Origin of the sequence: Romboutsia sp. MSSM.1001216sp_RTP31141st1_G3_RTP31141_220114 (genome assembly GCF_039031195.1) — a bacterium.
Classification (GTDB): Bacteria; Bacillota; Clostridia; order Peptostreptococcales; family Peptostreptococcaceae; genus Romboutsia_C; species Romboutsia_C hominis.
This window is the reverse complement of record NZ_JBCIUO010000001.1, coordinates 988558-1044635: the sequence shown is the minus strand read 5'-3', so window position 1 is coordinate 1044635 and position 56078 is coordinate 988558. Positions and strand designations below refer to the sequence as shown.

Here is a 56078-nt window from a genome sequence, read left to right as displayed (position 1 = left end):
TATCTTTTCATTTTCTAATTTTATATCTTCTTTTACTTTTTCAATAGCATTACTATTTTCTTTAATCTTATCTGCTAATATCCTAGATCTATCTAAATAAGTATCTACATCATAGATACCTTTCTCTAATAAATCATGTAAATTTTCTTTCTGCTTATTTAATGCAATAGATTCTTTTTCAAGAGAAGAAAGAGTGCTGTTTAAAGAGGGGATATTATCACTTTTAGGATTATTTCCTGTTATATTTTGCATTTTATAAACTGCTAAATAATCTTGAAGTGAATTTAAAATCTCTTTTTCTAAAGTTTCTAACTTTATACCGCTTATATCTTTACAATGTGTACATACCATATACTTTACATACCCATTTTTAGTTGTTGAGAATTTTCCAACCATTGTATATCCACACTCTCTACAGACAACCAACCCAGCAAGTGGATTAGTTAACTCTTGATTGCTTTTAGTTGGAGATACCTTTCTAGAACTTCTTATTTTTTGAGCTTTATTCCACATATCTTCACTTATTATAGCCTCATGCAGTCCTTTTGATTCTATTTGGTCTTGTTTTTGACTTAAATACCTCTTACTTTTTCTTCGTTCTTCTTTGAACCAAATTACATATCCGCAATAAGTTTTGTTTTTGAGTATATCTCTAATTGCTTTTCCATACCAATCTAATCCTGTTGATGTTTTATATCCTAATGAATTTAAGTAGTTAGCTATAGAGTCAGCACCATTATTACTATTTACATACATATCATATATTATTTTAATAACCTCAGCTTTTTCATCATCTATTACCATTAATTTCTTACCATTTTCATTAAATGCAAATTTATATCCATATGGTGGACTTTGAGCTATATATTTACCTTCTTCAACTGATTTAATTCTTCCCCTTTGAAGTCTTCTAGTTATTAATTTTAATTCTTTACGAGCCATAAATGCTTCGAATTCACTATATTCTTCATCAAATTCATTATTTAAGTCATAAATTTTACGAGGAGTAATAATTTTAGTTTTAGACGTTTTAAAAGTATCTAAGATAAGTCCTTGATCTTGCATATTACCTCTACCTAGTCTATCTATGTCCATGACTAAAACTGCATCATAAAATCCACTTTTTACTTCTTCTAAAAGCTCTAACATCTTAGGTCTATAAGATATACTTTCACCAGATACAAGCTCTTCTTTTATTTCTACTATATTTAAATTTTCTTCTTTTGCTATTTTTAGAAGTGTAGTTTTATGTCTATGAAGAGTTTCATATTCGCCTTCTTTTTCTGCTTCTATATCTGCACGAGATTTTCTTAAGTATATACAAGTATTCATTTTCATACCACCTTTCAGAAGTATTATAACTTAAAATTGTATAAAAATGTATTTTTTGTAACTCTTAATAGCCTAATTCTATGTTATTACTGACTACATAAACAAATAAAGGAGTAGTATATATGGAAAAACAAATTTTAGATTTATTAAATAAAATTGATGAAAAATTATCTAATATTGAAAAAGAACAACAAGATATGAAAAGTGAAATAAGATTATTAAATGACAAGGTTGATAATTTAGAAATAAAAGCTAATATAATAGATAGCAGAATAATTAGAATAAATAAAAAGTTAGACTCAACTAATAATCAAGTAGCAAGAAATATGGAAGTTGTAGAAGACAGAAAAATGAAGTTACAATAAATCTTTGAAATATACAACATGAAAATATGAAAAGAAAAAGGCTAGAGATCAATTTAGTCTTTTTCTTTTTTTAGTATGATTATACTGTAAAATATTGGAATATTTTGTAGGAATATGATAAAGTTAATAAAAAGAATTAGGGAGACGTCTAAATAATATGTGTTTTATATTCGAATATATTAATACAGTTGTAGCATTAGCATTGATAGTATTTATAATATGGGCATCAATTAGTTGTAAATAATATAACTTTAGTAATAATTTTTATTAAAATAAAATTGAAAATGGAGAGCTGATGAATGAGAAAAATAAATACTAGTAAAATAATAAAGATTTTATTTTTTATGTATTATTATTCTGTATGTATAAAAATAATTATACATAGTGATTATGAGTTAGAATATGCAGTAATATCGTTTATGTTAATGATATTACCACTGGTAATATATGCATCATTGAATTTAGCTATAAATGGCAAAAACTTTTTATCCATAATATCCATATTAATATATATAATCATATTTTGTTTAATATTATATGGTGAAAACAAAGGTTTAAAAAATAGAAAAATATATAACCAAATGTCAAATGAAAAAAATATAATACACATGACAGATGAAATAGGGTGATACAATAAAAAGACTAGGAAAAATAACCTAGTCTTTTATCATATTTTTCTCAAGATATTTTATATCTTTTAGAAATAAACACATATCATTATTAGATATACTATCCCAAATATTAAATAAATTGTCATAAAGATACTTATATGAATATGTTTTATATAATTTTGAATATGCAAGTTTAATTCCAAAAAAGTAAATTCTATTGATATCATTGGATTTAATAAATTTATATACATTAGGGTTTGAGTAATAATTACATTCATTTTTTAAAGACTTTTTTAATTTTTTTAAAGTTTTCATAGCTTCTTTGTTATTTTTTTCTGAGATGTATTTCAATCCTTTACTAGACTCTGAAATATAAAAATTTATATTTTCTATGATTTCATATTTAAATACTTGTCTTTTATCGAATTCTAAATACATATATATCACCCCTTAAAAATAGAGTTATATTTTAACATTATTATATATCATTTTATATTCTAATAATTTACAAAAATGTTAAAAATAATATAAAAATATACATAAATTGTGATATAATTCTCTTTGGAAAATTATAGGATGGGATTTGATGATTAAAAAGTTTAAAAGTTTATCCAAAAGGAACCAGTGGATAGTAGGGATAATATCATTTTTATTGTTACCTATAACATTAATACTTTTATCAGCTAATATAGCAATTAATGGATTAAAACAAGGAAAGATAGGAAAGTCCATAGGGGGAGTACTCGCATTATTATTAGTTATAGGAATTATTTGGCAAGATGATTCGGGCATAACAACAGAGACTTACAAAGAAAAAGAATTAGAGTTGAACAAAGCAAACATTGAATTAAGTAAAGTTAAAGAAGAATTAAATCAAAGTAATGAAAATATAAGAAAACAAGAGGAAACTATAGAAAGTGCTAAACCGTACTTAGATTTAAATGAAAAAGATAAGACAAAAGTAATGACTTTTATAGACAATCTTAAAAATGAAGAGAATAATACATCATATGAAACAGATAAGCCTGAAATTGTTGGAAGTGTAAACACAGAAAAGGCTGAAAATAATGAAAGCAAAAATATAGAACAGATAGAAGAGCAGCAAGAACCTGAATCTAATAGCGAATCAACTGTTTATGCCAATGGAGGGCGTTCTAAGTCAAATAAGTACCACTCATCTCCAACAGCTCATAATATGGAAGGTGCCATAGGTATGAGTGAGAGTGAAGCAAGATCAAAAGGTTATGTGCCTTGTAAGAAATGCTATTAAATATAAAAACTATAATGATAGCCTGTACCAAAATTTATATTATTAATATCTAAAAACATTTTATAGATATCAATATAGTGGAGTGAGAAATATAGGAGAAAGAAATACAAATCAACTAAAGGATAAGATTCTATGTGAAATTGACAAAACAGAATATATAGAAATGATGCCAGATGTGTATATAATATTAAGCATACTTATAAATCTTAAAGACTGTGAAATTGATATATCAAATATAAGGGGATATATAAAAGAGAAGTTTAAGTTAGAAAAGACAGATGAAGAAATTATGGATGTATATAGACTTATTAAATTTTATGAGTAGAATAAAAAAATAAAAGTGTGTTAGATTATTTATTTATAGCAACATATTATTGTAGTAACTTTTAGATGATAAATATAAAATAAAAACTATTGTAAATTATTAAATTTAAATTGATCAAAGTTTTTCATATATGATAGTAAATAATAAAATAACAGTAGTTTATGATACAATGCTTTCTTATTTTATAATAAAATATTTTTTGAGATAAATATTTCGTTATAAATAGCTACAAAAGGAGAATGGTTACAGAATGACATCATTGAGAAAAGAAGAAGCATATTTGTATTTAAAGAATTTTAATCTTTATAAACTTCAACTAGAAAAACTTAAAATAAGTTTATATAAAGAATCTAGCAAAGAAAAATTACAAGAAATGAAAAATATTATTAAATCAACAAAATTAAGAATTGATATTGTAGAAGATGCTTATAATGATTTAACAAAAGTAGAACAAAAAATGTTCAGATACTTATATATTTATGAATATCCAATAAAAAAAATTGCTAAAAAATTTAAAATAAGTATAAATACAGTTTATATTAAACAACTTAAAATAATAAAAGTTGTTGCTAATAAATTAGATTAAAAAATAAAAGCACAGTAGATTATAATATTGTGCTTTTATTTTGTAATTTAAATTAAGTTTTAAAAATTAAATGATATAAAAAACAGGAAACGTGTCTTAAAGGGCATATATTGGATATGTTACCCATTATATGAGAGATTAAAACTTGAAAAATAAAAGTTTTTTATACATAAACATAAAAAATAAATGAAATTAAGAATTTACAGAAAGTATTCAAATAATGGTAAAATATAGGAAATACATTTTCATTAAGAGGGAGCGAGGAGTATGCTATATATTTTCATAGTATCAGTAGTGTTGATATTGAGTTTAAAATATGCATTTTCAAATTTTATAAAGATGAAATATAAAGTAAAAAGTTCGGAAATTCAAGAAATCAAGTCAGAAGCATTAGACAAGCCAGTATGGTTTTTCATAGTTTTATTTATAGCGATATATTTAGTAATTATGCTTGAATATAATATTATTTTTATAATAATAACATTACTATTAGTGGTAGGGGAGTTTCTATATGGATTGAAAAAGGTTAAAAAATTAAATGAAAATAAATACATTATATACTATATAGGAGAGTCGGTAATATCATTTTTATTAATTATATTATTAATTATAAAAATATGTTTTATATTTAAATGAAAAATAAAAACTACTGCAAATTATTAAATTTAATAAAAATTTTTTAAAATATAATTTTACATATAAATAGTAAATAATAAAAACACAGTAGCTTATGCTACTGTGCTTTTATTTTGAGCTTTAAGCAAAATTCTAATGATTTTAAATAAAATATACATTGATAAAACGGAGACTAATCCACAAAAGGATTATATTAAGCATATTACCCATTATATGGAAGATTAAAACTTAAAAATAGGATTTTTTATATAAAAATATAAATTTATGTGATATATTTATTTTTGGTAAAATTAAATCATACTATATATTATTAATATCAAAAACTTGTTATAATAATTGAGTCAATAGAAGAAGTTAAAATGAGATTTCAATAAAATATTAAAGAATTGGTTGCAAAAATATATTTTTTTGATATAATGTTATTAGGAAAAAGTTGAGGCGTTTTAGTTGGTTCCCTCATTCAAACGAAAACCAAAAAAAGTTGAGGCGTTTTAGTTGGTTCCCTCATTCAAACGAAAACCAAAAAAGTGAATGAAAAAGGAGCATCTATTAGATGTTCCTTTTTTTGTATAATTTGATGAGAGGATAAATTTTAAATGACAAGAAATGTACCTAAACAATCTAAGGTGAATTTAAAATTTGAGATGGTATTAATAGATAAATCATATTTTGAAAAGTATAATAATCAGTATGTGGAACTATTAGACCAAAATAATAACATAGATAAACAAGTAAATCGGTTATACTTATATATACACATAAAATATAAAGATAATGATGTATATGTACCACTAAGAACAGCGTTACCTAAAAACTGCGGAAAAATTGGATTTTCTGTTCCTAGTAAAGATAAACCAGATGCTGGGCTAGATTATCGAAAATTATTGATAATAAATGATAGTTCATATATTATACCTCAAACTGAATTACAGATACCATATAAGCAAAAAATCAGAATAAATACTAAATATCCTGTAATTTGCAAAGAAGTAATAAAGTACATAGATGGTTACATAAAAAAGTTCGAAAAAAATCAACATAATAAAGATAGAAGATATAAATTTTCAACTCTTAAAAATTTCCATGAGGAATTGAATTTAGTCCTTGTAGAAGCATGAAATGAATATAATATTATTTCAAATAAACTAGATAGAATAAAAGCACTGTTGTATAATCACAGTGCTTTTATTTTGAGGTTTAAGAAAAAATTGAACAAAATTATATTGTTCTAACTGTAAAACTTGAGAATCCACTTCAATAAGGATTATATTAAATATACTACCCATTATATGTAATACTGAAACTTTAAAATATAGTTTTTTATCTATAAATATAAATTAATAAGTTATTATGAAGGTCTAGATAAACCTAGTCTTTTTTTATTGGAAATATTACAAAAAAGTTAAATAAAGGCAAGAATTTACAGATAGTATTCAAATAATGGTAAAATATAGAAAATACATTTCAATTAATAAGGGGTGGCAGAAATGACATATATTTTAATAATATCATTGATAGTAACTTTAATTTTACAATGTATATTTTCAAATTTTATGAAGAAGAAATATAAAATAACAAGTTCGGAATTTCGAGAAATAAAATTTAAAACATTAGGTGTACCTATATGGCTTTTCATAGTTTTATTTATAGCACTATATTTAATAATTGCTTTTGAATATAATACAATTTCTATAGTAATAGCATTAATAGTAATAGCGTGTGATTTTATATATGGATTAAAAAAAATTAAAAAATTAAATGAAAAGAAATATACTATATATTATATAGGAGAGTCAACCATATCGATTTTATTAATTATCTTATTAATTATAAATATGTTTTTTAAATAATAAAAATAAAAGTACAGTAGAATAAACTACTGTGCTTTTATTTATTGAGGTTTGAACAATTTTATGTTCTAAACGTAAAATCGGAGAATCCACTTTAATAAGGATTCTATTAAACGTATTACCCATTCAATGGACGGTTAAAACTTAAAAACAGTACTTTTACATATACAAACAAAAAACTATATGATATATTGCTTTTTAATAAAAATTAAATATTAAAAAGGAGGAATGCTTGTGGAGAAAAAAAGATACTACTTAATGATTGTCGTAGGATTTATTTTTATATGTACTACTGTAGTTACATTAGTTCATGGAAAAACTAAGAATAATAGTTCTGAGTTGAAAGAAATTGTAACTAAAGAAGAAATAGATCCCGAAGAATTTATAAAAGTTAATGTAATAGACTTAAAAGGAAATATTATTGAATTAGATGAGGCAATATCGAGTAATAAACTAGAGCTTAAACATAATTATTTAGTAGAGGTTCATAATACAAATAAAGAATATGAATTTGAAGGAACTGTAAAATTTGAGAATGTAGATTTAATGGAGAATTATGGAACCTTAAAAATAGAACCAGGGCATTCTGCTAACATGGAAATGAAATTTAATAACAATGATGTAAAATATACTATATCAGGTAAAATGAAAAAAGTTATAGACCATAGGAATGAGTATAACATTTTAGGAAGCGCAGTAAAAGGAGAAAATAAAGAAAATGTATTTATTGGAATAGAACAAACAGATGATTTATTAAATGCAGAAGAAATAGTAAAAGATTTCATCGATAATTATAAAGGTAAAAAATTAAATATGTTAACAGTATACATATATGAGGAAGGATATACATTAAAGGATACATTAGAAATGAGCAAAGATGCAATATATGAGATAATTGTACATAGAGAGAAAGATGAATATAAATATTATTTATATAAAAAATCAGAAGGTAAATGTATAGAAAAAGGTGTATTAAAATAGATTTGCTAGATAAAAAGTAAAGGCACTGTAGTTATATAACAGTACCTTTATTTTGAGTTTTAAGCAAAAATCTAATGATTTTAAATAAAATATACATTGATACATTGGAGTATAATCCTTGAAGAAAATTAAAACTTAAAAATAGGTGCTTTCTGATACACAAATATAAATTTATATGTTATAGTGCTTTTCGGAAAAAAATAATTATTTGGAGATTTCATATGTTACGATTTAAACTTAAGAAAACAATTGATGAAAATAAAGAGATTACATTAAGTAATTTAAAATATCCAATAAAAAATAATGTGGATCCACCTAAAAAAAATTTTGAAATAAATGAATTAGAAAAAGAATTCTTTAATTATTTATATGAGAATTTAGATGAAAAAGATAATAATGCAATATCTTTAACTAGAATGTATGATGGTAGAATTTCTGTAAAACATTGGAATGGATATGTAGGTAGTGTAAAATTGCAAGGCAAAAAACATTATATTCAAGTAAGCTATAGTTACTTTGATTCTGAAACTATATATGGAGATTTAGAAGAACTTATTCCAAAAATTGATTTTTGGATAATGTACATTAGAGTTTATTTAAATAAACCATAAAGGAGATTTTAAATGGGAATATTTGATTTTTTTTAAATTAAAAAGTATAAAACAGAGATTGAAAATTTAACAAACGAAAAAAATGATCTTATAAATCAATTAAAAAAAATAGAATTAACAAAAGATGAAATTGATTATATGAGTGCAAAGGATTTATTAGAAGAAATAAATAAAGAAATAGAAAAAAAGAATTTAAGAAAACAAGAAATTAAATTTGATATAGAATCACTAAATTTAAAGGTAAAAGAGTTAAAAGAAGAAAGTTATTGTTTAGAAGAAGACCTATTGATGGAATCCTTCGGAATGTATAAAGTTAAATATGGATTTGAAAATTCAGAGTTATATAAAGAAAAGTTGAAAATTATAAGAAATAGACAGAAGGACATGATCAAAGGAAAAGTAGCAACTCATCATTCGTTGACATGGACACTGAATAATGATAAAAAAAGAGGTAAAGAATTTATTTTAGATACTGTAAAGTTAATTTTGAGAGCTTTTAATAATGAATGCGATAATATAATTTCTAAAGTAAAGTATAGCAATATAGTTAGTGCTGAGAAAAAAATAAGAAAAGTATATGAAGATTTAAATAAACTGACTGATATGCAAAATGTATCTATAAAGAATGAATATCTAAAATTAAAATTAGAAGAATTATATTTAAAGCATGAGTTTGAAAAAAAACTACAAGAAGAAAAAGAAGAACAAAGAGAAATAAAAGAAAGAATGAGAGAAGAAGCAAAGGCACTAAAAGAGATAGAATTAGCTAAAAAGAAAATAGAAAAAGAAGAAACTCATTTTAATAATGCAATAAATGATATAAAGAATAAGTTAATAAAAGCATCAGAAGAAGATAAAAATAAACTACTAAATAAGTTAGAAGAATTAGAAAATAAATTAGCTGAAATAGAAAAGACTAAAGAAGATATAGTAAATAGAGAGAAAAATACAAGAGCGGGATATGTATATATAATTTCTAACATAGGATCATTTGGAGAAAACATTTATAAAATAGGAATGACTAGAAGATTAGAACCAATGGATAGAGTTATGGAATTAGGGGGAGCATCAGTTCCTTTTAAATTTGATGTTCATGCCATGATCTTTAGTGAAGATGCACCATCCTTAGAAAGAGCATTACATAAAAGATTTGAAAATAGAAGTGTTAATAGAGTAAATCTTAGAAAAGAATTTTTCAAAGTATCTTTAAATGAAATAGAGCAAGAAGTAAAATTGAACCATAACAAAGTTGTAGAATTTACAAAAATAGCAGAAGCAAGTGAATATAGACAATCTAAAGTGATAGAAAATAATGAGTTTAATATTGACACAAAAGTTTTATGTTAATAAAAAAGATGTAGTATAAAAACTACATCTTTTTTATTGTAAATTCTCAAGTTTTAATTCAATCAAGTCTTCTGTAACATTGAAAGCAGAAGCTATTTGAGGGATTGTATACCCGTAATCTAGAGCCTCTGTAAAATCACTATCAGGAATAATTAATTCAGCTGCGAAAGTATTTGCCTCTTTTTCAAATACAGAAGTTCTCATTAACGTATGATTTTTGAAGTAAAAACCTGGGCTGGTTCTGTGCAATATGGCATGCCCTAACTCATGCGACAGCACAAAATTTTTAGTTATGTCGTCTAGCTTAGAATTTAAAAATATAAATTTATTTCGGTTGACTAATTTATACATACCATAAGCAGTTGATAAATTATGCTCTATTATTTCTATATCTAAACACTGAGCTAGAGTATAAGGGTTTCTAGTATTATGTTTTTTTATTAAGCTAGAAACTATTTTTGGTATATCTGACTTCATAAAACCCCCCTTATATATCCCTATTCATCTTTCCTATATTTTTTAGGTGTATATTTAGCCTTATTTTTAATTTTTGCACTTCTTAATGCCAATTCCATAGCTTGTTCTATAAGTTCTAATTCTTCTTCATCAAGTTCTACTCCGTTATAAAAAGCAGGACCATCTTGTCCAGATTTAAAATCATCCATAATTTTTTTTAAATCTTTTTGAATACTTTTTTCATCTTTTTCAGTTATAACATTTGGATTATATGTTGATTTAGTTTCCCTTTTTCCTTCCCATCCCATTAGGTATGCTGGAGATACATCAAATACTTCTGCAAGTGCTTCTATTTTATCTGATGGAATATTTGATATAACTCCACTTTCATATCTTTGTAATGTTGGTTTCTTAATCCCGATTTTATTTGAAACTTCTTCTAATGTTAAGCCAAGTTCCAATCGCTTGTTTTTTATGTTTTCTTTTAATCCCATTTAGCTTTCACCTCGATTCGTATTTATAATGTTTGTTACCACTTAAATATATAACAAAAATTACTTTATAAGCAACAAAAATTTCAAAAAAAAAGAAAAAAGTTACTCAATAGGTATTGACATAGAATATATGTGTATGTAAAATGTTACTTAAGAAGTAACGAAGGAGGTGCAGAAATGATACAAGTAAATGAAATTAAGTGAAGAATGAAAGCTGAGGGATATACTCAAAAAAAATTAGCAGAAGAACTGGGTATATCGTCCAAAACATTAAGTACGAAGCTAAAAAAAGGTGTATTTGGATCAGATGAAATTGAGAAAATGATAATAATTTTAAACATAAAAAATCCTATGGAGATTTTTTTAAAAAATTAAGTTACTTAATAAGTAACAAAAGGAGGGTTAATATGAATAATTTACAAGTGATTGATAAAAGAGAAATTTTAGGAATGGAAATTACAACTTATGGAGATTTAGAAAATCCAAAATTTTTAGCAAAAGACGTAGCTGAATGGATAGGATATGATAGTTCATCTGTAAATAAGATGATAAATAATGTAGATGAAGATGAAAAGCTGAACGGAATAATATTCCGAGCAGGTCAAAATAGAGAAATGACTTTTTTAACAGAAGATGGACTATACGAAGTATTAATGCAAAGTAGAAAACCTATAGCAAAGAAATTCAAAAAAGAAGTAAAAAAGATGCTTAAGCAAATAAGGCTAACAGGTGGGTACATACCAACAAACGAAGAAGATGACGATGCAACAATAATGGCAAAGGCTTTAATGGTAGCACAAAAGACAATAGATAAAAAAGATGAACTTTTAAAAGCAAAGACTAGAGAACTTGAAGATAAAAATAGGTTTATAAATCAAATAGCATCATCAGAAAACACATTATTAGTTAGAGAAGTAGCAAAAGTAATTTCATCTAAAAAAGGTGGAATAGTTATAGGAGAGAGAAAACTGTACCAAAAATTAAGAGATTGGGGATTAATCTTTAAAAATAAAAATGAACCTAAACAACAATATATAGAACAAGGGTTATTTGAGGTTGTGGAAGGTGTTAGAAATACACAAACAGGGACATTTACTTATCAAACAATGAAAATAACAGGTAAAGGACAGGAATACATACTAAATAAATTACTAAAAGAATATCAAGAGATAGCATAGGAGGGAACTTATGAAAATAACAATAGAATTTAATAGTGTAGAAGAGTATTTAGAATTTAAAGAAAGACCTGCTCAAGATAAAAATACAAATGGAATTTCTAATAAATAAACGATATGGAGGAAAATTATGAAAAGCAAAGATATTTCAGTAACAATAGATTATGGGGTATTGGAATCGTCACATTTTTATATAACTACAGATGAAAAAAAATATAATGAGTTAATATCAAATGGAGCGATTCCAATGTTTAATCCTACATTATTGACTAATTTATCCCCTGAGAATGAACAGGATATACAGCTTTATGTTGTTCGTACCCCTCAGGATAAATAGGTTCACTATTTTGAGACCAAGTAAAGACTGCGAATATATGAGTATCTACAAAATTGTAGTTACCATGATACTCCCATCCACAAATTTTAAAGCTATCAATTAGAGTATTAGTTTCTTCTTGAGAACGACGTTCTATGGATATTCTAAGTTCTTGCATGATATCACCGCCTTTTCAAATAATTTTAGGTTAAAACCTAATTATATCATATCATGAAGGAGTTACTAAAAGTGGAAATAGATAAAAATTTATCAAAATTACTAGAAAAAAGTAATATTAAGGCATTTGAGTTAGCAGATAAGGCAAAGTTATATAGAAGTAACGTATATGATTTGTTAAATGGTAAAAATACAAATCCAACTATAAGAACTATTAAAGCAATATCAGATGCTTTAGGAGTAACAGTAGATGAAATTATCAAATAAAATGGAGGTAAATAAATGAAATTCAGAATAAATAAAAGTATTTTAAAAAAATCAATATTAGAGAGTGGGTTAACCATAACCCAAATATCTGAACAATCAAAGTTAAGTAGATGTACAATACATAGAGTTTTAAATACAGAATGTACAGTTACCAGCTCCACAGTAGGTAGATTAGCAAAAGTCTTAGATTTAAGTGTAGAAAAATTAATATCATAGGACAAATTTTTGTAAACATAAAGTAGTAAGGGGTGAAAAATTTGGAATATGCAAAAGTGTATGAAACTGAAAATGCAATTATAAGGATTATAACACCAGAGCAAATACTTGGGAGACCTATGACTCAAGAAGAAATAGATGAAGTGCTTGAAGATATTAGAAAAGCTAATGAAGATATATTACTTGGAATGTATAGAAGGGGTGAATTGAGAGTTGCTGATAAATAGCAATTCTTGAATATAAAAAATTAGTACAAGTAGGTGATGAATGATATTGTTAGTGAACTTAAGTAGTTTAACTTTGGAAGAAGTTAATAAGTTTTATGAAGAAACTGGACTAGCATTTATAGTTAAAGATGGTAAAATCAAGGGTTTTACAAGATAGGAGGTATAAAATGCTTGAGAAGTTATCGCAAATAAGGAAAGATGCTTACCTAGAGTACTTAGCATTAAGTTATAAGCTAAGAGATGATAGGAATATGTTTGCAGAAGATAAAGAAAGACTAAAGAAACAAGCATATAAGAAATATAAAGATTTAGAAGAAGAAATTGATGAAATAGAATTTGCTATAGAAATGGAAGAACTGCATAACAGTAGGCCAGTAGATGTACAGATATAAAAAAAGAGCCTTATAAAAGGCCAAAATAAAAATAAAAAACTGATTATATTATAACACAAAAGAGGTTATATGATGATAGAAAAATTAGAAACTTTAAGAACAAGCTTACAATTAACTTTGGGAAAATCAGAAGATTTTAGAGATGGCCAAATAGAAGCATTAGGGTTTTGTATAAGAAAGCATAGAGAAGATTGGAATATAAATGATTTCATTAAAGATTTAGATGAAACAATAAATGGATTTAAAAATCCTTATGATGATTATGAAAAAGGGATAGTAGATGCGCTTAAATTTAATATAGAAAATATGGAGGTAGTAACTAATGAGTAGAGAAGTTGTACAAGCTAAAACAAGTGCATTAGCACTAGCAGAATATAAAATGGATGGTGGACAAGTATTAACAGCAGATACAGTAAGAAATTATCTTACTAGTGGTAATAGTAAAGCTACAGATCAAGATGTATTAATGTTTATAGAACTATGTAAGGCTCAAAAACTTAACCCTTTTGTAAGGGATGCTTATCTAGTTAAGTTTGGAAGTCAACCTGCACAAATAATAGTAGGTAAGGATGTCTTTATAAAAAGAGCATCAGAAAATCCTAACTTTAATGGAATGAAAGCGGGAATAGTTATATTAGATAAAAGCGGTCAAATACAAGAAAGAGAAGGATCTTTAAAGCTACCGGGTGAGGAATTAGTAGGTGGATGGTGTGAAGTTTACTTAAAAGATAAAGATTATCCTACAAAAGCATTAGTTAGTTTTGAAGAATATGCTCAAAAGAAAAATGATGGAACTTTAAATAGTATGTGGTCAAGTAAAGGAGCAACTATGATAAGGAAAGTAGCTCAATCACAAGCACTAAGAGAAGCTTTCCCTAATGAACTAAGAGGACTGTATCAACAAGAAGAAATGGGAAGAACTGAAAAGCTACCAGAAAAAGAAGTTAAAGTTGGATATGCCACAGCAGGACAAAAACAAGGAATAATGAAGTTAGCTAGCATGAAAGGTTTATACGATTATGAAAAACCTAAAGATATAAGCAAGATGGAAGAATTTTGTGATAGTAATGGTTATAACTTAAAAGAACTTAAATACGAGGAAGTGGATGAAATATTAGATTTACTTTCTAAATATGAGCCAAAAGAGATAAACAATATAGTTATAGATACAGATTTCGTAGAAGTTGAGATACAAGAAGGACAAGTAACTTTGGAAGAGATTAACTAATGGGATTCATAAAAGAAGTGGTGGTATTCTACACATTACCACTTCTAATCCTAACAATAATATTTAGTAACGAAAGATAAGTAGGTGATATAGATGGCATTATATAGACCAGTGCATGTTACATTTTGGCAAGATCCTAGAGTGATAGAAGAAATGACACCAGAAGATAAATTATTTTACTTATATTTGATAACTAACCCTAAGACAACTCAAATAGGGATTTATCAGATAACTAAGAAGCAAATAGCATTTGAAATTGGATACTCAATAGAAAGTGTAAATGCTTTAATGGATAGATTTGAAAATCATCACAAGATAATAAAGTATAACCCTGAAACTAGGGAATTAGCCATAAAAAATTGGGGAAAGTATAATTTTCCAAGAGCAGGAACACCAATTGAAAACTGTGTAAAAAATGAACTTTCAAAAATAAAAGATATGGAACTTGTAAAGTTAGTTGGAAGTAAGGTTGAAAATAAAAAAATAAGAGAAATATTTGATAACTACATTAATATTGAATGTGACGAACTACGTGACGTAAATCGTGACGGGGGGAATAACAATAACAATAACAATAACAATAATAATAACAACCACAATAACGTAACACAAAAAGAGCTGATGGTGGTTATAGAAGAAATAAGAAAATATTTTAATTTAGAAGAAAATGATATAAAAAGAGTAGCTAATACTTTTATAGCTACTAGAAAAGATATTAATTATTTAATTGAGAAGCTGGAATATGTAAAAGGTAACCCGAACACTAGAGATGCTATGGGATTACTAATATCAGCTTTAAAAAATGATTATAAGGCTAGTGTAAACCAAAACAATACTAATTATTCAATACCTTCAAATAAATTTGCTAATTTTGATCAAACATTTATGCAATATAGTGAGGATGAACTAGAGGCAATAATAGAAAAAGCTCAAAGAGAAAAGTTTAATTAGGTAGGTTATTAATGGAGCAGAAAACATTAGATGAATATTTACAAGAGCAAAGGGAGTTGTATAAAAACTATACGGCTCCTAAAGATAGAGAACTTATAGCAATATTCGCAGATAAAATCAAAAGAGAAATAGAAAAAGGGGAAAATAAATGAATACAAATGAATATGTAAATCAATTAGTTAATGAAAATATAAACATCGTAGGGTTTGTATTAAATAAATGGTATGAGGCATTTAAATCTAGATATCCAGAACTTATAGAAGACTTATATCAAGAAGGATGTATAGGATTATTTAAAGCTGCGAGGATATATGATGAAAGCAAAGGCTCATTTGGTACATTAGCAGTAGTTTGTATAAGAGGATATATGAGTAAATATATAGCTAGATATGTAAAAAAACACTATGATAATCCAGAGATATCTCTAGATAAGACAATAAATAATAATGAGAATAAGGATATTACAGTTGGAGATACATTAGAAGATATAGAGTATGGATTTGAAGAAATAGAATTTATGCAAAACATAAAAGAACTATACAAAATATTGGATGAAGAAGAAAAGCTAGTATTAAAACTTAGAAAAAGTGGATATAGTCAACGACAAATAGCCAATGTTTTAAAAACAAGTCAACCTACAGCAGGGAGAAAGTTAAATAAAATTAGAGAAAAACTAACTTCAATTGAAAGTGGTGTAGATTATATAGATCGTAAACAAAAAGAAATAATAATAAAAGAAAAAAATGAAGAGAGAAGGTTGGAAGTAATATCTCTAAAACAGAAAGGATTCAAATACAAAGAAATATCAATGATGTTAGGTATACCAATGGGGTCTATAAGTCCTTATTTAAAACCTATAAATAAGGCTGGTTAATGGATATGGAACTATCAAGAATAAGCGAATTATTAGAACTTTCTAAAAGGCTATGGAAAGAAGATGGATATGATATATTAACAGCTATAAAAATAGCTGAGGAAGAATTAACAAAAGATAATAAGGGGGATTAGAAAATGAATAGCAAAATAATAGATTTCACGTATGTATTAGGCAAACAAAAACGCTTTTCTAAACTTTTAGAAGAGAAGAAAGGTATAGAACAACCAAGTGATATATATAACGTGCCATATAGCTTTATATTAGGTTTAAATAGTGAGTTATATGAAATAGTTAATGCAGCAAAGATACATAAAAACTACAGTAAAGAAAAAATTGATATATATCATGTAATAGAAGAATGTGCGGATCTACTTAGCTGGATAGGAAATACTGCAAACTTTCTGGGGGTTAAATTAATTGCAGAAGTTCAAGAAATTCAAATAACAGCTCCAGAGATTACAGTAATTGGTCTAAATGACAAGATAAATAGACTTACATGGAATAAAAGAACAGCTAGGTATACTTTAACAGATAAGATAGTTCCATTATTTGTAGAGTTGATATACAGTCTAGGATTTGATTTAAATGACTTGGAAGAAGCTTACCATAAAAAAATGGATAAGAACATCTTGGAACTGGAGCAAGGGACATGGAATAATTAAAAAATGCACTTACAGAGCTATATGTAAAGCATGAAAACCATGAAATAATAGTGGATTTAAGTCAAATTCTAGATAGATATATTGAAGAAGAGCAAAGGAGGAGATTAGAGTGTTTAAACAAGTAATTAAAGATATTGAACTGCAACCTATAGAATCGGATATAAACTTAGACTTTTGGAAGTATCAAAATCAAAAAGAATTTAACAGGATAATAGAGGAAGATAAAAAGACAACTATACAGTCTATATTTGAGTTACCTAAGTTTGAAGCTCATGTAAGAAGACATGAGATCATATGGAGAAAACGTAGAAAAGATTTTAATACATTTGAGATAGAGTATCTGGAAAAAACTTATTTAGAAAAATAATATGAGGGGGATTTAACAAATGATAATAACTAAGAAAAAACATGAAGGAATAGTAGCTAAGTTAGAAAGAGATTTAGATGCAAAAGAAGATAAAATAATTACACTTGAAAGTGATGCAGCAGCAGATGCAATAGTTATAAGCGGTCTAAGAAATAGATGTGAAGAATTAGTAAATAAAAATGCATTAGCAGAGAATAGAATAGGTGTGTTAAAAAAGAAATCAGGAGAGTTTGAGAATATCATAATAGATAAAAATAAAGAAACTATTGAGTTAAGGAAAAGAATAAAAGAACTTGAAAATTCATTAAATGAGCAAGTAACTAAAAATGAAGAGCTTAATGAAGATTACATAAAAATAGCTACTGCTAATCTTAAGTTGATAAAGAAAAATGAACTAATTACAGAGCTTAAAAGACAATTTAAAGAGCAAATAGATATCGCTTGTAAATACTCATTTGTAGATAGATACAACGGAATAACTATAGAAAAGCATGACTTAAAGAAGCTAGCAGCAACAGATATAGTAAAATGCTACACATTACTTGGATTAATGGATTAGTAGCAATAGTTAAGATGCTGAATGAAGCATATAAAGAAGGGGATAGCAAGTAGTTATTAAAGTATTATGATATTCATGTATATAAAAATGGGTTATGGAATAACAACATTGTGTTATACAAAGAAAGTAAAAAGTGCATGACAATTATTCCAGAAAGTTACGATAAGTGATTTATAGATGATAATAATCAAATATGCATATCTCCAGAGGAGAACTGAACAATAATTCAGATTATAGAAAAAGCGAGAAATTTTTAACTCGCTTTACCTATAATTGTTCTCAAAACAGATGAAGAGTTATAACCTAGTGAGAAAGAAGTAGTAGCACTTATTAATGCATCAGTATCTTTGTCATTTATAAATTTTTTTACATTTATGATAGATATTTTATAATAATCTAATATAATCTGCATGGATAAAATAACATCATTGTCTTTTTCACCAAGCTTTGAAGTTTTGATAGTTAGATTATTAATTAATGTTTCTATAAATTTAATATCTTTAGAAATTTGATCTTTATCAAGATTTTCTATATAAACAGATTTAACTAAGATGGACATATAATTGTCTATAACTTCTAGTGATTTTATATATTCATTGTCAATGGGGGGTGGAGATATAGTTTTAATAGCATAAGAATTATTGATACTACTTGCAAAGATAATTAAAATTATCGAGAATATAACGCTTAATTTTTTTAAATTCATCGATGCACCTCCTTTAGTAAATAGTATCTGCAAAAGATAAATAAATTATAGATACGAAATATAAAAAATAGAATACAGTTTGTAATTAGTTACAGCACTAGCCATATATTGATAATAAGGATGTATTTGTGAAGTGGGTTAGATAATTAAAACAATAATTTTACATGAAAAGTTATTATTATCAGTGCAGTACCACAATTAAACTGATAATGATAACTATATGATAAAAGAAAGGATGATTATGAGTAAATATAAATCAAAAAAGGTAACAATTGATAGGATTACTTTCGATTCAAAAGATGAAAGTTTATATTATTTATACTTGAAAGAACGTAAAGAAAAAGGGGAAATAAGAGACTTTGGATTACAAGAAAAATTTGTACTTCAAGATAGTTTTACGAAAGATGGAAAAAAGTATAGGGCTATAACATATACTCCAGATTTTGCAATATTTCATAATGATGGATCAGTAGAATATGTAGATGTAAAGTCTCTAGGTACTGCAACACAGCAGGGAGAATTAAGAAGAAAGATGTGGGACTTTCGCTACAGAGATAAAAGATTAACTTGGATATGTAGAAATCTAAAACATGCAACTATTGATGGGCAATGGATAGTGTATGAAGATTTAAAGAAGATATACAGAGAAAAGAAGAAAGGAGCCTAACTATGATTGAGAATATAGAAGATATAGAAGAAGTAGAAGATGATCCTCTTTTTAGACAAGTAGAGGCTATGTTTTATAATTACGAAGATACAAAAGAAGAAATTAAAAATTTAGAGGAAGAGATAGAATTTATAGAAGAAGATTATGAGTATAGAGGTTGTGGCGCTATAGAATACAGTGAGAAAGTTCAAAAAAGCTGTAACATAGAATCTAGTGTAGAAATAGAAGTAATGCAAAAAATGAAGATACTAGAGAATTTAAAAAAGTTAAAAAGAAAAAAAGAGAGGGATATAAAAAGAATTGAAAGAGCTAAAAGAAACTTTAATCATGAAGAAAAAGAAATGTTTAAAATAAGATATACATTAAAGATTAAAGATTGGACTATGTATGCAGAAAAAATAAATGTAGGTAGGGATAAATACTACAATATAAGATACAGAATGATTAAAAAATCTATAAATACGATGTATCCTCATCATAATATGAAAGATACTCCAATGGAAAAATTTTTGGCTTAAAAAATCGGAAAACCTACGGAAAAATTCCGGAAAAACTTCGGAACAAATTGATTAAATAAGGTGGTATTATAGTATCATAGGAAATTATAGTTCCTAAACTTTTTTTAGTTATTTTCTCCTCAAAGGCTAGGCAGCTTTCATCTGTCTAGCAACATGCAAATAGTAGTATATCAGGTGCAACTCCTGAAACTTGCTAAATATGGACTTAAAAGAAATGTTTTAACTATCTCATACAGTCTCTAAGGATAAATAGGGACTTAAAACTTGTTTCTGTTTAATTTTTATTCAACATTAAGAAAGGCTTATGATTATTCATAGGTCTTTTTTATTGTTGAATAATGTAAAAGGAGTGCTTGGATATGAATAAAATATGGGAAGAAAAAGAAATAGAAATGTTAAGAGATATGTGTAAGCCTTTAATCGAATATTTAAATGAAAGACATAATCCTCACACAAGTATAGTTGTTAATGGAAACGAAATAAAAATTGTTCAAGATATGGTAGGAATACCTATAGACGATGCAAATGAGTTGAGAGGAGTTAAAGGATAATATGAATTTAATAAAAAATATACTCATTATTATTGTATTATTTATCAGTGCATTTTATTGGATATTTTCTTCGATAAAAATGAAAAATGGAAGAAGTTTAGAAGCTATATACTATATTCTTAATGCGATATTAATAAATATAATTGTAGGATTCGCATCTTTATAAATATTAATTTTACAAAACAAACCGGGTACAAAAGTAAATATAGATTAAACTTTATTTTTATATAAAAGAAATTTGATAAATTTAATAAAAAAAAGAAGGAAAACTTCGGATTAAGTAGAATTATATACTTGAAAGTGAGGTGATATTATGGAAAAAATAATCTATAGTATACTAAAGGAATTAGAAGATAATGAAAATAGGATGATTTTAGGTGAAAAACCTATAATACCTACGAAAGAAGATTATAATATAAATAGCGAAATATATGGAAAAATAATATTAAGGCTTGAAAAAGATGGTTTAATAAATTGTAAATATGCAAAAACAAAGGGGCTACCGAGCTTAGTATTATCTGCGGAAATTACATCAAGAGGAAAAATATATCTTAAAGAAAATTCTAAATTTGGAAAAGTTTACAATGGATTAAAAGAAATAAAAAGTTTTTTAACATTATCTTAAGAGCTCTCTCGTAGAGTTCTTTTTTTATTCTCAAAACGACGAATAAGCGAGGTGGTGATGTGGCTAGAGTAAGAAGTCCAAATCGAGATAAAGCTTTTGAGATATATAAAGAATCAAATGGAAATATTGCAAATAGAGAGATTGCTAAGATTCTAGATATATCAGAAAAGACTATATCAGGATGGAAGGTTAAGGATAAATGGAATAGTAAATTAAATGGAGTACTCCAAAAAGAAATACGGAGTACTCCAAAAGAAAATGAAAAAGGTAAGATACAGAAAGTAAGTAAAAAAGCTAAGTCTAGATTAACTAAAGATTCATATCCATTACAAGCAAGACCAGGAAATAAAAACGCGGTCACTACAGGAGAATTTGAGACAATATTCTTTGATACATTAGAAGAAGACGAACTTGAATTAGTAGATAATATCTCATTTGAAAAAATGAAACTATTAAAACAGGAGATACAGCTTCTAACAGTTAGAGAAAGAAGAATGTTGAAAAGAATAGAAGATTTAAAACAATCTCAAGAAGTTGTAATAGATGCTGAAACTCATGGGACACAAGGCGATTCAGAAGTTAGCTTAGTAAACTACGAAAGTAAATTAAATAAGATACAAAACATAGAAGAAGCATTAACCAGAGTTCAGGATAAAAAGCAAAAGGCCATAGATACATTACATAAGTTTGAAATGGATGAATTAAAAGCTAATATCGATAAAGAAAAACTAGAGCTTGAAAAATATAAAACTTTAGGAGATGAAGATAGTGATAATAATGAAGCTATACAAAGCTTCTTAAAAGCTACATCCATGAGTGAGGACGAGATAAAATCATTGTTTGATGATGAAGAAGGTGAAGAAGATGGCACTACTTAGACGTAAGAATAAGAAAAGAGAGTCTAAGAAGTTTGAATTTAAGCCTTTTTCAAGAAAACAACTTAAGCTTCTTAACTGGTGGAGAAAAGGATCTAAGTATGAAGATCACGATATAGTTATAGCAGATGGAGCTATAAGAAGTGGAAAGACTATATCAATGTTATGTAGCTTTTTACAATTTACTCAAACTAAGTTCGATGGAGAAACTTTTATAATAGCAGGTAAGACTATAGGTTCCTTAAAAAAGAATGTTATAGAGCCAATGAAGCAGATATTAAATGCTTGGGGGTGGAAGTTTGAGTACAACAGATCAGAGAATTATTTAATTATAGGCAGTAACACATACTATATGTATGATGCTAATAATGAAGCTTCTCAAGATAAGTTACAAGGTTTAACAGCAGCAGGAGCATTAGCAGATGAGGTAGCATTATTCCCTCAAAACTTTATAGATCAGATGATAGGTAGATGTTCAGTTGATGGTGCTAAGATATTTATGAACTGTAACCCAGCAGGACCATATCATTATATTAAGACTGAATTTATTGATAAAGCTAGAGAAAAATTGATTTGTTATTTGCATTTTACAATGGATGATAACTTAAGCTTATCGGATAAAGTAAAAGAAAGATTCAGACGTATGTTTACTGGTGTCTTTTACAAAAGATATATATTAGGTCTTTGGTGCCAAGCCGAAGGTGTTATATATGATATGTTTGATGAAACAAAGCATAAGGTCAAAAGTATATTAAGAGACTATACAGAACATTATGTTAGTATTGACTATGGTACTCAGAATGCTACTGCATTTATTCTTTGGGGTAAATATAAAGGTATATGGTATGCGGTTAAAGAGTATTATTACAGCGGTAGAGATACAGGAAAGCAAAAGACAGACAATCAGTATTATAATGATTTAGTTGATTTCTTAGGAGGTATAAAACCAAAAGCTATAATAATAGATCCCTCTGCAGCATCTTTCATAACTTTAATTAAAGAGAATAGAAAGTATAAGGTTAAGAAAGCTAAAAATGATGTTATGGAAGGTATAAGAAACGTAGGAACTGCTTTAAATAATGTACTTATACAATTTAATGATATTTGTATAAATACGTTTAAAGAGTTCTTTTCTTATGTTTGGGATGAAAAAGCTGTAACGCGAGGAGAGGATAAACCAGTAAAAGTTATGGATCATGCTATGGATGCTGTTAGATACTTCGTAAATACAGTATTATTCAAGAAAAGTGGTTTATCTATTTTAAAATAATAACTATGCTGTGTCAAAAAGTACACACTTTGAAATAATTATATTTTTACTTAATTTATGTTTCAAAATTACTACACAAAATATATGGTATATTTCAAAAATGATTTGATATATTTTGAAATATGTTTATATACAGGAGGTGAATATATGAAAATTGAAAAAATAAAGAAAATCATAGCTAATGATAAAGTTAGGGCTGAAATGATACTAGAAGAAAAGAAATACTATAAAGTCGAAAATAATATTCTTAGTACTGGAGTTAGGCCTAAAGATGAAAGTAGAGATCCAATACGAAGTGCTGATAATAGAATAGCACATAATTTTCATCAATTATTAGTAGATGAGAAAGCATCATATATGTTTACTTATCCTGTTATATTCGATATAGAAAATGATGAAAAGATAAATTCAGAAGTAAATAAAGTGTTAGGTGATGACTTTACTAGAAAATCTAAAAATTTATGTATAGAGGCTTCTAATATTGGGTGTGCATGGCTTCATTATTGGATAAAAGAAGAATGCAATCAATTTAAATATGAGCTAGTAAATACAGAAGAAGTTATACCTATTTATGATAATGGATTAGAAAGAGTTCTTAATGCTGTAATTAGGTATTATACAGTTTCAGAAGCTGTTGAAGATGAAATAGATGACCAAGTATTTTTCTATATAGAGTATTGGACAAAAGAAACTATGGAAAGATGGAAGTTTAAAGGCTCTTATACAGGCGATGAAATAGTTGGAGAACATGAAAGTTTTAAACATTATTTAGGAAATGTTCCATTTATAGAATTTGCTAATAATTCTCTAAAAAGAAGTGACCTATCTAAATATAAAGCATTGATTGATTTATATGATAAGGTTATAAGTGGATTTGCTAATGACTTAGAAGATATTCAGCAAATTATATATATATTAGAAAATTATGGAGGAGAAGATTTAGGAGAATTCCTTGGAGATTTAAAAAGATACAAAGCTATTAAAACAGAATCAGATGGATCTGGAGGTGGAGTAAAGACACTTCAAATAGAAATTCCAGTTGAGGCTAGAAAAGTTATTTTAGAAATATTAAAGAAGCAGATATATGAGAGTGGCCAAGGATTACAGCAAGATGTAGAGTCTGTAGGTAATGCTAGTGGAGTTGCACTTAAGTTTTTCTATAGAAAGTTAGAATTGAAATCAGGCCTGTTAGAAACTGAGTTTAATTCCTCTTATAATAAATTAATAAGGGCTATATTGAAATTCTTATCAATTGACGAGAATAAAAAGATAAATCAAACTTGGACAAGAAATATGATTTCAAATGATTTAGAAAATGCTCAAATAGCTCAGATGTCATTAGGTGTAATATCTAATAAAACCATAATGAAAAATCATCCTTGGATAGAAGATGTTGCATTTGAGGAAGAGGAACTTAAGAGAGAAAAAGAAATAAAAGAAGATAGCTATAACAATATCATTCCTGGTAAGAAGGTAATAGATGAAGAGTAAAATATACCATAAAAAGGAAAAGAATACAAAGTATTGGAGTAAAAGATTTGAAATACTAGAAGACTTACAGAATAAAGAAGCATCAGAGTGTTTAGAAGAACTCCATAAGCAATATGATATAGCCTTAAAAAGAATAGAAAAAGATATATTGCATTGGTATAATCGCTTAGCATTAAACAATGATATGTCTTTAAGTGATGTAAGTATTTTACTTAATAAAAATGAGCTAAAAGAGTTCAAATGGACAGTAGAAGAATACATCAAGTATGGCAAAGAAAATGCAATAAATCAACGTTGGCTAAAAGAATTAGAGAATGCATCTGCTAAAGTTCATATAAGTAGACTAGAATCTATAAAGATACAAATTCAAAATCATTTAGAAACCTTGTATCAAAAAGAAATTGAAAATGTAGATGGACTTATAAAAGGTATCTATACAGAGGGATATTATAGAACTGCTTATGAGATATCAAAAGGTATAGGAGTTGCTGTAAATTTATCTAAATTAGATATAGCTAGTATAGAACAAATAATAAAAAAACCTTGGACAACAGATGGTACCAATTTTAGTAAACGTATTTGGGGTAAACATAGACCTCAACTCATAAATGAACTACATACGCAGCTTACACAGATGTTTATTAGAGGAGATGATCCTCAAATAGCTATAAATAATATAGCAAGAGAATTTGGTGTAAGCAAAAGGCAAGCTGGTAATCTGGTAATGACAGAGTCAGCTTTTTTTATGTCAAAAAGTAGAAATGACTGTTTCAATACTTTAGGGGTAGAAAGATATGAAATAGTTGCAACACTTGATAGCAAAACAAGTGAAATATGCCAGTCATTAGATGGTGAAGTATTTCCAATGAAACTTTATGAAATAGGAGTTACTGCTCCACCGTTTCATAATTATTGTAGAACTACTACAGCACCTTTCTTTGATGATGAGTTTACTCTTAATGAAGAAAGAATAGCAAGAGATAAGAATGGAAACACAATCTATGTTCCTTCAAATATGAAGTACAAAGAATATAAAGAAAAATATTTAAAATAATGTGTCTTACTTGGAGATTAAGAATAAAATTGTCTTTTTAGTTTTATTGATAGACGTAAAAGAAAATAAAATTACCTAAAAAATTTGAGAAGTAAAACTCGTAAAAAACGTAAATTTAGGAGGTAAAAATGAAAAGAAGTTTTTTAAAAGAATTAGGTCTTGAGAGTGATGTTATAGATAAAATAATGACTGAAAATGGTAAAGACATAGAAAAGTATAAGAATGAAATATCAGATTACATTATTGAAATAAAAGAACTAAAAGCTAGTAAAGTTGATATTGATAAAGAAGTAGAAAAAGCTATCAAGGAAAAAGAAGAAGAATACAAGGAAAAATTTGAAAAGGCTGAAAAGTATGATTCTGTATTTAAAGAATTAGAAGAGTTAAAAAAATCTAACTCAGATAGAGATTATGTTCAAAATATAGAAAAATTCTTTAATGAAAATAATATCGACTTCACGAGTTCATTTGCTAAAGAAGCCATTATAAAAAAATTCAAAGAAAAACAGTTTAAATTAAATGAAGATAAGTTTGGTGAAGATGCAATAAACTTCATAAAAGAGCTAAAAGAAGGCAATAAAGATGCTTTTAAAGAAGCAGAAAAGAATAATACCCATACATATATTCCTAAAGGCGGCAATCCTGGTGTAGGAAAGGCTGAAAGTTTAGGTGAAAGATTAGCGAAGCAATCAATAGATCAAAACTCAAATAACCATAATTACTTTGGAGGTGTTAAATAATGGGAAAAATAAATGTCACTAAATACTCAAATACAAAGGAAATATTGAAAAATGACCATTTTGTATCAGAGAAAGTTATATTAACTCAAGATAATGCAACTACAGTAGGAAATAAGAAAATAGTTAAAGCAGGTACTATATTGCCTGCAAATAATGCTACAGCAAAAGGTGTAGTTTTATATGATGTAGATGTTACAAGTGGTGATGAAACAGGAGCTTTGGTTATACATGGATTTATAGATAAATCAAAAATACCAACTCAGCCAGAACAAGATGCAATAACAGCTTTATCACAGATAACATTTATATAATTTAAGGAGGATTTGATATATGAGTATATACGATATAGTTAAAGCTAAAGAAATAGGAGTTTATTATAATACTATGCAAAAGGATAGACCACCTTATTTAGGAGAAGTCTTATTCCCTTTAAGTAAAAAATTAGGATTAGACTTAAAATGGATAAAAGGATCTAAGGGTCTTCCAGTAGCTTTAAAATCAAGTGCTTTTGATGCTAAGGCTGAAATAAGAGATAGAGTAGGCTTTGCAGATGTAAATACTGAAATGCCTTTCTTTAAAGAATCTATGTTAGTAAAAGAATCAGATAGGCAAGAATTAAATAAATTAGAAGGAAATGCAGCTAATCAACCTTATATAGATCTAATAACTAAGAATATATTTGATGATGTTACAACTTTAGTTGATGGTGCAGAAGTGCAACTTGAAAGAATGAGGATGCAATTATTAAGTGAAGGTAAAATAGCTATAAAAGGAAAAGATGCTAGTGGAGTTGAAAAAGCTTTAGACTATGATTATCAATTAGATTCTAAACAAAAAGTATCGTCTGATTGGTCTCAAACTTCTGCAGATATAATAGGAGATATAGAAAAGTGGATGAATGATGCAGAAGAAAGAACTGGCTCAAGACCAACTAGAGCTATCTGTACTTCAACTACATTTAATTACTTAGTAAAAAACGAAGGTATAATAGCAGCTATAAAAGGTATAAATTCAGGAGTTGCTATAACTAAAGCTAAAGTTAAAAAGTTTGTAGAGGAAGAATTAAATTTAGTTATAGAAATATATTCTAAGAAATTCAAGTCAGAAGCAGGTGTTACTACTAACTATTTTAAAGATAATGTATTTACATTGTTACCTGATGGTGAATTAGGTAATACTTGGTTAGGTACTACTCCTGAAGAATCTGATTTAATGAGTGGAGCTACTGATGCAGAAGTTATGCTAGTTAAACAAGGTATAGCTATTACTACAACTAAGAAAACTGATCCAGTAAATGTAAATACTAAAGTTTCTATGATTGGATTACCATCATTTGAAAGAGCTGATGAAATAGTTATAGCTACAGTTAATCCCAGCTAATGCCCTTATAAAAAATAAGGGCGAAAATAGCAATATTGAAATGTATAATGAAGAATCTGAAAAATTAGAAATGATAACTACGGATCAAGTTAATTTAAAATCTATGACGGTAGAGGAACTTAAAAAGTTAGCTAAAAAATATGAAATAGATATACCTACTAAAATGAATAAAACTGAAATAATAGAACTTCTAAGAGGTGTTATCAATGGAGCAGATGCTAATTAGATTAAAAGGATTATTAGGTATTGATTTGGAAGATAAAAGTAAAGATGCCTTCGTAATGTTTGCACTTGAAGATGCTAAAGATACAATACTTAATTATTGCCATATAGAAGAGATTCCTCAAGAATTAAATACAACAATGATTAAGATAGCATTAGATATATATAGGAATGAAAATCTAGGTAGTGAAGAAGAAAGTCAAGGTACAGTGTCATCTACAAGTGATGGTAGTACAACTGTATCTTTTAAGAAAAATGAGGATTATATTAAAAATAGTATTGTAAAAGACTATACAAAGACTTTAAATAAATTTAGAAAACTAAAGTGGTGATAAAACTGTGAACAAAGTTAGAAAGGCTATAGAAAGCTTATATATAGGTATATGTAATATATATGAACATAAAGAAGTATTTGATGAACAAACTAAATTATCATCTAAACAAGAAGTTATAACTCATGAGAATATAAAGTGTAAATTATCATATAAAAATAGTCCAAAATCTAAAGATGCAGAAGTAACTCAAATTATAAGACTATTAATAGCTCCAGAGATTGAAATACGTCCAGGATCTAAAATAGTAGTTACACAAAGTGGTAAAACAACAGCTTTTAAAAATACAGGAGAGCCTCAAATGTTTATTAATCATCAAGAGATTGAATTAGAATTATTTGAGAGGTGGGCATAATGGCTAGATGGGGAAAATGTGACTATAGACAATTAAAAAGACTTCAAAAAAGAATGGAGTCTTTAGAATCTGTTGATTTAGATTTTTTCTGTAAAGAGTGTGCTAAAGAACTTGCAGCTAGATTACTACGTAAGGTAATAAAGAATACTCCAGAGGGAGATTATCCTTCTTCAACAGGAAAAGTTGGAGGTACTTTAATAAGGGGATGGACTGGTGGAGTAAAAACTAATGCTAGTAATTATGCTAAAGGACTTCCAATTAATAAAAAAGGGAATGTTTATGAAATAATCGTTGAAAATCCAGTCTCATATGGAATTTATGTAGAATTTGGACATAGATATAGAAATCATAAAGGATGGCATCCTGGTAAATTTATGCTTACTAAAGCAGAAATAGAATTAGAAGGGCAATTAGAAGCAATAATAGAAAAAAAATTAATTACTTTTTTAGGAGAATATTTATATGGTAAATAATATAATATATGGGATATCTAATAGTATTTATAATTCCTTTGGTAAAGGGTATAACATATATACAGAGAATGTTGAACAAGGGTTAAGTGAACCTTGTTTTTTAATTACTCTAATAAAGCCTTTAGTTAAACCACAGATAATGAATCATTCTATTAGAGAGTATAACTTTGATATCATTTATTTCCCTTCTAACACATTGTCTAAAAACTTAGAAATGAATAATACAGCTGAAATGTTAGTGGATGCACTAGAATTTATAGTTGTAAATGACAGTAAGGTTAGAGGACATAAAATATCATATGAAATAATAGATGGTGTATTACATTTCTTTATAAAATATAATGTGTTGGTAACTAAGGTAGAAGAAGGAGATAAAATGCAAGACCTTAACCTACAACAAGAATTAAAGAGGTGATTTATAAATGGCTAGCAAGAAAACTAAAAAAGATGAAGTAACTGAATTAGCTAAATTCAGCAAAGAACAACTTATTTGTTCTAAAAAATATAAGCATAGAAAAGATTTATTAACAGCATTACTAAAAGATGATAAAACTTATTCATTTTCAGAAGTTGATGAGTTAATAGATGAATTTATGCAAAAGGAGGTATAGTAATGGCATTAGGTGGAGGTATATTTATATCTCAAAATAAAATTTTACCTGGTTCATATATAAACTTTGTTAGTGTAAAAAGAGCTGAGACATCAATGTCCGAAAGAGGTATAGTAGCATTTCCTCTAGAGTTAGATTGGTGTCCAGAAGAAACTGTATTTAAAGTAACAAAAGAAGATTTTCAAAGATATGCACTTGTTAAATTTGGTTATGAACAAAATAGTCCAAAACTTAAAGGTTTAAGAGACTTATTTAAAAATGCAAGAGAAGGATATTTCTATAGACTTAATAAAGGAATAAAAGCCTCAAATGTATTTGCAGAAGCAAAATATTCTGGTACAAGAGGTAATGACTTAAAAATAATAATACAGGCTAATGTAGATAATGGTGATCTATATGATGTATCTACGGTATTAGAAACTAAGAAGGTTGATATACAAACAGTTTCGTCAATATTAGAATTAAAAGATAATGATTGGGTTGTATGGAAGAAAGAGGCCTCTTTATCAAATACAGCATCAACTCCATTATCAGGTGGAACAAATGGAAGTAATGTAACAGGAGCAGAATATCAAAAGTTCTTAGATAAAATAGAATCTTATAATTTCCATGCATTAGGGTGCTTATCAGAAAGTGAAGAAATCAAAAATCTATTTGTAGCATTTAATAAGAGAATGAGAGATAATATAGGTGCTAAATCTAAAGTTGTTCTTTATAGAAAAAATACTGCTGATTATGAAGGTGTAATATCCGTTGAAAACCCAATAAAAGATATAGATGAAAAAGTATCTAGCTTAGTATATTGGAGTACTGGAGCAGAGGCTGGATGTGCAGTTAATGAAGCAAATGCTAATAAAAAGTATGATGGAGAATTTACAGTTGATGTTGACTATACTCAATTAGAATTAGAAGAGGCAGTATTAGCTGGTAAATTTATTTTCCATAAGGTTGGAGATGAAGTAAGAGTATTAGAAGATATAAATACTTTTACCTCTTTTACAGAAGAGAAAAATAGTGATTTCTCTAATAATCAAACTATAAGGGTATTAGATCAAATAGCAAATGATATAGCAACTGTGTTCAACACTAAATTTTCTGGTAAATATCCAAATACAGAGTCAGGAAGAGTAAGTTTTTGGAATGAAATAGTTAAACATCATAAAAATTTAGAATCTATAGATGCAATAGAAAACTTTAAAGCAGATGATATAACTGTAGAAAAAGGAAATGATAAAAAAACTGTAGTTGTAACAGATGCAGTTGAAGTTATAAATGCAATGACAAAATTGTACATGACTGTTGCGGTACAATAGAAAGGAGCTAAAATATGGGTAAAACAATGGATTCAAAAGATGCTATAAGTGCAGCCTTAGCGGAATGTTATGTTACCATAGACGGTAATAGATATAACTTTGCACAAATGATAAATTTAGAGGCGTCAATGGAGAAAAATAAATCTAAAATCCCTATCCTTGGTAAAACAGGCAAAGGTAATGTAAGTGGTGGATGGGAAGGTTCAGGGAGTGCAACAATGCATTATAACCAAAGTATTATGAGAGAACTTTTATATAAATATAAAGAAACTGGTGAGGATACATATTTTGACGTACAAATTACAAATAAAGGAAATCCTAAACTAGGTAGACAAACTGTTATATTAAAAGATTGTAACTTAGATGGTGGTATAATAGCAAAATTTGATGCAGACGCTGAATATTTAGACGAAGATATAGATTTCACATTTGATGATTGGGAGATGCCTGAAAAATTCAACTTATTAGATATTATGTAAAACACTTATTACAATGAATTGTTATAGGTGTTTTTTTATTAAAAAAATGTAAATTACTGGAGGATATAAATATGAATAATTTAAGCGCTTTTTTAGCAGAAAATGCAATAAAACAAGAAAATGAAAAACATGTGGTTTCAAATAGATTCGTTCAAGATGGAAAACCTATAGAATGGGAAGCAAGAGCTGTAACGTCTCAAGAAGATGAGGAAATAAGAAAAAATTGTACTAAAAATGTTCAAGTTCCTGGCAAGAAAAATCAATATATGCCTAAAACAGACTATTATAAGTATATTGCATCTCTTGCTGTTGCTTGTACAGTATTTCCTAACTTAAATGATGCACAATTACAAGACTCATACGGTGTAATGGGTGCTGATGAACTTTTAAAGACGATGTTACTTCCTGGAGAATATGCAGATTACTTACAAATAATACAAAAAATAAATGGATTTGATAAGAGTTTAGAAGATAAGGTAGATGAAGCAAAAAACTAATTAATGGAGGCGATTATGAAAGCAATATAGCTTACTACTGCCTCCATAAATTCAATAAATTCCCTAGTGAATATGATAATCTTCCTACAAATGAAAAAGCTTTTGTTATAGCTGCTATTCAAATAAAGTTAGAAAATGATAAGAAAAAAGAAAAGGAGGCAGCAAAAAAAGCAAGAAGGCGTAGATAAAGATTATATAATAAAAAGCACTTACTCATAAAGTAGGTGCTTTTTATATGTAAAAAATAGGAGGTGGTAGATATTGCAACAATAAAAGCAGCACTACAAATACATGATGGTATGTCTCCTGCATTTCAATCTATGAACAGAGCTATGAGTATTGTTATAAATAGTTTTGAACAATTAAATAGTGCATCTCATAATACTATAGATACTAATAGTATTATGACAGCAAGAGAAGAGCTTTCAAAAGCTGGAGCACAATTTGATATGATTGAAGATAAAATTAAAAAATCTTATGAGCAACAACAAAACTTTAATAGAAGTATTAGAGATGGTACTTCAGAATCAAGTAGATTATTAAATAAAATAAAAGGTTTCGCCTCTGCATATTTAACTTTCCAAGGGATTGGTGGAATAGCTAAACTTTCTGATGAACTTACTAATACAAATGCTAGATTATCTATGATAAATGATGGATTACAAACAACAGATGAGTTAAATAAAATGATATTCATGTCAGCTCAAAATTCTCGTAGTTCATATTTAGACACAGCTAAAGTAGTATCTAGATTAGGAATGAATGCAAAGGATGCTTTTGGATCTACATCAGAGATGGTTGCTTTTGCAGAACAGCTAAATAAAAAATTTGTAATAGCTGGTGCTAGTACAGAAGAAATGAATTCAGCATTACTACAATTAACTCAAGGACTAGGATCTGGTGTACTTAGAGGAGAAGAGCTAAATGCTGTATTTGAATCTGCTCCAAATATAATTCAATCTATAGCAGATTATCTAGATGTTCCTATAGGTAAAATTAGAGACATGGCTTCGGATGGAGAATTAACCGCAGATGTTGTTAAAAATGCAATTCTTGGAGCAGCCGAAGAAACCAATGCAGCCTTTGAAAAAATGCCCTTAACTATAAGCCAAGTTTGGACAATGTTTAAAAATGAGGCATTATTTGCCTTTAGAATAGTACTTAATGGTATAAATGAAATAATAAATACGGATGGATTTACAAATTTTATCAATAATGTAAAAGGTGGGATGATAGTCCTCGCAAATATAATTACAGACATATTTTCTATAATTGTTAAAATTTTTAGTAATAGCTCAGTTCAAATATTTATTAATAATATTATTTCAGGTATTGTTGTATTGGTAAATGTATTAGGAATGGTTGTTGAGGGAGCATTAAAAGTAGTAGATGTATTTGCTCAAAACTGGCCTATTATAGAACCTTTGGTGTGGGGAGTTATAGCCGCACTTTCTATATATTTACTATATTTAGGTATAGTAAGAGCAGGAGAATTAATTAGTGCAACTATAAAATTAGGTCTTTGTATTGCTTCATATGCACATGCAGCAGCTACAAGAACAGAAGCAAGTGCTACAGCAGCGACTACAGCCGCTCAATGGGGATTGAACACAGCATTGCTTGCATGTCCTATAACATGGATAATAATAGCAATAATTGCACTTATAGCAATATTTTATGCTGCAGTTGGAGCGATTAATCATTTTGCGGGTACGTCTATAAGTGCTACAGGATTAATTGCGGGAGCATTTATGTTTGCAGTATCGTTTATTGGTAATTTAGTTATAGCATTACTTAATTTAATAATAGATGTTGGAGTTGGTATCTGGAATGTATTTGCAGATATAGCAAATTTTTTAGGTAATGTATTTGAGGATCCTTTATGTGCATCTATAAGATTATTCGGAGGATTTGCGGATACAGTTTTATCTATAATAGCAAGTATAGCAAGTGCAATTGACACTATATTTGGAACTAATCTTGAATCAGCTGTAAATAATTTTAGAAAATTACATGATGAAGCTATAAAAGAAATAGCTGGAGAAGGTAAAGTTTTTGTAGAAAAGAAAGATGCGGCAGATTTTAGATTTAACAGATTTGATTATAGCGATACATTTAATGCTGGTTATGGTTTTGGAGAAAAACTTGAAAATAAATTTAAAAATATGTTTAAAATAGACGACTTAGTTGGTAAATCAAAAGATAAGCTAGGCTTAAATGGTCTTGGAATGGCTGGTGGTATGGGTGAAGATCTTAGAGATTTAGGAGCATTAGATCATTTAAAAAATACAGCAGATAACACAGGTAAAATGTCAAAGAAGATGGATGCATCATCCGAAGACTTAAAATATCTTAGAGACATAGCAGAACAAGAAGTAATAAATAGATTTACAACAGCAGAAATCAAAATAGATATGAATAATCATAATACAATAAATTCTGATATGGACTTAGATGGTGTGGTTAATTACTTAAATGAAAAGGTAAATGAAGCAATGGTTACTGCAGCAGAAGGTTACCATGTATAGGAGGAGATAACTTGGCATATAGTGTTTATTTAGATAAAATACTTCTACCTATAACTCCTTCTAAATTGGAGTTAAAAATAAATAATAAAAATAAAACAACGGAGTTAATTAATATTGGTGAAGTAAATATACTTAAAACTCCTGGATTAACGGATATAAACTTTAAGGCTCGTATTCCACATATAAAATATCCATTTGCAAATTATGAGAATGGTTTTAAAAATGCTAAATATTTTTTAGATAATATAGAAAAACTAAAAATTAATAATACACCGTTTCAATTTATAGTATCTCGTACTTCTAGTCGAGATACTATTTTATTTCATACTAATTTAAAGGTTTCTTTAGAAGAGTATTCTGTTGAGAAAGATGCAGAGAATAATTCAGATTTAAATTTCTCAATAAAGTTAAAACAGTTTAGAGATTATTCATCTAAAAAAATAGTAGTTAATAATACAAATAAACCAACAGGATCAGTAGCAAATAAAAGGCCAAACGGAACAAATAAGCCGAATGGTAAAACTTATACCGTTAAAAAAGGTGACAGTCTTTGGGCTATATGTAAAACTCAACTTGGTGATGGAAGTAAAAAAACATATGACAAAGTGTATCAATTAAACAAGGAATTAATGGACTCTTACAATAAAAAATATGGTACATCTAAGTACACAATCTATCCAGGGCAGGTGTTACGTCTTGCAAAATAACTTAGAAATAATATTACAAAATGGAAATGACTTATATCAACCTATTGTAGAGGATAATTTAACTTGGGAAACACAACGTAAAGGAGCTCCAGGTAAGCTGACTTTAAATATATTACAAGATGATGTAATTAAATTTGGAGAAGGTAATGCTATTAGAGTTAAATTAAATAATAAAAAAGTTTTCTTTGGATTTATTTTTCAACATAAAAGAAATAAAGATGGTATTGTACAAGTTGTAGCATATGATCAGTTAAGATATTTCAAAAATAAAGATACATATATATATGAAAATAAAACAGCATCAGAAGTTTTAAAGCTATTAGCAAAAGACTTTAATTTAAAATTAGGATATGTTCAAGATACTAAATATAAAATAGATTCTAGGATAGAAGAAGACAAAACCTTATTTGATATAGTATTAAATGCATTGGATATGACAATAGAAAATGCTAAAGAAATGTATATATTGTATGATAATTTCGGAGAATTAGATTTAAAAAATATAAGTTCCATGAAATTAGATACAGTAATAAATGCAGATGTAACAGAAGACTTTGATTATTCTTCATCAATAGATGGAAACACATATAACAAAATAAAATTATCTAGGAAAAATAAAGATGAAGGAACAAGAGATATTTATATAGCTCAAGATTCTAAAAATATGAATGCTTGGGGTATTTTGCAATATTTTGAAAATATAGATGATAACGTAGATGCGCAGGAAAAAGCAAATGCACTATTAAAACTATATAATCAAAAAGTTAAATCTCTTACAGTAAAGAATGTTCTAGGAGATATAAATGTTAGAGCAGGGTGTTTACTTCCAGTGTTGCTTAATTTAGGTGACATGAAAATAAAAAATTATATGCTTGTAGATAAAGTGAAACATTCTTTTAGCAACAATGAACATACAATGGATTTAACCTTAGTTGGAGGTGAATTCGTTTCTACTTTAGCATCACCTAATAGCTCTACTCCATCAGAGGATAAATCATCAGGTGGAGATAGTAGTTCTAATAGTGATAATGTAAGAGGGAAAAAAGTACCTGCCTTATTTACTGCATATTTTCCTGAAAATTCAGCCTTAGAAGGTGGATTCTTCGATGCTATGGGTAAAAGGCTTAATCCTAAAAATAATACTTGTGCTGCTCCTCGTTCAATACCATTTAATACTAAAATTATGGTTCAAGGAACTGGAACTTCTAGAGATGGAAAGATGTATACTGTAACAGACAGAGGAGGTGCTATTACTATCAAAAATGGAGTTTATCATTTTGATATATTAGTAAGTAATAAAAAAGAGGCCAATGCTTGGGGTAAAAGAAGAGGTACAGCACTTATCGTAGATAAAAACCAAAGTACAACATCTAATTCTTCTGGCAGTGGTAAAGCAAGTAAATTAATAAATATTGCTAAAAGTAAACTTGGATCACCATATGTTTGGGGAGCTACTGGACCAAATAAATTTGACTGTTCAGGACTTACATCATGGTGCTATAAACAAATAGGAATAAATATACCTAGAACATCAAGAGAACAAGGGGTTGCTGGTAAGTATGTTTCCAAAGCAAATTTACAACCAGGGGATTTAGTTTTCTTTAATAATCCTATTTCGCATGTTGGTATGTATATAGGAAATGGACAAATGATCCATGCTCCAAAGCCTGGAGATGTTGTAAAAATAGTGAGCATAAATATTAGTTATTATACTTCTAGATACAATACAGCTAGAAGATTTTTATAATGCAAAAAATAAGGAGGAGATTATGCACAATTTCGTAGAGCTTATGAAAAAAATAGCAATGAATGTATTTAATGAAAGTAAACCAGTTGCTATTGAATATGGTTCTGTAGAGAGTATTACTCCTTTATCTATAAGAATAGATCAAAAAAAGGCATTAACAGAAAAGTTTCTTATACTTGGAAAAAATGTACAAGACTACATAGTTAGTGCAAGTATAAATGGTATAGATACCAATGTTGAAATTAAAAATTCTTTAAAAGTAGATGAAACAGTTATCTTATTGCGAATGCAAGGTGGACAAAAATATCTAGTTTTGGATAGGATGTGATGCCATGATACCACAAGATAATGATTCAACCTTATTCGATATAGAATTAGTAAATCAACCTAGTAAAACTTATAAATTATCTAGTGAAAATATAATTGGTTTTTGCGACAATTTAGATGCAGTAAAACAAACCATATACTTTATATTAAATACAGAAAGATATCAATATTCTATTTATAGTTGGGACTATGGTATAGAGTTAAAAGATTTAATAGGAGCATCATATGCTTATGTAGTACCTGAACTAGAAAGGCGAATTACAGAGGCTTTAACACAAGATGACAGAATTAATAATGTTTTTGATTTTAATTTCGATAAAAAGAAAAATACATTAGTTGTTTCATTTACTGTTGAAACTGAATTTGGAAACTTAAAAGCTACAAAGGAGGTGATTTTATAATGTTTGATATGTTCACTTTTGAATATATATTAGAAAACTTATTAAATAGAGTTTCTGATCCACTAGATAAAAGAGAAGGTTCTATTATATACAATGCACTAGCACCCGATGCAGCAGAATTAGCAGAGGCATATATAATGCTTAGTTTATTAATGGATGAGGCATTTGTAGATACTGCTAGTAATGCTAATCTTGATAAAAAATGTAAAGAGAGAGGAATTATAAGAAACCCTGCAACCAATGCAATTGTAAAAGGTGAGTTTAATATGGATGTTCCTATAGGCTCTAGATTTTCTTTAGAAGATACTACCTATAATTATACTGTTTTAGAAAAAATAAGCGATGGTATCTTTAAATTAAAATGCGAAGATACAGGAGATATTTCAAATAAAGGAATGTTAATACCTATTTTTGAGATAAAAGGTTTAGAATTTGCAAAAATAAAGGAGATACTAATACATGGAGAAGAAGAGGAAGATGATGATAGTTTAAGAAGAAGATATGAACTTAGTTTAGAAGGAGAAGCCTTCGGTGGAAATATAGCTGATTATAAAGAAAAAGTTAATAGATTACAAGATGTAGGAGGGGTTAAAGTATACCCCGTTTGGAATGGTGGAGGAACTGTAAAGTTAGTTATTATAAATTCAAACTATGAATCACCATCTGAAACACTAGTTAATGATGTTCAAGAAAAGATTGATCCTATTCAAAATCAAGGTAAGGGCATTGGTTTAGCTCCTATTGGCCATGTGGTTACTGTAGAAGGCGTTGCAAATACTATTGTTAATATAAATACAAAATTTACACTTGAGCGTGGATGGACATTTGAAGAAATAAAACCAACTTTAGAAAAAACTATAGATGATTATTTCAAAGAATTAAATTCAAAATGGGATTCTAATGACAATATAGTAGTTAGAATAAGTCCTCTTGAAACGAAATTGCTTGGTATAACAGGTGTTATAGATGTCCAAGATACACTATTAAATGGTTCCTCGTCAAACTTAATAGTTAATGAATATAGTATTGTTAAGAGAGGTGTTATAAGTGAACAGAGTTAGTCTTATAAATAGATTGCCTCCATTTTTGCAAAATAAAGAAGAATATATACAAGCATTTAAAGCTAAAGATGTTCAATTTATTTTATTATGGGAAAAAATCAATGAGTGTTTCAAAAACTTATACTTATACGAACTTACAGAATATGGTATAAAACGTTGGGAAAAAATTATGAAAATAACACCTAAAGCATCTGATACATTAGATGATAGAAGGTTTAGAATAATAAATAGATATTTAACTAATGTTCCTTATACATATAGAAAACTAGAACAAATTTTAAATACTATATGTGGAAAAGATGGATATAAATTAGAGTTAGATTATCTTAATTATATATTAAAGGTTAAATTAGAATTATCCGCAAAAAAGCAAATAGAAGAAGTTGAGGGTATGTTAAGACGTATAATACCTGCTAATTTGGTACTAGAAGTAAGTATTTTATATAATCAGCACTCTACTGTATCTAGGTTTACACATGAACAGTTAAAATCTATGACTCATAAAACTATCCGTGAGGAGGTGTTAAATTAATGCAAGAAACTTCTAATTTAAAATTAAGACAACCTGCACAATCAGATTTTTACAATGTTGATGACTTTAATCTTAATTCTGAAATCATAGATAAAGAAATTTCTAAGTTAAAAGGAAGCTATGAAAATATGAAATTAGTTGATACAAATGTAGTATTAACTGATCCTAATAATATTTTCAAGCTTGGAGAAAATGCGAATATAAATCAAGCATTAATGGTATTAGCAAATAAAACTGACAAAATTGATGTGGATTTAAATGGTCAAAGATTAAAAGCAATAAATATAAATAATAGACTAGATAAAGTCATAGGGGGTGAATAAATGGCTATCCTAGATATAAATGCATCTCTTGAAGTTGCACTTACCGAGATAGAAAATAAAACAGCTCAAGTAGAAATAGATAGAGAGACTTTAGAAAATATACTTATTGGTAAAGGTGTGGAAGTTATACCTGGATCAATATTAAGTGTATTAATTGAAAAAGTTAGAGGAGAAGTTAATACTAGAAAAAAAGTAGCAACAGGAAGTATCTCAAGAAAAGCTGTATCATTAGTAAGTGGTATACATAATGGAGTTGAAAAGAATTCATATTGTCATAGAATACCTGTAAAGAATTTAGGATTCGTACCTTCTAAAATTTTTGTATATAGAAAAGAAGAAAATCGTGAGTATAAAATAAAAAATGCTTTATCTGCTTATTATGATAAAGATATGGATTCTGATAACTGTTATGCTTTCCCAATATATACTTATTCTCCTTTTGGTTTTCCAAGTATAATTCCAATAAAGGCAAATAAGGTTATAACATCAACTGGGTTTGATATGATCGCAGGAGTTCATGACTCTGATTATGGACTTTCAACTCGTGAGTATTTTTGGCTTGCAATAGGAGAATAAATAGGAGGTGTAGTTCATGAATATAGGTACTAAAATATATTACTGTAATATAACAGGTAATGTATTAGTTAGAATTGGAGATTTAACAGACTTTCCAAGAAATACAACTTTTGATGAAGATTATTCTATATATGTAGAACTTAGTGAAAGAAATAAAGAGACTATATCATTAATACAGCTAGAATATGGTGAATATGAAAAATTAGCCAAAAATAAAATATGTACAGGTGTTAATTTAGAAACTAAAGAATTAATTTTCTCAAACATTTCAATACCTAATAAACCAAGTAAACAAGATTTATTAGAAGAAAGAGTTAAGACTTTAGAGGATAGTCAAGTTGGACAAGATGCCTTATTAGATTCTACTAGAGAAGCAGTAGATTTCTTATTGCTATCTAGCGAATCTTTATAATAAATATAAAAATAAATTAATAAAAAAGGAGAGATTAAATTATGGCAAATTATTTAGCAACAAGAATAATGGAAAAAGGTGAAGTATCTGAAATGGAAGGACAAAAATATTATAAAACATTTATGAGTATACCTAAGTATGCTAAATTCAAAGATGATGTAGACGCATTACTAATGTTAAGTGGTAAAGAAAATTTAATAGTTGAACTAAAATAGACTTAGAACTTTAAAAGTTCTTTTTTTATTGGCTAGAATTAATTTTCTAGCCTTTTTAATACAATATAGAGAGGAAATTTTATGGATAAGTTTTTTAATGATGTTATACTAACACAAGGTATTTTCGCAATTCTGTTCTGTTGGTTATTATTTGATAGTAAAAAAGAGGCTAGAGAAAGAGAAGCAAAAGCACAGGAAAGAGAAGATAAATTACAAAGTATAATATTTAATAATCAGAATGTAATGCAAGAAATGGCAGAGAAACTTAAAACAGTAGAAGAAGTAAAAGAAGATGTTAAAGAAATAAGAAATAAATTAGATGGAGTTATTAATTAGATAGCTCTTTTTTAATAAATAAAATTTCAGATAAGGTAGGTAATTAATATGAGATTAAATAGCCATGCAGGACATGGAAAACAAGATAGTAAAAGTTGTGGAGCTGTCGATATAATAAAAGAAAGTATAGAGGATAGATTAGTAAATGATACCTTTGTAAAATTAGGTAGAGAAGATGGAAACACAGTCTTTGACTGCACTGTAGATTATCCTAATAGCCAACAAGATTGCTTAAACAAGATTGTAGTGAAATGTAATGCTAATTGGGTTGACTTAGATGTAAGTCATCATTTCAATAGTGGTAGAGATGATGATTTAGGAGATGGATCTATAGGTGGAGTAGAAGTATATGTATACAGTACAAATGATCCAACATATGAAATAGGAAAAAGAGTTTGTGCAAATATTGAGAAATTAGGCTTTAAAAATAGAGGAGTCAAAGTTAAACCTGAATATTTTTATTTAAGAAAAACAAAAAATAAAGCTATGATTATAGAGTATTTATTTGTTGATGATAAAGACGACTGTAATTTATATAAAAAAGTAGGACATGAAGCACTTGCAAAAGCAGCACTTGAAGGTATATTAAATAAAAAATTAGATAATAAACCAAATAGTAATACTAGTCAAGGATCATCAACAACTAACTTTAAAAATGGAGATTATACAGGTAAAAAAGCTAGAGTTGCAGCGAATGTATTAAATGTTAGATGGGATAGAGGAACTAATTTTGATATTATAGGTAAATTAAAGAAAAATGATATTGTTAAATTAAATTATTGTATAAATGGATGGATAAGTATAGAAGGATATAAAGGGAATAAAGGCCTTGGATATATTCATACAGACTATATAGAATTGTTATAGACCATAGGTATAAATATTTGACTTTAAAATATTCTTTTGATAATATTGTAAACAATTATTATTTATATTTTTATAGTATTTTAAAATCATATTCTATATTTTCTTAATTTCTTATGAAAAATAAATGGCTATCCTAAATAAGGTAGTCATTTATTTTTTTATAAATAGTTGTATTGTAAAAAGAATATATATAAATAAAATTATATTATTGTTTTTGTAAAATATTGTTGTAATATGTAAGTAACCTAATTTATATCTTACTATTAAATGTTTTGCATAAGTGTAATAAGCTAAAAAAGAGACTATCAATATATGATATAGTCTCTTTTTTATTAAAAATATATATTTGGTATGTACATATTGAATATTTGAAGTTAAAATAAACATCAGATACTATTTTGGATAATATATTTTTAGAAACCTAATAAGAATGAACTTATTAACCTTCAAACTATAGAAGTAAAATGTAGTACTTGTAAATTTAGTAAGAGGCTAAAAAGGACTAGGTCGTACACACCTAGTCCTTTTTACTTTAAATGGCGAAGTTCTCTGCAATGATATATATATTATATGTATAGAAATATTTTATATTCTATTTATTGTAATGTTTATGATATAATACAATAGAAATTACAATCTAAGAGCGGCGATTTCTATACAATAAAACACCTACTTCTAAAAAGAAAGGAGGTGTAAGTATGGAGATCATAAACTTTTTATTAAAAAACTCCGATGCTATATTTATTAGCATTTTAGGAGCTTTTATTTACGATAAAATTAAAAGTCGCTCAAATGGAGATAAGAGCGACTAAATTAATTATTCTATTTTATATATAGAAATCACGCTCTATTCCACTAGATTGTAATTTCTTTTATGATTATATTATACACTAAATAAATATATTTATGCTAGTTATTTTATAGTTTTTATTTTTAATATTATAAATTTTATTAACTTATACATAATAAAAATAAATAATGAGGAGAATAATGCTGCAATTGAACTAGCTAAAATAACTCTCATATTTATAATATATAAGTTCATGGTATATAAAATTGTAAAAATAATATATATTAAAACAAAAATAATTATATCTCTTTTCATCTATTTATTTATCTAACTTTCGTGAACTATTTAGTTTTCTCAAATTATTTAATTCTTTCTGTGTTTCTATAACATGTACATAATTATATTCAGCAATTTCAAAAATATTTTCAAATGGTAAGACAACAACTTTCTTTATTAAGCTTAACTCATCATAATGTAACTTACCTGAATTATAATAAAACTCATTTAATTTTTTTAAATTAATTCTAGTTAATCTTGAAACAGTCTCTAATGAAAATTTATATTCTTCAATGAAATAATAAAGTTTCTCTAAAAAGCTTATTGTTATTTCTTCATCTTTTTTAAATAAAAATCTTTCATCATCAATCACGATAAACCCTCCTATAATTTATTTTTATTACAAAAAAGTATAACATTACAAAATTTTACAGTAAATTATTTTTTATTAATAGCTATAGTTGGTTTAGATTGTTATGACACTACACAAGAGTGTAGAAACTTTTCAAAACAAAATAAGAAATAATAAATAGGTATAAATATTTGACTTAAAAATATTGTTTTGATAATATTATATTAACTCATAGAGTCTGCATGATGTTTCGAACTGCAGAAGTAAAATGTAGTAGTTGTTAGACCTAGTAACTAACATAGAAGGAGCAGAGAACCCAATTCTCGCTCCTTTTTTATTGAACAATTATTATAAAATAAATACCTATATGTAGGCACATTTTGTTGAATATTATAAAATATTACTATAATATAATTAAAGTTATTATAAAACTTTATATTTTATTAAAAAAACAATTATATTTAGTTAATTATTTTATTTATTGTAAAAAAGGAGAGTTGTATGCATATAGGTGATTTAATAAGATTAAAAAGAAAATCTAATAGATTAACTCAACGTGAATTAGGTGAGATGTTATCATCTTCAGTAAATAGAATTTGTTACTTAGAAAAGAAGCCTAAAGGTATTAATAGATTTACCTATGAAGAAATAGATAAAATTAGTGAAATTTTAGGAATTGATAAAAATTTATTGATTGAAGAAAAACAAAGGTTAGAAAATACATAATATATAAATTTTAAATAATAAATAGATGATTTTATATCTTAATAAGTATACTTGGAGTTTACATATATGATAAAATAAAAAATCACTCTAATAGCGGTAAGAGTGATTCAAATAAATAAGATTTCGTTTACATAGAAATCACACTCTACGCCAATAGATTGTAATTTATTTCCATGATTATATCATACACTAGATAAATAGATTTATGCTAGTTATTTTATAATATATTCTTATTTTTATAGTTTTTAGAATAAAAAAGACTAGGAATAAATCTAGTCTTTTTTATATTCCATAATGTATTAACCATTTATTACTTTCTTTTGCATTAACCACTTTTTCTATGAGTTTGTCTAATTCTTTTGACTTAATTATTTCATTTTCTTTTTTTATAAGTTCTAGAAAAAGGTTTAAAGATTCTGTTGGTATTAATGTTACGCCATGATATGCTAGACCTTTGTATGGATTACTTGTAGTATGAGCAAATGTATTTAATAAATTTATCTTTTCTCCAAATTTACAATTGTACATAGCGTCTATAACATCACAATTTACAGATATACAATTATACTTTCGAGGATTATAATCGTACTCTTTATTCTCTTCAACTTCTTTAATTATTCCAAATTCATGTACATATCCCATTTTAATTCTCCCAGTTTCTTATTGCTTACTTTTATTAGATTTTTATTTTAAAAATAAAAATACTTGTATTTAAATAATTTATTTGATATATTCTTTATGGATTCAAAATATATTTATTAACATTTATTATACTATTCTTAGTTGCGAACTCAGCAACTACATAAAAAATGGTGTGCTATTAATTTCGCACACTATATTTTTATAATAGCTTGTTTTGTTAGTAATTTGTCGTTATTTGTTTATAACTTTGTGAGTTATGTTGATAATTATGTATATTTATGTTGATTTTTATCAAAATATGATTATATTTAGAATACTTTAATAATTGATTTTTGTTAAAATTTATTGTATTATATTGTTACTCTTTAATATAAAATTAAACATTTTATAAAGCATAAAAGAATTAGATAATTAATCTAGTTCTTTTATTTTTTTATAAAATAGGTTGTTTTATTTGAATTTTATTTTTTAATAATATAAAATGAGTTTAATCCCAATTATTTATATGAATTAATTACATCTTAAAAAGAGACTAGATACATTATATAGTCTCTTTTTAATTAATGTTAAAATGTCTTATATTACCCTAGGATGATATATATATTATATGTATAAAAATACTTTATATTCTATTTATTCTAATGTTTATGATATAATACAATAAATATATATATATTTATATTTAGGAGGGGGCAATGAAACTAGTATGGTTAGTTGTAGCAATAATATTCGCCATAGCAGAAGCTATGACACCGAGCTTAACGTTAATTTGGTTTAGTTTAGCAGCTATAATACTTATGTTTTTAAGTAGTTTTATAGAAAGTATAATAATCCAAGTAATAGTATTTGCCGTAATATCAATAATTTCATTAATAATAGGTACTAGAAAGATAGTTAAAAAAGATAAAACATTTAAGTATAGTACAAATCTTAATGCTGTATTAAATAAAAAAGGCATGGTAAAAAAAGATATAAAAGAAAATCAAATGGGATTAGTAGTAGTAGATAATGAAGAATGGAGTGCAGTATCTATAGACAATGGTGAGATTTTAAAAGGTGAAGAAATTAAAGTTATTAAGATAGAGGGAGTTAAGCTAGTTGTAAGTAAACATGATGAAGTATCTATAATTAAATAAAAAATAATATAAATTATTTAGGAGGATGTATTATGTTTGAAGTGATAGGGAATTTAGTAATACCTATACTTATAATAGTAGTAGCAATTGTTATTGCTCTATCTTGTGTGAGAGTGGTAAAACAATCCAGAGTAGGTATAATAATGAGGCTAGGTAAGTTTAGAAAAGTAGCAGATACAGGGGTTCATTTTTTAGTTCCATTTTTAGATCATATGAGTTATATAATTGATTTGAGAGAAAATGTTGTTGATTTTCCTCCTCAACCAGTTATAACAAAAGATAATGTAACTATGCAAATAGATACAGTTGTTTATTACAAAATAACAGATCCTGTAAGATATGTATTTGAAATAGCAGATGCTATTACAGCTATAGAAAATCTAACTGCTACAACTTTAAGAAACTTAATAGGTGAATTAGATTTAGATGAAACTTTAACGTCAAGAGATGTTATAAATACAAAGATGAGAGCTATATTAGATGAGGCTACTGATAAGTGGGGTATAAAAGTAAATAGGGTAGAGCTTAAAAATATAATGCCACCACATGATATACAAGTAGCAATGGAAAAACAAATGAGAGCTGAGAGAGAAAGAAGAGAGGCAATACTTCAAGCAGAAGGTAATAAATCAGCTTCAATACTTCAAGCAGAAGGAGAAAAACAATCAGCAATACTTAGAGCGGAAGCTAAGAAAGAAGCCATGATAAGGGAAGCTGAAGGTTTGAAAGAATCATCTATATTAAAAGCACAAGGAGAAGCAGAGGCTGTAAAAGAAATTGCTATAGCTAAGGCACAGGGAGAAGCTGAAGTTATTTTAAAGGTTCAAGAAGCAACAGCTAAAGGGTTGAGAGAAGTATTATCAGCTATGAAGGAATCTGATGTAGATGAAAGAATACTAGCTTTAAAATCTATAGAAGCATTAGAAAAGGTTGCACAAGGAAATGCAACTAAGTTAGTATTACCTTCTGATACAGTAAACTTCTTAGGAACTTTTAAAGGTATAAAAGAAGTTTTAGGTGATAATAAAAATTAAATATGATTTTATATTTCAAAATACCATGATATTTTTTTATAGTATTTTTGAAATAGAACTAAAAAATAACTATATCAAAAAGTAGACTTTTTTGATAGGGGTCAGTATCAATAAAAAATATTTTATAACTATAGATATAATTGTTTGACTTCAAAAATTTTTTTGATAGTATCATAATTAATCAAATTATTTTTTATAATAGTTTAAAAATTCAATTTGATTTGCTTTCTTACTGATGTTGTTTAAAAGGAGTGACTATTCTAAATAGAATGGTCACTCCTTTTTTAGAAATAATTCTATTGAAAAACTTTACTTTTATTTATATAAATCCAATAATGGGTACTCCTTATTCATATAACATTAAATTGAATTACGATGGTGGGAGTAGATTAGCTAAATATTAAAATTAAGATTTATTTTTTGTAAATGAATATATAGCAAAATAGACTTTTTTGTTGAATATTATGAAAGTTTGTTATATTATAGTGATAAATTCTATGAGATAATATGAGGGGGAAATATATATGTTAATATTAACTACAGAATATATACCAGGTAAAGATATTATAGAAGTTAAGGGTTTGGTAAAAGGAAGTACAATTAGAGCAAAGCATATAGGTAAGGATATAGGTGCAAGCTTTAAGCAATTAGTTGGTGGGGAGCTTACAGGATATAATGAGATGTTAATGGAAGCTAGAAAAATAGCTATAGCTAGAATGGTTGAAGATGCTGAGAAACAAGGTGCTAATGCAATAGTTGGATTTAGGTTGACATCAGCAGAAGTTATGCAAGGAGCAGCTGAAATATTAGCATATGGTACAGGTGTTATTATTGAGTAATTTAGCTCTTACTATAGTTTTTTTACTCGCTGAGACAATACCATTTGCTATTATAGGTGGGAGTATAGTACTTATCATAGCTAAAATAATAGAACGAAAAAAAGAAAAGAAAAATGAACATTTTGATAGGTATGATAGATATTAAGCTAGAAAGTATATCCACACTAGTATGTGTGTATATACTTTTTTATTTTTAAGTCTTACAAATACAAAGTAAAATCACAATAATTTAACAAAATATATATTTTATGCAATTTTTAATAAAAATCGATATACCTAGTATTGTATACTTAGTTTGATTTATATAAGCACTGTAAAAAGTTGCATGTCCTACTATAAGAAATAGATTTTGTGGAAATATATACATGTTGACATTAAAATTTCTTAAAAGTAATTAATGTTATAAAAATACTGATATACAGTTTGGAGTAATGACTGGAGCTTTTGTTGGTGGAGAAGCTGATTTTACAACTGCTTTTGAGCCAACAGGTACAGCTATGGAAAAAGAAGGCACTGGTTATATAGTAGCATCAGTAGGTCAAGATTCTGGTGAAATTCCATATACTGCATATTGTGCTACTAAGTCTTTTATGAGCGAAAATAAAGATTTAATACAAAGATTTACTAATGCAGTATATAAAGGACAATTATGGGTTCAAAGTGCATCATCAGAAGAGATTGCTAAAGCTATGCAACCATTCTTTGATGATATGAGCTTAGATGATTTAATATCAGTTGCTGATAGATATAAAGAAATAGATGCATGGTGTCAAGAACCTACATTAAAAGAAGAAAGTTTAAATAAACTAATGGAAGTTATGACTGAAGCTGGTGAGTTAGATAAAAAACCTCTATATAGTGACATAGTAACTACTGACTTTGCAGATAAAGCTATAAAAAGTATTGATTAATTAAAATAATTAACATAAATAAAAAAACCTATAAGTAAACATATTTAAATTTATGTTTATCGTTATAGGTTTTTTTATTTAAATATTTATATAAAAAATATTTTCAAAATTAAAATATTAAAAATATAAATAAAAATATTGTAAGAAAATGTTTTATATTGTATAATTTAATAAAATTGAAAAATATGAAATTTATGAAAAAAATTAAATTTCTGAAAATTTAAATTAGATAATTAGGGAGGAATAAAAATGATAAAACTAATAGGTGTTTTGATAGTTGTAATTGGATTTTTATTCAAAATAGAAACACTATTTACCGTATTAGTAGCAGGAATTGTTACAGGACTAGTATCTGGGTTAGATATAAACCAAATACTAACTATATTAGGAGATTCCTTTGTAGCTAACAGAGCAGTATCACTGTTTATATTAACATTACCAGTAATAGGTATACTAGAAAGATACGGGCTAAAGCAAAGGGCTATATATCTAATAGAAAAGATTGGAAAGATTACAGCTGGAGGGGTACTAAGCATATATATGTTTGCAAGACAAATAGCAGGTGCTTTATCAATAAGAATGAGTGGTCATCCTCAATTTGTTAGACCTTTAGTAAACCCAATGGCTCAAGCTGCTGCTATAAACAAAAACAATAAAATAAATGAAGAAGATGAAGAGGCTATAAAAGCATTATCAGCTGCTTCGGAAAACTATGGTAACTTCTATGGACAAAACTTATTTGCAGGAAGTAGTGGAGTATTACTTATAGCGTCAACTTTATCAGAACAAGGGTTTAATGTTACAGAATTAGAAATTGTTAAAGCTAGTATAATAATGGCTGTAGTTGCATTTTTAGTATCTGCACTTCAAAACTACTTATTTGATAGAAAACTAAATAAAAAATACAGACAAAATAATTAAATAAGGAGGAAAATTAAGTGCAAAATTTTATAAATATATCTTTAGAAATTTTTTACGCCATTATGGGGATTTTAATGATAGTTATAGCGATAAAATCGTATAAAACAATAGATAGCAATAAAAGATTTGGAACAGCTTTATTTTGGGTATTAATATCTATACCATTTATATTTGGGAAATTGATACCATCAAATGTAATAGGGCTAATATTAGTAGCTTCAAGTTTACTAACACTTACAAAGCAAGTTGTATTTGCTAAATATGAAACTCCAAGTGAAGAATTTGGACAAAAGCAGTCAGAAAAACTTGGTAATAAAATATTTATGCCATCATTAGTATTAGCACTTGTAGCAGTTTTAGTTGCAATGGCTTTAAAAGACTTTGGTAGTTCATCGCAATTTGCAATAGGAGCTGGTTCGGTAGTTGCATTAATAGCAGCATTTATATTAACAAAAGCAAAACCATCTACAACAGTAACAGATAGTGCAAGACTTTTACAACAGATGGGTCCTGCAAGTATGTTACCACAACTTTTAGTTGCATTAGGTGCATTATTTACTCAAGCTGGAGTAGGTGAAGTTATATCTAATATAATATCTGGAGTAGTTCCAGCAGATAGTAGATTCTTTGGAGTAGTGGCATATGTACTAGGAATGGCAATATTCACTATGATAATGGGAAATGCATTTGCTGCATTTGCAGTTATAACAGCAGGTATAGGTGTTCCATTTGTATTAAGTCAAGGAGCAGATCCGGCTATAGTTGGTGCCCTTGCACTAACAGCAGGATATTGTGGTACACTGTTAACTCCAATGGCTGCAAACTTTAACATAGTACCAGCAGCATTACTTGATATGAAAAAGCAATATGATGTTATAAAGTATCAAGCACCAGTAGCTATAATATTATTAGTAATTCATATATTTGCAATGTACTTCTTAGCATTTTAATTTGAAGTAAAGAATTAATATAAAGATAGGAGACGGTGAGTATGAAAGTTTTATTAACAGGATTTGATCCATTTGGTGGAGAAAAAGTAAACCCAGCTGAGGAAGCTGTAAAAATGGTAAAAGAAAATATAAATGGAGCTACCGTTATAAAGTTAACGATACCAACAGTTAGACATAAATCAGTAAAAGCTATAGAGGAAGCTATAGAAAAACACAATCCAGACATAGTTATATCTATAGGACAAGCTGGAGGAAGATATGATATAACTCCTGAAAGAGTTGCTATAAATATGGATGATTTTAGAATAAAGGACAATGAAGGAAATCAACCAACAGATGAGATAATAGAAGAAGATGGACAAGCTGCATATTTTTCAAACTTGCCAATAAAAGCTATGGTTAAACATATGAATGAAAATAAAATACCTGCTACAGTATCAAATACAGCTGGTACATTTGTATGCAATCATGTAATGTATGGAATAATGTACATGATAGATAAGAAATATCCAAATATAAAAGGTGGGTTTATACATATACCATATATGACTTCTCAAGTTATAGACAAGAAAAATACTCCATATATGTCTTTAGAAGAAATAGTAAAGGGTCTAGAATTAGCAATAGAGGCATGTACATTATATGATAAAGATATAAAAGCTGTAGGTGGAGAAATATGTTAATAGATAAAATATTTGTATATGGTAGTTTAAGAAGTGATATGTTCAATTATGAAAAACTTCTAAAAGGTAAGGTATCAAAAACTTGTAAAGCAACAATAAATGGAAATTTATTTCATTTAGATAATAAGGGATATCCAGCTGTTGTACCAGGGGATGGTACTATTATAGGTGAGCTAATGGAGCTTAAAGACTTTGATAAAAGCCTAAAAGAATTAGATGATTTAGAAAACTATAGTGAAGATAATAATATAAATTGTGAGTATTTAAGGAAAGAAATAGAAGTTATTCTAAAAGATGGAATAAAAGAAATAGCATATTACTATGAATATAATACAAAAGCTTTAAATAATTCAGAAGATAAATTAATTGAGATACCTCATGGAGATTGGAAAGAATATATTATAAGTAAAATTTAATATAAAAGAGATGTATAAAAGAGCGCAGATGGTAATCTGTGCTTTTTTAATTATTAAGATATTGCACTTATTTAGAAATAGTAAAAGATCTATAGGTTAAAGTTATAGCAAAATATTTACTTAAGTAAAAATAATTTTTTGATAACGGAATATGTAGTTGACTATATAAATTACATTGATAAAGTGAAGTGAATTTTTTATGTTATATAAATATTTTTATGATATAATAATTAAGGTTTAAAATAAAAACTTAAGGAGTAAATATGGACAAGATAAAAATGAGAAAGATATTATTTATAAATTTTATAACCATGGCGACCTTTAATATGGCACATCCTGTAACACCATCTCTTATAAACGCACTAAGCCTACCTACATATATGTTTGGTGTACTATACTCAACTATGGCAGTATCTCATTTTGTAATGTCACCTATATGGGGAAGTTTGTCTGACCAAAGAGGAAGAAAGAGATTTTTAGTTATTGGGGTAATTGGTTATGGTATTAGCCAACTAGGATTTGGATTTATAGAAAGTACACCACTTATACTTATGTTTAGAATAACTGGTGGAGCTATGTCAGTAGCATTTATAACTACTTGTATAGCTTATGTTAGTGATATATCTTCGAAAGAAGAAAGAACAAAATATATGTCATATCATACAGCAACTACATCAATAGCAAGTTCTGTTGGAGCTCTTATGGGTGGATTTAGTGGAAATTTAGGTTATAAATTTGCATTTTTTACTCAGTTTATATTATGTTTATTAGTTGCAGGAGTTATATACTTTGTTTTAGATGAAACTATTGATAAAAAGCTTGGTAAAATAGAGATTTATACTAAACATCTTAAAAAAGGAAGTAAGTCAACTTCATTAAATCCTACTGTAAGTATTATGATGATAGTTATGACTTTAATAACTATAGCAACAACTTCATATAATTCGACTATAAACTATTATATAGAATCAGTGTTAAATATGCCAACTACAGTTAATGGTATTGTTATGGCATTTGCTGGGGTTGTAGCTTTAATTATGAACTTATGTATAAATCCATATCTAAGTAAAAAATATAATGAAAAATACACTCTAATAGTAGCTTGTATGATAGCTGGAATAAGTATGATATTAGCATCATTATTTAACAACATATTAATTAGCTTTATGTTTATAATGGTATTCGTTGGAAGTAGTGCTTTAGTTACTCCTATACAACAAAGTATAGTATCAAAACTTGCAAAAGAAAATTATGGTGAAATAATGGGTATACAAGGATCATACAAAGCTATTGGTATGATTGTAGGATCTTTAGCATCTGGATTTATATTTGATATAGGTAATAAATTACCATTTATATTAAGTGGGATATGCTGTATGATAGTATGCTTACTTGTGCCAAGAGTGTGTTTAGAAGAAAAAACTGAAAAAGTTATTGCATAGATTAAAATTGCTAAATAAAATAACTTATATAAAATGCTAAATATTAATAAAAGCCATGAGTATGGAAGTCTATTCTATACACATGGCTTTTATTAATTAAAAAATAATTTAATTTAAGTGAAACTTATTATATATCTATTGCGTCTAATGAATGTAATACAAACAAAAGGAGAGGGATATGGGACAATTATTAATGTTAAGAAGGAGTAAAAATAAAGTTAGTGATGAGGATATAATAAAAAAAGCTATAAAGGGAGACAAAGATTCAATTAATGCAATTATAAATGAAAACAAAGAATACTTATATAAAACAGCTTTTTTGTATATAAAAGATGAAGAAGAGGCAGTAGAAGTATGCCAAGAAACAGTATATAAAGCAATTATAAATATACATAAATTAAAAAATCCAAAATACTTTAAAACTTGGATTACAAGAATACTTATCAATAATGTAAATGATAGAAATAGAAGTCAAAGTAAGGTTATATATGACATAAAAGCATTAGAAGAAGTTGAGGATATATCATATGAGAAATTGGAAGAGAAAATAGATTTATATAATGCTATAGATATATTAGAAGAAAAATTTAAAACTCCTATAATACTTCAATACTTTCAAGATATGACTATAAAGGAAATAGCAGACGTACTTGAATGCAATGAAAATACTATTAAAACTTACATAAAAAGAGGAAAAAAGAAATTATATAAGATATTAATGGAGGGGAAATAAATGAGCAAATTAGATAATATAAAGATACCAGATAACTTTGATTCTTCTATAGAGGTTGTTATAAATAAGGCTTTAAAGGATAAACAAAAAATAAAATTAAAAAAGAAAAAGCTTATAATAGCTGGATCAAGCATCATTCTTTTAGGAACTATGGCATTAAATAGTAAAACTACATGGGCTTATATAGAGAATATAACAAAACAAATAGAAGTTTTACTAGGAAGAGAAGAAAATGAATTTGATAAGTACAAGTTTGAAGGGAATCAAACTATTGAATCTAATGGGCTAAAAATTAGTCTAGGTGAAGTTATGTTAGATGATAGACAGCTAATAATTAGTATGAGTGTTGATTATTCCAATTTTAATGATAATTTAAATATAGAAACTTTATCACCATTATATCCAACAATTATTATTGATGACCTTGTATTTGAGGGACAGAGTAATTCTTGTGAAGTTGAAAAAGTAATAGGAGAAAAAAAAGGGAATATATTGTTTAAAACTAGTTTACTATCAATAGATACTGATGGAGATGGTGCATCTGACACTCCTTATGAAATATTAGATAAGATAGAAGGAAACAAAGACTATGACTTAAAGATTATTTTTAATGAAATGCATAACTATAGAAATGAAGAATTTGAAGCTATTAGGGGCAATTGGGAATTTAATACTATAATAAATGCATCAAATATATTAAATGATACTAAAGTACATAAAATAAATAAAACTTTTAAAATAGATGAAAATGTATATAAAGGAAATTTCACTATAGAGGAAATTAGGGTATCTCCTGTATCTGTTAAGATTAAATATAATTATGACTTATACACAGAACTTAGTGTTAATAAAAGAAGAGAACCAGTATTAATCGCAAAGGACGAAAATAATAATGAATTAATACATGGACCTGGAACTGGAGGAGAGTTAATTGATGGTAATTTATATATAGGTGATGAATTTGAACTAAAAGGAAATGAAAAAAAGATTAGTGTAATACCTTGTATATATATTGATGATAATCCTAAGATATTTAAAGATGCTATTGTTTATATAGATATAAATTAGAGAATTTAAATGTTGTATATTAACGTATAGAAAAAATAAATAATACCAATGTTAAGTATTTAAATTTTGTATAAATATTGGAGATTTATATGAATTATGATAAAATTATCGAGGTCAAATTTCAGTAAATTCAAATCTTTTAGATTTGTTTTTAAGGTAGCAATTTTTCTATGGGTTTAAATAATTAAGGGTGATATTAAGGGTAGCTATAAACACTCTCATTTTAAGAAAATGATAAAAAGTAACGGAGGACAATTATGAAAAGAAAATTAATTAGTGCACTAGTTGGTATTACAATGGTAGCCACAATGGCGGTAGGATGTAGTAGTCCTTCGAATGATTCTCAAAAAACAACAGAAACGAAATCAGATGTAAAGGCAGAAAAGGTAGATACACAAAAAGTCTTTGTATCACCTAAGTGGGTACAAAGTGTAATAGATGGAAATCAACCAGAGTCTAAAAATTATACTATATTAGAAGTTTCGTGGGGAACTTATAAAGACAGCCCAACTTATACAAAAGGACATCTTCCAGGAGCTTTACATGTGGATACTTCAAGTGTTGAATCAGAGCCGATTTGGAATATATCAGATCCTAAGGTAGTTGAAAAAGGTATGTTAGATTTAGGAGTTACAAAAGATAAAACTGTTATTTTATATGGAACAGATATTTCAGCAGTAAGTAGAGTAG

General features: G+C 27.1%; 79 protein-coding genes (2 of these 79 only partly in view). 71 read left to right on the top strand and 8 right to left on the bottom strand.

Going from position 1 to position 56078, the window contains the following annotated elements; all coding sequences use genetic code 11:
• Positions 1-1332, bottom strand: partial view of a recombinase family protein gene (locus ABCP60_RS05340; RefSeq protein ID WP_343101415.1) — the 5' portion only. The gene continues 180 nt to the left of window position 1, outside the view; the window shows 1332 of its 1512 coding nt (coding positions 1-1332); the start codon lies at positions 1330-1332; its stop codon lies off the left edge, out of view.
• A 122-nt stretch (positions 1333-1454) separates the two neighbouring features.
• On the opposite strand from ABCP60_RS05340, the gene ABCP60_RS05335 reads away from it, so the two are divergent.
• Together ABCP60_RS05335 and ABCP60_RS05330 are read left to right on the top strand one after the other, a co-directional pair.
• Positions 1455-1697 carry a hypothetical protein gene (locus ABCP60_RS05335; RefSeq protein ID WP_343101414.1) on the top strand — a complete coding sequence of 81 codons (243 nt, stop codon included), beginning with the start codon at positions 1455-1457 and terminating at the stop codon, positions 1695-1697.
• 299 nt (positions 1698-1996) lie between these two features.
• On the top strand, positions 1997-2326 hold the full coding sequence (locus tag ABCP60_RS05330) for a hypothetical protein (protein ID WP_343101413.1): 330 nt from the start codon (positions 1997-1999) through the stop codon (positions 2324-2326).
• A gap of 27 nt (positions 2327-2353) precedes the next feature.
• Here the strand turns inward: ABCP60_RS05330 and ABCP60_RS05325 are convergent, their stop codons facing one another.
• Positions 2354-2746 carry a hypothetical protein gene (locus ABCP60_RS05325; RefSeq protein ID WP_343101412.1) on the bottom strand — a complete coding sequence of 131 codons (393 nt, stop codon included), beginning with the start codon at positions 2744-2746 and terminating at the stop codon, positions 2354-2356.
• 148 nt (positions 2747-2894) lie between these two features.
• Between ABCP60_RS05325 and ABCP60_RS05320 the strand changes: the two genes are divergently transcribed.
• From ABCP60_RS05320 to ABCP60_RS05285, 8 genes are all read left to right on the top strand, one after another.
• Complete coding sequence (locus ABCP60_RS05320) at positions 2895-3578, top strand: hypothetical protein (protein ID WP_343101411.1); 684 nt, start codon at positions 2895-2897, stop codon at positions 3576-3578.
• A gap of 82 nt (positions 3579-3660) precedes the next feature.
• Complete coding sequence (locus ABCP60_RS05315; protein ID WP_343101410.1) at positions 3661-3903, top strand: hypothetical protein; 243 nt, start codon at positions 3661-3663, stop codon at positions 3901-3903.
• 250 nt (positions 3904-4153) lie between these two features.
• The gene (locus tag ABCP60_RS05310) at positions 4154-4489 is read left to right on the top strand and encodes a hypothetical protein (protein WP_343101409.1); all 336 of its coding nucleotides are present in this window, start codon (positions 4154-4156) and stop codon (positions 4487-4489) included.
• 1232 nt (positions 4490-5721) lie between these two features.
• Entirely contained in the window at positions 5722-6243 is a 522-nt protein-coding gene (locus ABCP60_RS05305; protein ID WP_343101408.1) for a hypothetical protein, read from the top strand.
• A gap of 369 nt (positions 6244-6612) precedes the next feature.
• Entirely contained in the window at positions 6613-6975 is a 363-nt protein-coding gene (locus tag ABCP60_RS05300; protein ID WP_343101407.1) for a hypothetical protein, read from the top strand.
• Positions 6976-7209: 234 nt separating this feature from the next.
• A complete protein-coding gene (locus ABCP60_RS05295; protein ID WP_343101406.1) occupies positions 7210-7956 on the top strand; it encodes a hypothetical protein in 747 nt (248 codons plus the stop codon).
• 221 nt (positions 7957-8177) lie between these two features.
• Positions 8178-8567 (top strand): hypothetical protein, encoded by a 390-nt coding sequence (locus ABCP60_RS05290; protein WP_343101405.1) that lies wholly within the window; start codon positions 8178-8180, stop codon positions 8565-8567.
• Positions 8568-8705: 138 nt separating this feature from the next.
• Positions 8706-9914: a DUF4041 domain-containing protein gene (locus ABCP60_RS05285; protein ID WP_343101404.1), complete on the top strand. Its 1209-nt coding sequence runs from the start codon at positions 8706-8708 to the stop codon at positions 9912-9914.
• Positions 9915-9947: 33 nt separating this feature from the next.
• On the opposite strand, the gene ABCP60_RS05280 is transcribed toward ABCP60_RS05285, so the two are convergent.
• Both ABCP60_RS05280 and ABCP60_RS05275 read right to left on the bottom strand, forming a co-directional pair.
• Positions 9948-10391, bottom strand: coding sequence for an ImmA/IrrE family metallo-endopeptidase (locus ABCP60_RS05280; protein ID WP_343101403.1), 444 nt, complete (start codon positions 10389-10391; stop codon positions 9948-9950).
• Between the two features lie 20 nt (positions 10392-10411).
• A complete protein-coding gene (locus tag ABCP60_RS05275; RefSeq protein WP_343101402.1) occupies positions 10412-10864 on the bottom strand; it encodes a helix-turn-helix transcriptional regulator in 453 nt (150 codons plus the stop codon).
• Positions 10865-11271: 407 nt separating this feature from the next.
• Between ABCP60_RS05275 and ABCP60_RS05270 the strand changes: the two genes are divergently transcribed.
• Positions 11272-12042, top strand: a complete 771-nt coding sequence (locus ABCP60_RS05270; RefSeq protein WP_343101401.1) for a phage antirepressor KilAC domain-containing protein — start codon at positions 11272-11274, stop codon at positions 12040-12042.
• 266 nt (positions 12043-12308) lie between these two features.
• On the opposite strand, the gene ABCP60_RS05265 is transcribed toward ABCP60_RS05270, so the two are convergent.
• Positions 12309-12533: a hypothetical protein gene (locus tag ABCP60_RS05265; protein ID WP_343101400.1), complete on the bottom strand. Its 225-nt coding sequence runs from the start codon at positions 12531-12533 to the stop codon at positions 12309-12311.
• A 71-nt stretch (positions 12534-12604) separates the two neighbouring features.
• Between ABCP60_RS05265 and ABCP60_RS05260 the strand changes: the two genes are divergently transcribed.
• The 13 genes from ABCP60_RS05260 to ABCP60_RS05200 all read left to right on the top strand — a co-directional run bounded on the left by ABCP60_RS05260 (position 12605) and on the right by ABCP60_RS05200 (position 18278).
• A complete protein-coding gene (locus ABCP60_RS05260; protein ID WP_343101399.1) occupies positions 12605-12799 on the top strand; it encodes a helix-turn-helix transcriptional regulator in 195 nt (64 codons plus the stop codon).
• A 15-nt stretch (positions 12800-12814) separates the two neighbouring features.
• Positions 12815-13015 (top strand): helix-turn-helix domain-containing protein, encoded by a 201-nt coding sequence (locus ABCP60_RS05255; protein ID WP_343101398.1) that lies wholly within the window; start codon positions 12815-12817, stop codon positions 13013-13015.
• Between the two features lie 41 nt (positions 13016-13056).
• On the top strand, positions 13057-13242 hold the full coding sequence (locus tag ABCP60_RS05250; protein ID WP_343101397.1) for a hypothetical protein: 186 nt from the start codon (positions 13057-13059) through the stop codon (positions 13240-13242).
• Between the two features lie 167 nt (positions 13243-13409).
• The gene (locus ABCP60_RS05245; RefSeq protein WP_343101396.1) at positions 13410-13634 is read left to right on the top strand and encodes a hypothetical protein; all 225 of its coding nucleotides are present in this window, start codon (positions 13410-13412) and stop codon (positions 13632-13634) included.
• A 72-nt stretch (positions 13635-13706) separates the two neighbouring features.
• A complete protein-coding gene (locus tag ABCP60_RS05240) occupies positions 13707-13964 on the top strand; it encodes a hypothetical protein (RefSeq protein ID WP_343101395.1) in 258 nt (85 codons plus the stop codon).
• On the top strand, positions 13957-14862 hold the full coding sequence (gene bet, locus ABCP60_RS05235; protein ID WP_343101394.1) for a phage recombination protein Bet: 906 nt from the start codon (positions 13957-13959) through the stop codon (positions 14860-14862). Before ABCP60_RS05240 ends, bet begins: the two co-directional genes overlap by 8 nt.
• A gap of 93 nt (positions 14863-14955) precedes the next feature.
• A complete protein-coding gene (locus tag ABCP60_RS05230) occupies positions 14956-15813 on the top strand; it encodes a hypothetical protein (RefSeq protein ID WP_343101393.1) in 858 nt (285 codons plus the stop codon).
• Positions 15814-15824: 11 nt separating this feature from the next.
• Positions 15825-15965: a hypothetical protein gene (locus ABCP60_RS05225; RefSeq protein WP_166505447.1), complete on the top strand. Its 141-nt coding sequence runs from the start codon at positions 15825-15827 to the stop codon at positions 15963-15965.
• A complete protein-coding gene (locus ABCP60_RS05220; RefSeq protein ID WP_343101392.1) occupies positions 15962-16687 on the top strand; it encodes a sigma-70 family RNA polymerase sigma factor in 726 nt (241 codons plus the stop codon). Before ABCP60_RS05225 ends, ABCP60_RS05220 begins: the two co-directional genes overlap by 4 nt.
• A gap of 5 nt (positions 16688-16692) precedes the next feature.
• On the top strand, positions 16693-16821 hold the full coding sequence (locus tag ABCP60_RS05215) for a hypothetical protein (RefSeq protein WP_343101391.1): 129 nt from the start codon (positions 16693-16695) through the stop codon (positions 16819-16821).
• A gap of 3 nt (positions 16822-16824) precedes the next feature.
• Positions 16825-17352: a dUTP diphosphatase gene (locus tag ABCP60_RS05210; RefSeq protein ID WP_343101390.1), complete on the top strand. Its 528-nt coding sequence runs from the start codon at positions 16825-16827 to the stop codon at positions 17350-17352.
• Between the two features lie 109 nt (positions 17353-17461).
• A complete protein-coding gene (locus ABCP60_RS05205; protein ID WP_343101389.1) occupies positions 17462-17719 on the top strand; it encodes a hypothetical protein in 258 nt (85 codons plus the stop codon).
• 19 nt (positions 17720-17738) lie between these two features.
• Complete coding sequence (locus tag ABCP60_RS05200; RefSeq protein ID WP_343101388.1) at positions 17739-18278, top strand: hypothetical protein; 540 nt, start codon at positions 17739-17741, stop codon at positions 18276-18278.
• 253 nt (positions 18279-18531) lie between these two features.
• Here ABCP60_RS05200 and ABCP60_RS05195 read toward each other — a convergent pair whose 3' ends face one another.
• Positions 18532-18984 (bottom strand): hypothetical protein, encoded by a 453-nt coding sequence (locus tag ABCP60_RS05195; protein ID WP_166505441.1) that lies wholly within the window; start codon positions 18982-18984, stop codon positions 18532-18534.
• 241 nt (positions 18985-19225) lie between these two features.
• Here ABCP60_RS05195 and ABCP60_RS05190 point away from each other — a divergent pair, with 241 nt between their 5' ends.
• The 33 genes from ABCP60_RS05190 to ABCP60_RS05030 all read left to right on the top strand — a co-directional run bounded on the left by ABCP60_RS05190 (position 19226) and on the right by ABCP60_RS05030 (position 42469).
• Positions 19226-19651, top strand: coding sequence for a DUF1064 domain-containing protein (locus tag ABCP60_RS05190; protein WP_343101387.1), 426 nt, complete (start codon positions 19226-19228; stop codon positions 19649-19651).
• Positions 19652-19653: 2 nt separating this feature from the next.
• On the top strand, positions 19654-20169 hold the full coding sequence (locus tag ABCP60_RS05185; RefSeq protein ID WP_343101386.1) for a hypothetical protein: 516 nt from the start codon (positions 19654-19656) through the stop codon (positions 20167-20169).
• Positions 20170-20528: 359 nt separating this feature from the next.
• Positions 20529-20720, top strand: coding sequence for a hypothetical protein (locus ABCP60_RS05180; protein ID WP_343101385.1), 192 nt, complete (start codon positions 20529-20531; stop codon positions 20718-20720).
• Positions 20721-21033: 313 nt separating this feature from the next.
• Complete coding sequence (locus ABCP60_RS05175; RefSeq protein WP_343101384.1) at positions 21034-21345, top strand: YjcQ family protein; 312 nt, start codon at positions 21034-21036, stop codon at positions 21343-21345.
• A 59-nt stretch (positions 21346-21404) separates the two neighbouring features.
• Positions 21405-22223: a phage terminase small subunit gene (gene terS / locus ABCP60_RS05170; RefSeq protein WP_343101383.1), complete on the top strand. Its 819-nt coding sequence runs from the start codon at positions 21405-21407 to the stop codon at positions 22221-22223.
• Positions 22210-23490, top strand: a complete 1281-nt coding sequence (locus ABCP60_RS05165) for a PBSX family phage terminase large subunit (protein WP_343101382.1) — start codon at positions 22210-22212, stop codon at positions 23488-23490. Before terS ends, ABCP60_RS05165 begins: the two co-directional genes overlap by 14 nt.
• A 147-nt stretch (positions 23491-23637) precedes the next feature.
• Positions 23638-24981 carry a phage portal protein gene (locus ABCP60_RS05160; protein ID WP_343101381.1) on the top strand — a complete coding sequence of 448 codons (1344 nt, stop codon included), beginning with the start codon at positions 23638-23640 and terminating at the stop codon, positions 24979-24981.
• The gene (locus ABCP60_RS05155) at positions 24971-26035 is read left to right on the top strand and encodes a minor capsid protein (RefSeq protein WP_343101380.1); all 1065 of its coding nucleotides are present in this window, start codon (positions 24971-24973) and stop codon (positions 26033-26035) included. The genes ABCP60_RS05160 and ABCP60_RS05155 overlap by 11 nt, the downstream gene beginning before the upstream one ends.
• Before the next feature lie 128 nt (positions 26036-26163).
• Complete coding sequence (locus ABCP60_RS05150; RefSeq protein WP_343101379.1) at positions 26164-26775, top strand: hypothetical protein; 612 nt, start codon at positions 26164-26166, stop codon at positions 26773-26775.
• Complete coding sequence (locus ABCP60_RS05145; RefSeq protein ID WP_343101378.1) at positions 26775-27086, top strand: hypothetical protein; 312 nt, start codon at positions 26775-26777, stop codon at positions 27084-27086. Before ABCP60_RS05150 ends, ABCP60_RS05145 begins: the two co-directional genes overlap by 1 nt.
• A 19-nt stretch (positions 27087-27105) precedes the next feature.
• Positions 27106-28155, top strand: a complete 1050-nt coding sequence (locus tag ABCP60_RS05140; protein WP_343101377.1) for a major capsid protein — start codon at positions 27106-27108, stop codon at positions 28153-28155.
• Positions 28156-28195: 40 nt separating this feature from the next.
• Positions 28196-28381: a Rho termination factor N-terminal domain-containing protein gene (locus ABCP60_RS05135; protein WP_343101376.1), complete on the top strand. Its 186-nt coding sequence runs from the start codon at positions 28196-28198 to the stop codon at positions 28379-28381.
• Positions 28362-28709 carry a phage head-tail connector protein gene (locus ABCP60_RS05130; RefSeq protein ID WP_343101375.1) on the top strand — a complete coding sequence of 116 codons (348 nt, stop codon included), beginning with the start codon at positions 28362-28364 and terminating at the stop codon, positions 28707-28709. The genes ABCP60_RS05135 and ABCP60_RS05130 overlap by 20 nt, the downstream gene beginning before the upstream one ends.
• A 7-nt stretch (positions 28710-28716) precedes the next feature.
• Positions 28717-29064, top strand: a complete 348-nt coding sequence (locus ABCP60_RS05125; RefSeq protein ID WP_343101374.1) for a hypothetical protein — start codon at positions 28717-28719, stop codon at positions 29062-29064.
• Positions 29064-29537: an HK97 gp10 family phage protein gene (locus tag ABCP60_RS05120; RefSeq protein ID WP_343101373.1), complete on the top strand. Its 474-nt coding sequence runs from the start codon at positions 29064-29066 to the stop codon at positions 29535-29537. Before ABCP60_RS05125 ends, ABCP60_RS05120 begins: the two co-directional genes overlap by 1 nt.
• The gene (locus ABCP60_RS05115) at positions 29527-29952 is read left to right on the top strand and encodes a DUF6838 family protein (protein WP_343101372.1); all 426 of its coding nucleotides are present in this window, start codon (positions 29527-29529) and stop codon (positions 29950-29952) included. The genes ABCP60_RS05120 and ABCP60_RS05115 overlap by 11 nt, the downstream gene beginning before the upstream one ends.
• A gap of 7 nt (positions 29953-29959) precedes the next feature.
• Positions 29960-30148 carry a hypothetical protein gene (locus ABCP60_RS05110; protein WP_343101371.1) on the top strand — a complete coding sequence of 63 codons (189 nt, stop codon included), beginning with the start codon at positions 29960-29962 and terminating at the stop codon, positions 30146-30148.
• Between the two features lie 2 nt (positions 30149-30150).
• Positions 30151-31461, top strand: a complete 1311-nt coding sequence (locus ABCP60_RS05105) for a phage tail sheath family protein (protein ID WP_343101370.1) — start codon at positions 30151-30153, stop codon at positions 31459-31461.
• A 14-nt stretch (positions 31462-31475) separates the two neighbouring features.
• On the top strand, positions 31476-31940 hold the full coding sequence (locus ABCP60_RS05100) for a phage tail tube protein (protein ID WP_343101369.1): 465 nt from the start codon (positions 31476-31478) through the stop codon (positions 31938-31940).
• Positions 31941-32011: 71 nt separating this feature from the next.
• Positions 32012-32437 carry a phage portal protein gene (locus ABCP60_RS05095; RefSeq protein WP_343101368.1) on the top strand — a complete coding sequence of 142 codons (426 nt, stop codon included), beginning with the start codon at positions 32012-32014 and terminating at the stop codon, positions 32435-32437.
• 251 nt (positions 32438-32688) lie between these two features.
• Positions 32689-34965 (top strand): tape measure protein, encoded by a 2277-nt coding sequence (locus tag ABCP60_RS05090; protein WP_343101367.1) that lies wholly within the window; start codon positions 32689-32691, stop codon positions 34963-34965.
• A gap of 11 nt (positions 34966-34976) precedes the next feature.
• Entirely contained in the window at positions 34977-35672 is a 696-nt protein-coding gene (locus tag ABCP60_RS05085; protein ID WP_343101366.1) for a LysM peptidoglycan-binding domain-containing protein, read from the top strand.
• Positions 35662-37419, top strand: coding sequence for an NlpC/P60 family protein (locus tag ABCP60_RS05080; RefSeq protein WP_343101365.1), 1758 nt, complete (start codon positions 35662-35664; stop codon positions 37417-37419). The genes ABCP60_RS05085 and ABCP60_RS05080 overlap by 11 nt, the downstream gene beginning before the upstream one ends.
• A gap of 22 nt (positions 37420-37441) precedes the next feature.
• Positions 37442-37747, top strand: a complete 306-nt coding sequence (locus tag ABCP60_RS05075; RefSeq protein ID WP_343101364.1) for a DUF2577 domain-containing protein — start codon at positions 37442-37444, stop codon at positions 37745-37747.
• Between the two features lie 4 nt (positions 37748-37751).
• Positions 37752-38147, top strand: a complete 396-nt coding sequence (locus tag ABCP60_RS05070) for a DUF2634 domain-containing protein (RefSeq protein ID WP_343101363.1) — start codon at positions 37752-37754, stop codon at positions 38145-38147.
• The gene (locus ABCP60_RS05065; RefSeq protein WP_343101362.1) at positions 38147-39208 is read left to right on the top strand and encodes a baseplate J/gp47 family protein; all 1062 of its coding nucleotides are present in this window, start codon (positions 38147-38149) and stop codon (positions 39206-39208) included. The genes ABCP60_RS05070 and ABCP60_RS05065 overlap by 1 nt, the downstream gene beginning before the upstream one ends.
• Positions 39195-39740 carry a putative phage tail protein gene (locus ABCP60_RS05060; RefSeq protein ID WP_343101361.1) on the top strand — a complete coding sequence of 182 codons (546 nt, stop codon included), beginning with the start codon at positions 39195-39197 and terminating at the stop codon, positions 39738-39740. The genes ABCP60_RS05065 and ABCP60_RS05060 overlap by 14 nt, the downstream gene beginning before the upstream one ends.
• Positions 39740-40063 (top strand): hypothetical protein, encoded by a 324-nt coding sequence (locus tag ABCP60_RS05055; protein ID WP_343101360.1) that lies wholly within the window; start codon positions 39740-39742, stop codon positions 40061-40063. Before ABCP60_RS05060 ends, ABCP60_RS05055 begins: the two co-directional genes overlap by 1 nt.
• A complete protein-coding gene (locus tag ABCP60_RS05050; RefSeq protein ID WP_343101359.1) occupies positions 40064-40639 on the top strand; it encodes a hypothetical protein in 576 nt (191 codons plus the stop codon).
• Positions 40640-40655: 16 nt separating this feature from the next.
• Positions 40656-41051 (top strand): hypothetical protein, encoded by a 396-nt coding sequence (locus ABCP60_RS05045; RefSeq protein ID WP_343101358.1) that lies wholly within the window; start codon positions 40656-40658, stop codon positions 41049-41051.
• Between the two features lie 41 nt (positions 41052-41092).
• Positions 41093-41266, top strand: coding sequence for a hypothetical protein (locus ABCP60_RS05040; protein WP_343101357.1), 174 nt, complete (start codon positions 41093-41095; stop codon positions 41264-41266).
• An 81-nt stretch (positions 41267-41347) separates the two neighbouring features.
• A complete protein-coding gene (locus ABCP60_RS05035) occupies positions 41348-41602 on the top strand; it encodes a BhlA/UviB family holin-like peptide (protein ID WP_343101356.1) in 255 nt (84 codons plus the stop codon).
• A gap of 48 nt (positions 41603-41650) precedes the next feature.
• Positions 41651-42469: an N-acetylmuramoyl-L-alanine amidase gene (locus tag ABCP60_RS05030; RefSeq protein WP_343101355.1), complete on the top strand. Its 819-nt coding sequence runs from the start codon at positions 41651-41653 to the stop codon at positions 42467-42469.
• Between the two features lie 1109 nt (positions 42470-43578).
• On the opposite strand, the gene ABCP60_RS05025 is transcribed toward ABCP60_RS05030, so the two are convergent.
• On the bottom strand, positions 43579-43908 hold the full coding sequence (locus ABCP60_RS05025) for a hypothetical protein (RefSeq protein WP_343101354.1): 330 nt from the start codon (positions 43906-43908) through the stop codon (positions 43579-43581).
• Between the two features lie 480 nt (positions 43909-44388).
• On the opposite strand from ABCP60_RS05025, the gene ABCP60_RS05020 reads away from it, so the two are divergent.
• Positions 44389-44613: a helix-turn-helix transcriptional regulator gene (locus tag ABCP60_RS05020; RefSeq protein ID WP_343101353.1), complete on the top strand. Its 225-nt coding sequence runs from the start codon at positions 44389-44391 to the stop codon at positions 44611-44613.
• A gap of 282 nt (positions 44614-44895) precedes the next feature.
• Here ABCP60_RS05020 and ABCP60_RS05015 read toward each other — a convergent pair whose 3' ends face one another.
• Positions 44896-45255, bottom strand: a complete 360-nt coding sequence (locus tag ABCP60_RS05015) for a hypothetical protein (protein WP_343101352.1) — start codon at positions 45253-45255, stop codon at positions 44896-44898.
• Positions 45256-45950: 695 nt separating this feature from the next.
• Between ABCP60_RS05015 and ABCP60_RS05010 the strand changes: the two genes are divergently transcribed.
• The 13 genes from ABCP60_RS05010 to ABCP60_RS04950 all read left to right on the top strand — a co-directional run.
• Positions 45951-46391 carry an NfeD family protein gene (locus tag ABCP60_RS05010; RefSeq protein ID WP_343101351.1) on the top strand — a complete coding sequence of 147 codons (441 nt, stop codon included), beginning with the start codon at positions 45951-45953 and terminating at the stop codon, positions 46389-46391.
• A gap of 44 nt (positions 46392-46435) precedes the next feature.
• Complete coding sequence (locus tag ABCP60_RS05005; RefSeq protein ID WP_343101438.1) at positions 46436-47425, top strand: SPFH domain-containing protein; 990 nt, start codon at positions 46436-46438, stop codon at positions 47423-47425.
• A 524-nt stretch (positions 47426-47949) separates the two neighbouring features.
• Positions 47950-48264: a heavy metal-binding domain-containing protein gene (locus ABCP60_RS05000; RefSeq protein WP_343101350.1), complete on the top strand. Its 315-nt coding sequence runs from the start codon at positions 47950-47952 to the stop codon at positions 48262-48264.
• The gene (locus ABCP60_RS04995; protein ID WP_343101349.1) at positions 48257-48409 is read left to right on the top strand and encodes a hypothetical protein; all 153 of its coding nucleotides are present in this window, start codon (positions 48257-48259) and stop codon (positions 48407-48409) included. Before ABCP60_RS05000 ends, ABCP60_RS04995 begins: the two co-directional genes overlap by 8 nt.
• Positions 48410-48695: 286 nt before the next feature.
• Positions 48696-49175 carry an ABC transporter substrate-binding protein gene (locus ABCP60_RS04990; RefSeq protein ID WP_343101348.1) on the top strand — a complete coding sequence of 160 codons (480 nt, stop codon included), beginning with the start codon at positions 48696-48698 and terminating at the stop codon, positions 49173-49175.
• Between the two features lie 249 nt (positions 49176-49424).
• Positions 49425-50096 (top strand): DUF969 domain-containing protein, encoded by a 672-nt coding sequence (locus ABCP60_RS04985; RefSeq protein ID WP_092925603.1) that lies wholly within the window; start codon positions 49425-49427, stop codon positions 50094-50096.
• Positions 50097-50113: 17 nt separating this feature from the next.
• Positions 50114-51046 (top strand): DUF979 domain-containing protein, encoded by a 933-nt coding sequence (locus ABCP60_RS04980; RefSeq protein ID WP_343101347.1) that lies wholly within the window; start codon positions 50114-50116, stop codon positions 51044-51046.
• 41 nt (positions 51047-51087) lie between these two features.
• Positions 51088-51729 carry a pyroglutamyl-peptidase I gene (gene pcp, locus ABCP60_RS04975; protein ID WP_092925607.1) on the top strand — a complete coding sequence of 214 codons (642 nt, stop codon included), beginning with the start codon at positions 51088-51090 and terminating at the stop codon, positions 51727-51729.
• Positions 51723-52145, top strand: coding sequence for a gamma-glutamylcyclotransferase family protein (locus ABCP60_RS04970; protein WP_092925609.1), 423 nt, complete (start codon positions 51723-51725; stop codon positions 52143-52145). The genes pcp and ABCP60_RS04970 overlap by 7 nt, the downstream gene beginning before the upstream one ends.
• A gap of 263 nt (positions 52146-52408) precedes the next feature.
• Positions 52409-53587 (top strand): MFS transporter, encoded by a 1179-nt coding sequence (locus ABCP60_RS04965; RefSeq protein WP_092925611.1) that lies wholly within the window; start codon positions 52409-52411, stop codon positions 53585-53587.
• Between the two features lie 178 nt (positions 53588-53765).
• Positions 53766-54320, top strand: a complete 555-nt coding sequence (locus ABCP60_RS04960) for a sigma-70 family RNA polymerase sigma factor (protein ID WP_092925613.1) — start codon at positions 53766-53768, stop codon at positions 54318-54320.
• Complete coding sequence (locus ABCP60_RS04955; RefSeq protein ID WP_092925615.1) at positions 54321-55388, top strand: DUF4179 domain-containing protein; 1068 nt, start codon at positions 54321-54323, stop codon at positions 55386-55388.
• A gap of 257 nt (positions 55389-55645) precedes the next feature.
• Positions 55646-56078, top strand: partial view of a rhodanese-like domain-containing protein gene (locus tag ABCP60_RS04950; protein WP_195581136.1) — the 5' end (the start) only. Its footprint extends 632 nt past the window's final position; 433 of the gene's 1065 nt are visible here — the first part of the coding sequence; its start codon is at positions 55646-55648; its stop codon lies beyond the right edge, outside the window.

What these genes read in the sequence shown, in the direction of transcription:
- ABCP60_RS05335 (WP_343101414.1), top strand. Translation starts at nt 1,455, where the DNA reads ATGGAAAAACAAATTTTAGATTTATTAAATAAAATTGATGAAAAATTA.
- ABCP60_RS05330 (WP_343101413.1), top strand. Translation starts at nt 1,997, where the DNA reads ATGAGAAAAATAAATACTAGTAAAATAATAAAGATTTTATTTTTTATG.
- ABCP60_RS05325 (WP_343101412.1), bottom strand. Translation starts at nt 2,746, where the DNA reads ATGTATTTAGAATTCGATAAAAGACAAGTATTTAAATATGAAATCATA.
- ABCP60_RS05320 (WP_343101411.1), top strand. Translation starts at nt 2,895, where the DNA reads ATGATTAAAAAGTTTAAAAGTTTATCCAAAAGGAACCAGTGGATAGTA.
- ABCP60_RS05310 (WP_343101409.1), top strand. Translation starts at nt 4,154, where the DNA reads ATGACATCATTGAGAAAAGAAGAAGCATATTTGTATTTAAAGAATTTT.
- ABCP60_RS05305 (WP_343101408.1), top strand. Translation starts at nt 5,722, where the DNA reads ATGACAAGAAATGTACCTAAACAATCTAAGGTGAATTTAAAATTTGAG.
- ABCP60_RS05300 (WP_343101407.1), top strand. Translation starts at nt 6,613, where the DNA reads ATGACATATATTTTAATAATATCATTGATAGTAACTTTAATTTTACAA.
- ABCP60_RS05290 (WP_343101405.1), top strand. Translation starts at nt 8,178, where the DNA reads ATGTTACGATTTAAACTTAAGAAAACAATTGATGAAAATAAAGAGATT.
- ABCP60_RS05285 (WP_343101404.1), top strand. Translation starts at nt 8,706, where the DNA reads ATGAGTGCAAAGGATTTATTAGAAGAAATAAATAAAGAAATAGAAAAA.
- ABCP60_RS05280 (WP_343101403.1), bottom strand. Translation starts at nt 10,391, where the DNA reads ATGAAGTCAGATATACCAAAAATAGTTTCTAGCTTAATAAAAAAACAT.
- ABCP60_RS05275 (WP_343101402.1), bottom strand. Translation starts at nt 10,864, where the DNA reads ATGGGATTAAAAGAAAACATAAAAAACAAGCGATTGGAACTTGGCTTA.
- ABCP60_RS05270 (WP_343101401.1), top strand. Translation starts at nt 11,272, where the DNA reads ATGAATAATTTACAAGTGATTGATAAAAGAGAAATTTTAGGAATGGAA.
- ABCP60_RS05265 (WP_343101400.1), bottom strand. Translation starts at nt 12,533, where the DNA reads ATGCAAGAACTTAGAATATCCATAGAACGTCGTTCTCAAGAAGAAACT.
- ABCP60_RS05255 (WP_343101398.1), top strand. Translation starts at nt 12,815, where the DNA reads ATGAAATTCAGAATAAATAAAAGTATTTTAAAAAAATCAATATTAGAG.
- ABCP60_RS05245 (WP_343101396.1), top strand. Translation starts at nt 13,410, where the DNA reads ATGCTTGAGAAGTTATCGCAAATAAGGAAAGATGCTTACCTAGAGTAC.
- ABCP60_RS05240 (WP_343101395.1), top strand. Translation starts at nt 13,707, where the DNA reads ATGATAGAAAAATTAGAAACTTTAAGAACAAGCTTACAATTAACTTTG.
- bet (WP_343101394.1), top strand. Translation starts at nt 13,957, where the DNA reads ATGAGTAGAGAAGTTGTACAAGCTAAAACAAGTGCATTAGCACTAGCA.
- ABCP60_RS05230 (WP_343101393.1), top strand. Translation starts at nt 14,956, where the DNA reads ATGGCATTATATAGACCAGTGCATGTTACATTTTGGCAAGATCCTAGA.
- ABCP60_RS05225 (WP_166505447.1), top strand. Translation starts at nt 15,825, where the DNA reads ATGGAGCAGAAAACATTAGATGAATATTTACAAGAGCAAAGGGAGTTG.
- ABCP60_RS05220 (WP_343101392.1), top strand. Translation starts at nt 15,962, where the DNA reads ATGAATACAAATGAATATGTAAATCAATTAGTTAATGAAAATATAAAC.
- ABCP60_RS05215 (WP_343101391.1), top strand. Translation starts at nt 16,693, where the DNA reads ATGGAACTATCAAGAATAAGCGAATTATTAGAACTTTCTAAAAGGCTA.
- ABCP60_RS05210 (WP_343101390.1), top strand. Translation starts at nt 16,825, where the DNA reads ATGAATAGCAAAATAATAGATTTCACGTATGTATTAGGCAAACAAAAA.
- ABCP60_RS05200 (WP_343101388.1), top strand. Translation starts at nt 17,739, where the DNA reads ATGATAATAACTAAGAAAAAACATGAAGGAATAGTAGCTAAGTTAGAA.
- ABCP60_RS05195 (WP_166505441.1), bottom strand. Translation starts at nt 18,984, where the DNA reads ATGAATTTAAAAAAATTAAGCGTTATATTCTCGATAATTTTAATTATC.
- ABCP60_RS05190 (WP_343101387.1), top strand. Translation starts at nt 19,226, where the DNA reads ATGAGTAAATATAAATCAAAAAAGGTAACAATTGATAGGATTACTTTC.
- ABCP60_RS05185 (WP_343101386.1), top strand. Translation starts at nt 19,654, where the DNA reads ATGATTGAGAATATAGAAGATATAGAAGAAGTAGAAGATGATCCTCTT.
- ABCP60_RS05180 (WP_343101385.1), top strand. Translation starts at nt 20,529, where the DNA reads ATGAATAAAATATGGGAAGAAAAAGAAATAGAAATGTTAAGAGATATG.
- ABCP60_RS05175 (WP_343101384.1), top strand. Translation starts at nt 21,034, where the DNA reads ATGGAAAAAATAATCTATAGTATACTAAAGGAATTAGAAGATAATGAA.
- ABCP60_RS05165 (WP_343101382.1), top strand. Translation starts at nt 22,210, where the DNA reads ATGGCACTACTTAGACGTAAGAATAAGAAAAGAGAGTCTAAGAAGTTT.
- ABCP60_RS05160 (WP_343101381.1), top strand. Translation starts at nt 23,638, where the DNA reads ATGAAAATTGAAAAAATAAAGAAAATCATAGCTAATGATAAAGTTAGG.
- ABCP60_RS05155 (WP_343101380.1), top strand. Translation starts at nt 24,971, where the DNA reads ATGAAGAGTAAAATATACCATAAAAAGGAAAAGAATACAAAGTATTGG.
- ABCP60_RS05150 (WP_343101379.1), top strand. Translation starts at nt 26,164, where the DNA reads ATGAAAAGAAGTTTTTTAAAAGAATTAGGTCTTGAGAGTGATGTTATA.
- ABCP60_RS05145 (WP_343101378.1), top strand. Translation starts at nt 26,775, where the DNA reads ATGGGAAAAATAAATGTCACTAAATACTCAAATACAAAGGAAATATTG.
- ABCP60_RS05140 (WP_343101377.1), top strand. Translation starts at nt 27,106, where the DNA reads ATGAGTATATACGATATAGTTAAAGCTAAAGAAATAGGAGTTTATTAT.
- ABCP60_RS05135 (WP_343101376.1), top strand. Translation starts at nt 28,196, where the DNA reads ATGTATAATGAAGAATCTGAAAAATTAGAAATGATAACTACGGATCAA.
- ABCP60_RS05130 (WP_343101375.1), top strand. Translation starts at nt 28,362, where the DNA reads ATGGAGCAGATGCTAATTAGATTAAAAGGATTATTAGGTATTGATTTG.
- ABCP60_RS05120 (WP_343101373.1), top strand. Translation starts at nt 29,064, where the DNA reads ATGGCTAGATGGGGAAAATGTGACTATAGACAATTAAAAAGACTTCAA.
- ABCP60_RS05115 (WP_343101372.1), top strand. Translation starts at nt 29,527, where the DNA reads ATGGTAAATAATATAATATATGGGATATCTAATAGTATTTATAATTCC.
- ABCP60_RS05110 (WP_343101371.1), top strand. Translation starts at nt 29,960, where the DNA reads ATGGCTAGCAAGAAAACTAAAAAAGATGAAGTAACTGAATTAGCTAAA.
- ABCP60_RS05105 (WP_343101370.1), top strand. Translation starts at nt 30,151, where the DNA reads ATGGCATTAGGTGGAGGTATATTTATATCTCAAAATAAAATTTTACCT.
- ABCP60_RS05100 (WP_343101369.1), top strand. Translation starts at nt 31,476, where the DNA reads ATGGGTAAAACAATGGATTCAAAAGATGCTATAAGTGCAGCCTTAGCG.
- ABCP60_RS05095 (WP_343101368.1), top strand. Translation starts at nt 32,012, where the DNA reads ATGAATAATTTAAGCGCTTTTTTAGCAGAAAATGCAATAAAACAAGAA.
- ABCP60_RS05075 (WP_343101364.1), top strand. Translation starts at nt 37,442, where the DNA reads ATGCACAATTTCGTAGAGCTTATGAAAAAAATAGCAATGAATGTATTT.
- ABCP60_RS05070 (WP_343101363.1), top strand. Translation starts at nt 37,752, where the DNA reads ATGATACCACAAGATAATGATTCAACCTTATTCGATATAGAATTAGTA.
- ABCP60_RS05065 (WP_343101362.1), top strand. Translation starts at nt 38,147, where the DNA reads ATGTTTGATATGTTCACTTTTGAATATATATTAGAAAACTTATTAAAT.
- ABCP60_RS05055 (WP_343101360.1), top strand. Translation starts at nt 39,740, where the DNA reads ATGCAAGAAACTTCTAATTTAAAATTAAGACAACCTGCACAATCAGAT.
- ABCP60_RS05050 (WP_343101359.1), top strand. Translation starts at nt 40,064, where the DNA reads ATGGCTATCCTAGATATAAATGCATCTCTTGAAGTTGCACTTACCGAG.
- ABCP60_RS05045 (WP_343101358.1), top strand. Translation starts at nt 40,656, where the DNA reads ATGAATATAGGTACTAAAATATATTACTGTAATATAACAGGTAATGTA.
- ABCP60_RS05040 (WP_343101357.1), top strand. Translation starts at nt 41,093, where the DNA reads ATGGCAAATTATTTAGCAACAAGAATAATGGAAAAAGGTGAAGTATCT.
- ABCP60_RS05035 (WP_343101356.1), top strand. Translation starts at nt 41,348, where the DNA reads ATGGATAAGTTTTTTAATGATGTTATACTAACACAAGGTATTTTCGCA.
- ABCP60_RS05030 (WP_343101355.1), top strand. Translation starts at nt 41,651, where the DNA reads ATGAGATTAAATAGCCATGCAGGACATGGAAAACAAGATAGTAAAAGT.
- ABCP60_RS05020 (WP_343101353.1), top strand. Translation starts at nt 44,389, where the DNA reads ATGCATATAGGTGATTTAATAAGATTAAAAAGAAAATCTAATAGATTA.
- ABCP60_RS05015 (WP_343101352.1), bottom strand. Translation starts at nt 45,255, where the DNA reads ATGGGATATGTACATGAATTTGGAATAATTAAAGAAGTTGAAGAGAAT.
- ABCP60_RS05010 (WP_343101351.1), top strand. Translation starts at nt 45,951, where the DNA reads ATGAAACTAGTATGGTTAGTTGTAGCAATAATATTCGCCATAGCAGAA.
- ABCP60_RS05000 (WP_343101350.1), top strand. Translation starts at nt 47,950, where the DNA reads ATGTTAATATTAACTACAGAATATATACCAGGTAAAGATATTATAGAA.
- ABCP60_RS04990 (WP_343101348.1), top strand. Translation starts at nt 48,696, where the DNA reads ATGACTGGAGCTTTTGTTGGTGGAGAAGCTGATTTTACAACTGCTTTT.
- ABCP60_RS04985 (WP_092925603.1), top strand. Translation starts at nt 49,425, where the DNA reads ATGATAAAACTAATAGGTGTTTTGATAGTTGTAATTGGATTTTTATTC.
- pcp (WP_092925607.1), top strand. Translation starts at nt 51,088, where the DNA reads ATGAAAGTTTTATTAACAGGATTTGATCCATTTGGTGGAGAAAAAGTA.
- ABCP60_RS04970 (WP_092925609.1), top strand. Translation starts at nt 51,723, where the DNA reads ATGTTAATAGATAAAATATTTGTATATGGTAGTTTAAGAAGTGATATG.
- ABCP60_RS04965 (WP_092925611.1), top strand. Translation starts at nt 52,409, where the DNA reads ATGGACAAGATAAAAATGAGAAAGATATTATTTATAAATTTTATAACC.
- ABCP60_RS04960 (WP_092925613.1), top strand. Translation starts at nt 53,766, where the DNA reads ATGGGACAATTATTAATGTTAAGAAGGAGTAAAAATAAAGTTAGTGAT.
- ABCP60_RS04955 (WP_092925615.1), top strand. Translation starts at nt 54,321, where the DNA reads ATGAGCAAATTAGATAATATAAAGATACCAGATAACTTTGATTCTTCT.